The sequence below is a fragment of the Cryobacterium sp. TMT4-10 genome, assembly GCF_004403275.1.
GTDB classification, from domain to species: Bacteria; Actinomycetota; Actinomycetes; order Actinomycetales; family Microbacteriaceae; genus Cryobacterium; species Cryobacterium shii.
Map to the genome: position 1 here is coordinate 1 of NZ_SOGU01000101.1, position 56,762 is coordinate 56,762.

Genomic DNA, 56,762 nt, shown 5'->3' on the forward strand with positions numbered 1-56,762 from the left:
CCCCGCGACTCCCGCCCCCGGCGGGCGCCGCAGCCCGCACGCAGAAGTGGCCGTTCCGGTCGAGAGTGCCCGTTCCAACGGGCACTCTCGACCGGAACGGCCACAGTGGCGGGCTACTTGATCAGTTCGCGCATGCCCCGGTCGAGTTCGGCGAGGGTCTCCTCGGCGGCGGCCTTGCGCTCGGCGACGGATCCGTTGGTGCTGCTGGTGTCGAGGTAGACCTTGAGCTTGGGCTCGGTGCCGCTCGGGCGCACCATCACGCGGGAGCCGTCGGCGAGCCGGATCCGCAGCACGTCGCTGGGCGGCAGGCCGTTGAAACCAGCGGCGAGGTCGTCGATGTGGTCCACCGCGATCCGTCCGACGAAGGCCGGGGGGCTCTCCCGCAGCCGGGCCATGACTCGTTCGATCTCGGTCAGGTCGGTGACCCGCACCGAGATCTGACCGGATGCGAAGTGGCCGAACCGTTCGCTGAACCGGTCGAGGTGCTCGGCCAGGGTGACACCCTCGGCCTTGAGGTCGCTGACCAGGGACAGCAGCGCGACTGCCGCGGAGATGCCGTCCTTGTCCCGCACGGTGCGCGGGTTCACGAGGTATCCCAGCGCCTCTTCGAAACCGAAGATGAGGCCGGGGGCGCGGGACACCCATTTGAAGCCGGTGAGGGTGTCGGTGAACCGCAGCCCGTAGGCCTGAGCGACGGCCTGCAGGGCGGGGGTGGAGACGATGGAGCAGGCGAGCGTGCCCGTGGCCCCGCCGTGGCCGGGCGCACCGGACGCGATCTCCGCGGCCCGCCAGCCAAGGAGGGCCCCGACCTCGTTGCCGCTGAGTCGGCGGTAGCCGCTCGCGGTTCCCTCCTGCGGGATGGCGATCGCGAGCCGGTCGGCGTCGGGGTCGTTGGCGATGATCAGTTCCGCGCCGACCTCCCTGGCCGTCTCGTAGGAGAGGTCCATCGCGCCGGGTTCCTCCGGGTTGGGGAATGCGACGGTGGGGAATGCGCCATCCGGAGCGATCTGGGCGTCGACCAGGGTCGGCAGGTCGAAACCGGCCGCCTCGAGCACGCGCCGGGTGGTGTCCCAGCCGACGCCGTGCAGCGCCGTGTAAACCGTGGTCACCTGCGCGCGCGGCGGGTGGGCGATGCTCGCGGTCTCGTCGATGTAGGCCTGCACGACCGACTCGGGGGCCGTCTCGTAGGGGGCCCGGGGCAGCTGCGGAACCTGCTGCTCGGCGGCGACGCGCAGGATCTCGGCCGCGATGGCCGCGTCGTCGGGTGACACGATCTGGGAACCCTGGTTGGCGCCGCCCAGATAGACCTTGTAACCGTTGTCGTTCGGGGGATTGTGCGAGGCGGTGACCATGACGCCGGCGCCGACGTCGAGGTGGCGCACCGCGAAGGCGAGAACGGGCGTAGGGAGCAGGCGGGGGAGCAGGATGGCGCGCACCCCGGCCCCGGCCATCACGGCGGCCGAATCGGTGGCGAACACCTGGGAGTTCTTGCGGCCGTCATAACCGATGACGACCGAGGGGACCCGGTCCGGCGGCGTGGTCTTGATCAGGAAAGCGGCCAGACCGGCGGCGGCCTGGCAGACGAGCACGCGGTTCATCCGATTGGAGCCGGCGGCGATCGCGCCGCGCAGGCCGGCCGTGCCGAAGGCGAGGCGGTCGTCGAAGCGGGAGTGCAGCTCGGCCAGGGCGCCGGCGTCGCCGTCGGCGACCCCGCGGAGGAGGGCGCGCAGTTCGGCCTGGGTCTCCGGGTCGGGGTCCTGGTTCAGCCAGGCGCCGGCCGTGGCGACCAGGGTCGAGGTTGCATCCGTTGCGCCCGTGCCGGCGTTGCCGGACGGGTCAGCCGGCTGAATGGTGTCCAGCACCATCGTGTTCGGCAGGAGCGCGTCGTTCGCCGCGTCGGTGCCGGCGTCTGCGTCTGCGGTGCTCTCCGAGGGGGTGGAGTGCCGGCCCCGGGCCGTCGCGTCGGTCTCGCCGGGGTTGCGGGCATCCGTGTTCAGAGCATCCGTGTTCAGGGCATCCGGGTTGTTGACGCCGTCCGGGTTGATGCCGTCGGCGCTCATGTCGGCGAGGCTCACAGTGCGGCCACGATCCGGGCGAGCAGCGCGCTGATGACCGGTTCGGCAGACTTGCCGGCGTCGAGCACCTCGGCATGGCTGAGCGGCTCCGTCTGGATCCCGGCCGCGAGGTTGGTGATCAGGGAGAGGCCGAGGACCTCCATCCCGGCCTGGCGGGCCGCGATGGCCTCCAGCGCCGTGGACATGCCGACGATGTGGCCGCCGATGACCCTGGCCATCTGCACCTCGGCCGGTGTCTCATAGTGCGGCCCGCGGAACTGGCAGTAGACGCCCTCGTCGAGCGTCGGGTCGATGGTGCGGGCCAGGTCGCGCAGCCGGCGGGAGTACAGGTCGGTCAGGTCGACGAACGTCGCACCCTCGAGCGGTGAGTCAGCGGTGAGGTTGATGTGGTCGCTGATCAGCACGGGCGTGCCGGGCGTCCAGGTCTCACGGATGCCGCCGGCCCCGTTGGTGAGGATCATGGTCGTCGCGCCGGTGGCGGCAGCGGTGCGCACACTGTGCACCACCCGGCGCACGCCGTGGCCCTCGTAATAGTGCGTGCGGGCGCCGATCAGGAGCGCGCGCTTGCCGCCGGGCAGCAGCACCGAGCGGAGCTTGCCGGCGTGCCCGGCGAGGGCGGGAGCGCTGAAGCCCGTGATCTCCTCGGCGTCGAGGGTGTGGGTGGTCTCGCCGATCAGGTCGGCGGCGCGGCCCCAGCCGCTGCCCAGGGTCAGGGCGATGTCGTGGCGGGCGATGCCCGTGGCCTCGGCGATCTCCCGCGCGGCGGTCCGTGCGACGTCGAACGGATCGGTTTCGGGAACGTCGAGCGGATTAATGTCGGTCATCAGCATCCCGTCATTCTAATTGCCCCTCGTTTTCGGCGGCGTGCCCGTGACTGATTCGACGGAGATTCTGCGATTTTCGGGCCGAAAACGGGCCTGAGCGTCAGATTCCGTGCATATCTCCGTCGAATTGGTTCGGCCGGGGAGGGGCTCGGTTGGCGGGGGCCGCCGCGAGACGGGAGAATATGAGCATGGCCTACGAGTTCGAACGCAAGCAGCGCATCGCTATCCTCGGCGGAGGGCCCGGCGGGTACGAAGCCGCCCTCGCCGGCGCCCAGCAGGGGGCCGAGGTCACCCTCGTCGAGCGCGTCGGGGTCGGCGGTTCCGCCGTGATCACGGATGTCGTCCCCTCCAAGTCCCTCATCTCCACCGCCGAGGCCACCAACTCCATCGGCGAGGCCACCGACCTCGGCGTGCAGCTGTTCGTGCGCAACGAGCTGGGCAAGCCGGCCCGCCCGGAAGTGGCCATCAACCTCGCCGCGGTCAACAAGCGGCTCCTGGCCCTGGCCCGCCAACAGTCCGAGGACATGAAGGCGACGCTGATGCGCGCCGGCGTGAACCTCGTCAGCGGCCACGGCCGCCTCGACGGCACCAGCGGTCTGATCGTCTCGACGGCCGAGGACGGCTCCGGCATCGACTTCGACCGGATCGAGGCGGACACGATCGTCGTCTCCGTCGGCGCGACCCCGCGCATCCTGCCGACCGCGATCCCCGACGGCGAACGCATCCTCAGCTGGACCGAGCTCTACAACCTGCGCGCGGTGCCCGAGCACCTCATCGTGGTCGGCTCCGGCGTGACCGGCGCCGAGTTCGCGTCCGCCTATCGCGCCCTCGGCGCCCGGGTCACGCTGATCTCCAGCCGCGACCAGGTTCTGCCCGGCGAGGACGCGGACGCGGCCGCCGTGATCGAGAACGTCTTCAAACGCAACGGCATGGTCGTGCTCAGCAAGTCCCGCGCCGCCTCGGTCGTGCGCACGGAGACCGGCGTGCTGGCCACGCTCTCCGACGGTCGCACGGTCGAGGGCAGCCACTGCCTGATCGCGGTGGGGTCCATTCCGAACACGGCCGGGATCGGGCTCGAGGAGGCGGGCGTACAGCTCACCGAATCCGGGCACATCCGGGTGAACCGGGTCGCGCGCACGTCCATCCCGAACGTCTACGCGGCCGGCGATTGCACGACGGAGCTGCCGCTGGCATCCGTCGCCTCGATGATGGGGCGCACCGCCGTGTTCCACGCCATGGGCGACGCGGTCAAGCCGATCGAGATTCGCAACGTCTCGGCCAACATCTTCACCCAGCCGGAGATCGCCACCGTGGGCTGGACCCAGAAGCAGATCGAGGACGGCCTCACCCGCGGCATCATCCACAAGCTGCCGCTCTCGTCCAACCCGCGGGCCAAGATGATGGGCATCAAGGACGGCTTCGTCAAGCTGTTCGCGACCACGACCACCGGCACCGTGATCGGCGGCGTGATCGTGGCGCCCAAGGCGAGCGAACTGATCTTCCCGCTGGCGCTGGCCGTGGAGCACCGGCTCACCGTCGACGAGGTCGCGATGGCGTTCCCGGTCTACCCGTCGCTGACGCACTCGATCTCGGATGCCGCCCGCGCCATGCACATCGTGCAGTAGCCCCGGGCCGCGGCGAGATCTTCGCTCAGTCACACCAAAAAACCCTCGTTCCCGGAACGAGGGTTTTTTTGGTGCGACTGAGCGGAATGGAGCCGAGACCTGAGGCCGGGCGTCAGGCGTCGAGCACGGCCATCAGCAGGAAACCGGATGCCACGGTGGCGCCGATGACGGCGCCGACGGTGCCGACCACGCCGTCCTTGTGGGCGGTCAGCGGCTGCTCCATCTTCATGGCCTCGAGTACGAGCAGCAGGTCGCCCTTGACGACGCTGTCACCCTCGGCGACGGCCAGCTTCACGATGGTCGCCTGCATCGGGGCGTGCACCGCATCGCCCGTCGCCGTCTGGATCGAGTGGGAGCCTCCACGGCGCCGGGGCGCGGGGCCGGCCGTGTTCTCGGAGCCCGTGCCGGGGAGCAGCCGCACGGGTAGGCTGACCTCGATCCGGCGGCCCTCCACCTCCACGACCACGTTGTGGCGTTTCTGGGGACCGGTGAGTTCTTCCGGGGATCCGTTCCACGGCTCAATGTCGTTCTGGAACTCGGTTTCGATCCAGCGGGTGTAGATCGAGAACGGCGCTCCGTCGGCCGGTGCGAAGGCGGGGTCGCGCACGATGCGGCGATGGAAGGGCAGCACGGTCGGCAGGCCGGCCACTTCGAACTCGTCCAGGGCCCGGCGGGAGCGCTCGAGGGCCTCTTCCCGGGTGGCTCCGGTCACGATCAGCTTCGCCAGCAGGGAGTCGAACGACCCGGAGATGACGTCTCCGGCCTGCACGCCGCTGTCGACGCGCACGCCGGGGCCGCCGGATGGCTTGAACACGTGCACGGGGCCGGGGGCGGGCATGAAGCCGCGGCCGGCATCCTCGCCGTTGATCCGGAATTCGAAGGAGTGCCCGATCGGTTCCGGATCGCCGTAGGTGAGGTGCCCGCCCTCGGCGAGACGGAACTGCTCGCGCACCAGGTCGATGCCGGTCACTTCCTCCGACACGGGGTGCTCGACCTGCAGCCGGGTGTTGACCTCGAGGAAGGACACCGTCCCGTCCTGGCCGATCAGGAATTCGCAGGTGCCGGCGCCGACGTAGCCGACCTCGGCGAGGATCGCCTTGGAGGCGCGGTACATCTCGTCGCGTTGCGCGTCGGTGAGGAACGGCGCGGGCGCCTCCTCGACCAGCTTCTGGTGGCGGCGCTGCAGTGAGCAGTCGCGGGTGGAGACCACCACGACGGTGCCGTGGGCGTCGGCGAGACACTGGGTCTCGACGTGGCGGGGCTTGTCCAGGTATTTCTCGACGAAGCATTCGCCGCGGCCGAACGCGGCGACGGCCTCGCGGGTGGCGGAGTCGAAGAGTTCGGGAACCTCTTCCCGGGTGCGGGCGACCTTCAGGCCGCGGCCGCCGCCGCCGAAGGCGGCCTTGATCGCGACCGGCAGGCCGTGCAGGTCAACGAAGTCGAGGACCTCGGAGGCATCCACGACCGGGTTGAGGGTGCCGGGCGCCATCGGTGCGTGCACCCTCTCGGCGACGTGCCGGGCGGACACCTTGTCGCCGAGCTTCTCGATCGCCTCGGGGGAGGGGCCGATCCAGATCAGGCCGGCGCCGATGACGGCGCGGGCGAAGTCGGCGTTCTCGGCGAGGAACCCGTAGCCGGGGTGCACGGCGTCGGCGCCGGACCGCCTGGCCACCGAGAGGAGCTTCTCGATCACGAGGTACGTTTCCGCGCTCGTGGTGCCGTCGAGCCCGTAGGCCTCGTCGGCGAGGTGCGAATGCATCGAGTCGCGATCCTGGTCGGCATAGACGGCGACCGAGAGGATCCCGCTGTCCTTGGCGGCGCGGATCACCCGGACGGCGATTTCGCCCCGGTTTGCGATGAGGACCTTCGTTATTGGGGGCACAGTGCCCTAGCTTATGGCGCTCGGCCCCCTCGGTTTTGGTTCTCTCCCACAAAAAGAGGGGCGATAAAAGTGCGGATGCCTACAATCGGGTGCCAAACGGGTGCCGCAGGTCAGTTCGAGGGGCGGTTCCACAGGCTCGGCCAGGAGTGACCGAGCCGGTTCACGAGCCGCCGCAGCGTCGGGAGGGAAAGCCCCACGACGGTGGAGGGGTCCCCGTCGATGTGGGTGATGAAGGGCGCGCCGAGGCTGTCGATCGTGAACGCGCCGGCCACGAACAGGGGCTCGCCGGTCGCGATGTAGGCGTCGAGCTCGGCATCCCCGATATCGTCGGCGAAGGTGACGTCGGCGACCGCGACGGCCCCGACGGCCTGCCCGGCCACGCCGTTCGTGTGGTCGATCAGCCAGTGGCCGGAAAACAGCTGCCCGGTGCGGCCGCGCTGCAGCTGCCAGCGTTCACGGGCCTTCTCGCTCGTGTGCGGCTTGCCGTAGATGACGTCGTCGATCACGAAAACCGAATCGCCGCCGAGCACGAGGCCGTCCCCGATGTCGCCCGCCCGGGTCAGCGCGAGGGACACGGCCTCCGCCTTCGCCCGGGACAGCAGCTCCACCACCCTGTGCGGGGTGAGGGGCGCGCCGCTGTGCCGGGCGGCTTCGGCCGCCACGGCATCCTCGTCCACGTCGGGGGCCAGGGTTACGGGTTCGACGCCCGCCGAGCGCAGCAGCATGAGCCGTGCCGGAGACGTGGACGCCAGGTAGAGGCGCATGGTTTCCCTTCGTGCGTGGGGGTGAGGCTCGTGCAGGGGATAAGCGGTGTGGGATCATCGATGAATGGGCACCAGCAACGACAACCAGGCAGACCAGAGCGGGCACTCCGCAGAAGTGGGCGCGGAACTCGAACTCGACGTCACAAACGTAGCTCACGGCGGCATCTTCATCGCCCGGCATGAGGGTCGCGTGGTCTTCGTCAGCGACACCATGCCGGGGGAGCGTGTGCGCGCCCGGCTGACCTCGGCCAGCCACAAGAGCTTCTGGCGGGCCGAAACGGTCGAGGTCCTGACCGAGGCGCCCGAGCGCCAGCCGCACATCTGGGCGTCCGCCGCGCTCGAGCGCGACCCGGACGACCGTGCCGGCGGCGCGGAGTTCGGCCACATCGAGCTCGGCCACCAGCGCGAGCTCAAGCGCCAGGTGCTGGCCGACGCCCTCAAACGGATGGCCGGCATCGAGTCCGAGGTCACGGTCGAGCCCGTCCAGGTGGGCCGCAACGCGTCCCCCGGCGACGCCGCCGACGGCACGGGCTGGCGCACGCGCGTGCGCCTGCACGTCGACGAGGACGGCTTCGTCGGCCCCTACGCCGCCCGCTCCCACCGGGTGATCCCGGTCGGGGACCTGCCGCTCGCCGACCGGCTGCTGGAGGCGGCCGCGCCGCTCGACCAGCGTTTCAAGGGCGCCGCATCCGTCGATGTCGTCGCGCCCAGCCTGGGTTCCGTGCAGGTGCTCGTGGCCGAGCAGGACGCGGCGGGCAAGCGCCGCCCCACCCCACGCACGCTCATTCGCGAGGTCGTCGGGGAGCGCGAGTTCCGACTCGACGCCGCCGGCTTCTGGCAGGTGCACACCAGCGCGGCCGAGACCCTCTACCGGGCGGTGCAGGACACCATCGACCCCGACGAGTTCGACCCGCGGGCCGCGAACCTCGACCTCTACGGCGGGGTCGGCCTGCTCGCCGCCGCGGTCGGCGACCGGTTCGGCCACGACTTGCGCATCACCTCGGTCGAGAGCGACGCCCAGGCCACCGACTTCGCCGCCGAGAACCTGGCCGAATGGGTCGGCGCCAGTGTGCAGACCTCCCGGGTCGACCGGTTCCTCAGCGGCCTGGTGCGCGATTCCAGCGCCGCCGAACGGGCCAGGCAGAACGCGGCCACGGTCATCCTCGACCCGCCGCGCGCCGGTGCGGGCAAGGAGATCATCGACCAGCTCGGGGCGCTCGGCCCGCGTCAGATCGTCTACGTGGCCTGCGACCCGGTCGCGCTGGCCCGAGACATCGCGCTCCTCGCCGGGCACGGATACACCCTGCGCACCCTGCGCGCCTTCGACCTGTTTCCCAACACCCACCATGTTGAGAGCATCGCGCTGCTGTCCAGATAGCTATCGTTGACCTGTATGACGTTGACCTGTACGACAACGTGAGGATGTAGGACCCATGACCGACCCGACCACACCCGTGACCGCGGCCACCCTGCCCGAGGGCGGCATCGTCCTCGACCACCCCGTGCGGGTCGGGATCGCCGACGACCACGAGTCGGTGCGCCTGGGCATCAAGGCCGCCTGCGAGAACGTCGGCTTCGAGGTCATCTTCACCGCTCCCACCGTGCAGGAACTCATCGACGGGATCAACGGCCGCCCGGTCGACGTCATCGTGCTCGACCTGTCGCTGGGCGACGGCTCGCGCGTCACCGACAATGTGCATCGGGCCCAGAGCACCGGGGCATCCGTGCTGGTGCACAGCATCGCGGACCGGGTCGCACTGGTCAGGGAGGCGCTCGCGGCCGGAGCGGCCGGGGTGATCCCCAAATCCTCGCCCACGACGACCGTGATGGCGGCGGTGGCATCCGTCGCCCGCGGCGACGTGCTCAACAACCTCGAATGGGCCACGGCCATCGACGCAGACCGTGACTTCGCGAAGGCGCAGTTGGGTCGACGGGAGCGCGACGTGCTGCACCTCTACGCCTCCGGCCTGCCGCTGAAGATGGTCGCGATGCAACTCGGCATCGCGCACTCGACCGCCCGCGAATACCTCGACCGCATCCGCGTGAAGTACATCGAGGTCGGCCGGCCGGCGCCCACGAAGGTGGACCTGCTCCGCCGAGCCGTCGAAGACGGAATCCTGCCGGGCCTCGACCCGGACGGCGGGGATGCTCGCGGCTGACACTGCGGGCGGGCTCGGGCACGCTCCCGTGCCTCCCACAGAACTCGACCCCCACGGCTCCGACCTGATCGCCGGCCCCCGTCAGCCGCGCAACCCGATCAGTCGCACCCGGATCGAGGTGGTCGTCTCCCGCGCCCTCGCCGGCGTGGGGGTGGTTTTCGCGCTTCAGGCGATGCCCATCATGTTCGCGCAGGCCCCCGAACGGCTGCCGATCATGGGCTTCCTCGCGCCGGTGCTGCTCGGCCTGTCCCTCGCCGCCGTCGTCGTGGCGGCCGTCACGAAGACGGCGGTCCGGGCGGCCACCGGCACCGTCGCGGTGTTCTACCTGGGCGCGCTCATCGCGTGGCCCCTGCTCATGATCAACCCGAACCAGGTGCTCGACGGCAAGCCGTGGCTCTGGTACATGTGCACCATCGCGACCGCCTGTGCGGCGGTCGCGTTCCCACTGGCCTGGGCCGCCGTGTACACCCTCGCGGTGCCGGTCGTCTACGGAGTCATCCGGTCCCAGCCGTCCGGCGGCGGCGCCGACGTGCTCCTGTCCTCCCTCGACGCCGTGTACGCGATCCTCCTTGGCGAGGTCATCCTGATCATCATCTTCATGCTCAGGCAGACGGCGGGCGCCGTGGACGCGGCGCAGACGAACGCATTGCACCAGTACGCGAACGCTGTGCGGCAGCACGCCACCGAAGTCGAACGCGTGCAGGTGGACTCGATCGTGCACGACAGCGTGCTCGCCACGTTCCTCGCCGCCGCGGCGGCGGGCGGCCCGAAGGCGTCGGAACTGGCCTCCGGGATGGCGGCGGATGCCCTGAACCGGCTCAATGAAGCGGCCCTGGTGCCGGCCGGTGACGACAGTCTGGTGCCGTTCGGCGAGCTGGCAGCGCAGATCCGTGCGGCGGCCGAGCGTTTCCCTGTCCCGTTTGCCGTCACCGAGTGCCAGATCGAGTCGCTCCGCCTCCCGGTGCACGCGAGCGAAGCGATCCTCGCAGCGAGCGTGCAGGCCATGGTGAACAGCGTGCAGCACGCGGGGACGGCCGAGTTCACACCCGATCGCACGCTGACCCTGAGCGCGAACGCCCAGGGCGGCTGCACCGTCACAATCGCGGATTCCGGCGTGGGCTTCGACCCGGCCGCGGTGCCGGCCGAACGGCTGGGCCTGCGCATCTCGATCCAGGACCGTGTCGCCAGCGCCGGCGGGTCGGTTGCGGTGTGCTCCGAGATCGGCCGGGGCACCACCATCACCATCGAATGGCCGCCCGCGCCCGCGAGGCACGCGTCATGATCACCGTGCCGCGCGGCCTCGTGCTCTCCCTGGCCGCCCTCTTCTCCACCTACCATGTCCTGCTCGGCATCTATTCTCTGAACCAGCCGCGCACGCCGGGGCCGGCAGTCCTGGCGATCGTCGTCTACTTCGTCGCGACCGTGCTGAGCCTGTGGCCCACGAGCCCCATGCGGATGCCGCTGTGGCTGGCCTTCTTCAACGTCGCGGTCTGCGCCATGATCCCGCTGCTCGTGGTCAGCCAGCTGGACGGGTCCGTGGACAACGGTTACGCCACCTGGTACGTCGCGGCGGTCGGAACCCTGATGACCATCACGGCCACCCGGCGGCAGCCGGCGCTCGCCTGGGTCGGCGCCGGGGCGTTGGTGGTGCACACGGTCGTCTGGGCCGGTCCGGCGGCCCTGGGGTCGATGGGCGTGATCGGAAGCGTCGTCTGGGTCGCGGTCGCCGTCATTCTCGCCCGCGCGCTGGCCAAAGCGGGCCGGGACGCCCGGCAGTACGCCCTGGCCGAACGGGAGGCGACCGAGTGGCAGGCCGCCCAGGAGGCCCACCTCTACGAGCGCCAGGTGCGCCTGGCCCAGACCATCCGCCTGGCCGCGCCGATGCTGCGCCGCATCATCGACCGGGGCGGCGACCTGACCGCCGAGCAGCGCCAGGAATGCCGCTACCTCGAGGCCGCCGTGCGCGACGAGATCCGCGGTCGCAAGCTGCTCAACGACGCCGTGCGCGACCAGGTCATGGCCGCCCGCCGCCGGGGTGCGATCGTCACCCTGCTCGACGAGGGCAACATCGACGACATCCGCGGCCCCGAGCTCGAAACCGTCCTCAACACGCTGGCGGCCGCGATCGGCGGCACCACGGCCGACTCGATCATCGCGCGCACCGCCGGTGACGGATCCGCCACCGCGGTCACCGTCGTCGGACTCAGCAGCGCGGATGCCCGACTCAGCGCGCTCGGACAGGAATCGCCCGAACCCGAGGTCGACCTGTGGCTGGAGATCCCGCGCTGACAGCGAGCGGCCCGCGGGCCCGGTTCAAGCAGGGCCGGTCAAAGCGAAAGGGGACCAACCGTGAGGTTGATCCCCTTTCGACATTCCGTGTCAGGGCGACAACCCGAATGTCACCCTGACTCGCCCCCACAACTCGCCTGCTTACCCTAGTCGGCGAGATCTGGCTGTGAAGTTCTGAGAACCTCACCGGCAAGTTCAATCATGCTTGAACCGGAACCACGAAAAAAGTCGGCATTTAGGGGGACCGGCTGGGCCGGCATCCGTTCTCAGGCGGAGAAGCCGCGCCACCGGCCGTCGCCGGGCACCATCGGCGTGCGGATGCCGCGCTGGCTGCGCTGCCAGGCGCTCTGGCCTCGTGCCGGCGCCTGGCGCAGGCTGTCGTTCTCTTCCCGCATCAGGCCGTGCAGCACCGCCGACAGGGCCGCGGCCTCGTGCGGGGTGACGCCGCGGGTCAGGAAGCGCATCTCGGCGGCCGGGTCGGGGGAATTCGCTGGATCGGTCATGGTGCCCGCCTACAGCGGAATGTTCCCGTGCTTCTTGGGCGGCAGGCTCGCGCGCTTGGTGCGCAGGGCGCGCAAAGCCTTGGTGATCGCGACGCGGGTTGTGGCCGGCTCGATGATGCCGTCCAGCTCGCCGCGTTCGGCGGCCAGGAACGGGCTCGCCACGTTGTAGGTGTACTCGTTGGCCAGGCGGGTGCGCACGGCGGCGACGTCCTCATCGGCTGCCTCGGCCTTCTTGATCTCGGCCCGGTAGAGGATGTTCACCGCACCTTGGCCGCCCATGACGGCGATCTCCGCGGTCGGCCAGGCCAGGTTGATGTCCGCGCCGAGCTGCTTGGAACCCATCACGATGTACGCGCCGCCGTAGGCCTTGCGCAGGATGACCGTGACCAGCGGCACGGTCGCCTCCGCGTAGGCGTAGAGCAGCTTGGCGCCGCGGCGGATGATCCCGGTCCACTCCTGGTCGGTGCCGGGCAGGAAGCCGGGCACGTCGACCAGGGTGAGGATCGGGATCGAGAACGCGTCGCAGAACCGCACGAACCGGGCGGCCTTCTCGCCGGCCGGGATGTTGAGCGTGCCGGCCATGGCGCTGGGCTGGTTGGCGACGATGCCGATCGAGCGTCCCTCGACCCGGGCGAAGCCGACCACGATGTTCGGGGCGAACAGCGGCTGCGTCTCGAGGAAGTCGCCGTGGTCGACGATGTGCTCGATCACGGTCTTCACGTCGTAGGGCTGATTCGGGGAGTCGGGGATGATCGTGTTCAGCTTGAGGTCGGCATCCGTCGTCTCCAGCTCGATGTCGCTGTCGTACACGGGCAGGTCGGCCAGGTTGTTGTCCGGCAGGAAGCTGAGCAGGGTGCGGGCGTAATCGAGGGCGTCGGGTTCGTCGCTGGCCAGGTAGTGCGCCACCCCGGAGACCGTGTTGTGGGTGAGCGCGCCGCCGAGTTCTTCCATGCCGACGTCTTCACCGGTGACGGTCTTGATCACGTCGGGGCCGGTGACGAACATCTGGCTGGTCTTGTCGACCATGATCACGAAGTCGGTCAGGGCGGGGGAGTACACGGCGCCGCCGGCCGCGGGGCCGCAGATGATGGAGATCTGGGGGATGACGCCGGACGCGGCCGTGTTGCGGCGGAAGATCTCGCCGTACTTGCCCAGGGCGACGACGCCCTCCTGGATGCGCGCTCCGCCGGAGTCGAGGATGCCGATGATGGGCACCCCGGTCTTGAGGGCGAGGTCCATCACCTTGATGATCTTCTCGCCGGCGACCTCGCCGAGCGATCCGCCGAAGATGGTGAAGTCCTGCGAGTACACGGCCACCTGGCGGCCGTGGATGGTTCCGGTGCCGGTGACGACGGCGTCGCCGTACGGTCGCTTCTTCTCCATCCCGAACGCGTGCGTGCGGTGGCGCACGAACTCGTCCAGCTCGACGAAAGAACCCTGGTCGAGCAGCATGGCGATGCGCTCCCGGGCGGTCATCTTGCCCTTGGCATGCTGTTTCTCGATCGCGGCCTCACCGCTGGCCGTCACGGCTTCGTGGTAGCGCAGCTTGAGGTCGGCGAGCTTTCCAGCCGTGGTGTACAGGTCGGGGCCCGCAGCGGGCGAGTTCTCAGTCACGCCGTTCACTCTACCGGCCAGCCCCTGCCCCCGATCGTTGACGATTGTCTACAAAAACCGGTCGGTTTGCTGGTCGCTTCCCCTTCTCCCCGTGTTCTCCCCGCGGCCAACTCAGGAGAAACGCCCACTGGGCGGCCAAAAGAGGATGATTAGGCCCGGATTCGGGAGAATAGCCTGAGTTAGCCACGAGAAGAGGGCCGCATGGAGTTTCCGCTCAGCCGCGAGGTCGTACCGCGTTTCGAGTACCTGGCCGAGACCGGGTCGACGAACGACGAGCTCGTCGGCCACGCGGCGGGCACGGATGCCGCCGCCTGGCCCGACCTGTCGACGGTCGTCACCGACAACCAGACTCGCGGTCGCGGCCGATTGGGTCGCACCTGGCTGGCCCCCACCGGCAAATCCCTGGCCGTCTCCGTGCTGCTCCGCCCCCGGGTCGGGGGAGCCCCGCTGCCCGTCGACCACTTCGGCTGGTTCCCGCTGCTGGCGGGGGCGGCGATGACGCGCGCCGTGCGGGCGGCCGTGGAAGCCGGGCTCGCCGCCCGGGCCGCGCCGCCGGACGAGGACAGCCCCCGGCACGAGGTCACCCTGAAGTGGCCCAACGACGTATTGATCGACGGGTACAAAGTGTCCGGCATCCTCTCCGAGCTCCTGCCGGATGCGCGCGGGCTGGTGATCGGGACCGGCCTGAACGTGTCCCTCGACGAACACGACCTCCCCACCCTCACCTCCACCTCGTTGCAGCTGGTCACGGGCACTCCGCCCGACCCGGACGCCGTCCTTGCGCACTACCTGACCGAACTGCGGGTCCTGACGGCCGCGTTCGTCGCCGCGAATGGCGACCCGGTGCGAAGCGGGCTGCTGCAGGCGGTCACCGAGCTGTGCGGCACCCTCGGCTCCGTCGTGCGGGTGCAGCTCCCGGGCGGCACCGACCTGGTCGGCACCGCGATCGCCCTCGACCGCAGCGGCCGCCTGATCGTCGAGGACCAGGCGGATGGCGAGCTGCAGGCCGTCGCCGCCGGAGATGTCACCCACCTGCGGTATTAATGGGTTATGACAAAGTCAGCGGGGACCGGCACAGCCAGCGTGACGCCTCCGGCCGAATCGGTCGTGGCCCGGTTGCGTCCGCACGCCCGCGTGCTGTTCTGGCCGACCCTGTTCCTGCTGGCCGCCTGCGGTGCCACCGGCTACTACTACGGCTCGCTGCCTGAGCCCTGGCAGAACACTGCCCTGCTGGCCGGGGCGGTGGCCGTCGTGCTGCTGTTCTGGCTGCTCCCGCTCGTCTCCTGGCTGAACCATCGGTACACGATCACCACCCGGCGCATCATCTTCCGCCGGGGGGTCTTCGTGCGCACCCGCCAGGAGCTGCTGCACAGCCGCGGCTATGACGTGACCGTGCGCACGACCTGGCTGCAGTCGCTGGTGCGCTCGGGCGACGTGGTGATCAAAACCGGCCCGGAGCATCCGCTCGTGCTCAAGGACGTGCCTAACCCCGTGCTGGTGCAGCAGGTGCTGCACGATCTGATGGAACAGTCCCGCGCCCGGGTCGGCACCGTCGGTCACGACCAGTCGATCACCGCCGACCCATCACCTCTGTGGGGCCGTCGCTAGGCTCCCGGTGTCGGTACGGGCGGTGTCGGTACGGGCGGTGCCGGTTCGTGAGCCGTCGGTTCGTGAGCCGTCGTTCAGGGCCGTCGCGGCGCCCCGGCCCGCCTGGCGGACGGGGGAGAAGACCCAGTAGCGGTAGAGCACGAAGCGGAACACCGAGCCCAGGAACAGCCCCACCACGTTCGAGGAGATGTTGTCGGCGAGCACGCTGGTATACCCGAGCAGGTAGTGACTGACCCAGAGGCAGGCCAGGCCGATCCCCATGCCGGCCAGGCTGACGGCGAAGAACTCGGCCCCCTCGCGCATGGTCTTCGACTGGCGCGACGCGCCGAAGGTCCAGTACCGGTTGCCGATCCAGTTCGCGACGATGGCGAGCATGGTCGACACGATCTTCGCGTAGAGCGGCCCGGCGTGCACCAGGTCGGGGCTGAAAACGCTCGCGCGGAGCAGATTGAACACCGTGATGTCCACGACGAAGCCGACGAGCCCGACCGCGCCGAACTTGGCGACCTGGCCGGCGAAGGCCAGCAGCCGCGATCTTGTCCCCGTTGCTCTGGGCATGCATCCGTCCAGTCGATGGGCAAAGATAGAGGTGCGAAACTCGCAGTCTACGGCGCGGTCCAGTCTGTTGCCTGAGAAAACACTTACCGGGCAGTGAACGGTCGCGGAGGAATTGGGGCACGGATGAATACCACTGTTGGCGTGATCGGCGGCGGTCAGTTGGCCCGGATGATGATTCCGGCCGCGGTGAATCTCGGCATCGAGCTCCGGGTGCTGGCCGAGGGCGAGGGGATGAGCGCCGGCCTGGCCGCCGTGCAGGTCGGCGACTACCGCGACCGCGACGTCGTGCTGGCATTCGCCGAGTCCGTCGACGTGATCACGTTCGACCACGAGCATGTCCCGCAGGAGATCCTGCGCGAACTCGTCTCCCGCGGGGTGGCCGTGCACCCGGGGCCGGACGCGCTCCTCTACGCCCAGGACAAGCTACTGATGCGGCAGCGACTGACCGAACTCGGCCTGCCGGTGCCCGACTGGGCCCGGGTGGAGACCGCCGCCGAGCTGGGCGAGTTTTTGGCCGGCCACGGTGGCCGCGCGGTGGTCAAGACGGCCCGCGGCGGTTACGACGGCAAGGGCGTGCGGCTGGTCAGCCACGAGCACGAGGCCGATGACTGGTTCGCCGCGCTCGCCGAGGACGGCAACGCGGGCGCCCTCCTGGTCGAGGAACTCGTCGACTTCCGGCGCGAGCTGGCCCAGCTCGTCGCCCGGCGGCCCTCGGGCCAGATCGCGGTCTGGCCGGTCGTGGAGACCGTGCAGAAGGGCGGCGTCTGCGCGGAGGTCATCGCCCCCGCGCCGGGGTCGGAGGGCCGGCTGGAGCAGGTCGCGGCCGACATCGCCGTGCGGGTCGCCGAGGGTGTCGGCGTGACCGGGATGCTGGCCGTCGAGCTCTTCGAGACCTCGGACGGACGGCTCCTGGTCAACGAACTGGCGATGCGCCCCCACAACAGCGGCCACTGGTCCATCGAGGGGTCCACGACGAGTCAGTTCGAGCAGCACCTCCGGGCCGTGCTCGACCTGCCGCTGGGGGCGACGGATGCCCGCGACCCCTGGACGGTCATGGTCAACATCATCGGCGGGCCGGGGGTCGGGGCGCTCTCGGAGCGGTTCCCGGCGGCGTTCGCGGCGCACCCGTCGGTCAAAGTGCACACTTACGGCAAGGCCCCGCGCCCGGGCCGCAAGGTCGGCCACGTCACCGCGGGAGGCTCCGATCTGGACGATGTGGTCTACCAGACGCGTGCCACTGCGGCGATCTTTCAGGACTGAGCCATAAGATCGACTCCGTGCCTGAGACTTCCGTGCCCGAAACCGCTTCGTCGGACGAATCCGTGACGCCCCTTGTCGGCGTGGTCATGGGTTCCGATTCCGATTGGCCCGTGATGAGCGACGCCGCGCAGCTGCTGCGCGACTTCGGCGTGCCCTTCGAGGTGCAGGTCGTCTCGGCGCACCGCACCCCGGAGAAGATGATCGACTACGGCAAGACCGCCCACGCGCGCGGTCTCCGGGTGATCATCGCCGGCGCGGGCGGCGCCGCCCACCTGCCCGGAATGCTCGCGGCCGTGACCACCCTCCCGGTCGTCGGCGTGCCCGTGCCGCTCGGCCGCCTCGACGGGCTCGACTCGCTCCTGTCCATCGTTCAGATGCCGGCCGGCGTTCCGGTGGCCACCGTCTCCATCGGCGGCGCCCGCAACGCGGGCCTGATCGCCGTTAAGGTGCTCGCCACCGCAGACGACTCGCTCCGAGTCAAACTGCTCGACTACGCGGAGGCCCTCGCCGCCCAGGTCGAGCAGAAGAACGCGGCCCTCCAAGCGAGACTATGACGAGCGCCAGCAGCCCGATCCGGAGACCGGACCTCGGTTCCCCCCAGGTGATGACCAAGCGGGCCTGGTGGCTCGTGGTACTCAATTTCGTGCTGCCCGGCTCCGTTCAGGTGTTGGCCGGCAGCCGCCGCCTGGGCCGGTTCGGCCTGCGGATGACGTTCACGCTGATCACCCTCGCCGTCATCGCCGGCGTGGTGTACGTGCTCTGGCCGACGGTCGTCCTCACGGTCTTCACGAACTCGATCGGCCTGTGGGCGGCGGCGTTGCTGCTCGCGGTCTACGCCGTGGTCTGGCTGGTCCTCACCCTCGACACCCTCCGGCTGGTTCGGCTGGTGCGGGCCGTCCCCCGTTCCCGCCCGGTGATCGCGGCCCTCACGACCGTGCTGATGGTGGCCGTGGTCGGCACGGCGGGCTACGGCGCCTACCTGGCGACGACGGCCAGCGGGTTCCTGTCGTCGGTCTTCATGGCCGGCCCGACCGAACCCCCCGTCGACGGCCGTTACAACATCCTGCTGCTCGGCGGCGATGCCGGACCCGACCGCGACGGTCTGCGCCCCGACAGCATCTCCGTGGTCAGCATCGACGCCGAGACCGGCCAGGCCAGCATGATCGGCTTGCCCCGCAACCTCGAGGACGTCCCGTTCTCGCCCGGGCCGCTGGCCGACCTGTACCCGGAAGGGTACGGCGCCATCGACGGCTGCGAGGTCGACGCCTGCATGCTGAACTCCATTTTCACCGAGGTCGAGCTGAAGAGCCCGGAGATGTACCCCAAAGCGGTCGACCAGGGCAGCGAGCCCGGAATCGAAGGCATGCGCGACGCCGCCCAGGGCGTCACCGGGCTGACGATCCAGTACTACGTTCTGATCGACATGCAGGGCTTCTCCGACCTCGTGGACGCGCTCGGCGGGGTCGACATCACCGTCGACCACCGGGTCCCGGTGCACACCGACGAAACCTTCACCGAGGTCGCGTTCTGGTTCGAGCCCGGCAGGCAGCACATGGACGGCTACCACGCCCTCTGGTACGCCCGCTCACGCCACGACACGAGCGACTATGACCGGATGGTGCGGCAGCGGCAGGTGCAAGAGGCGATCCTCGCGCAGGCCAACCCGGCCAACGTGCTGTCGAAGTTCCAGGCCGTGGCATCGGCCGGGTCCCAGGTCGTGAAGACCGACATCCCGCAGGGCATGCTCGGCTACTTCACGAACCTCGCGTCCAAGACCAAGAAGCTGCCGATCAAGTCGGTCGAACTGGTTCCCGACAACAACGTCGACCCGGAGAATCCCGACTACGACGTCATCCGCAGCCTGATCCAGGAAGCCCTGGCCCCGCCCGCGACCGACGCCCCGGCCCAGTAAGGGGCCGCCGGCCTACAGGTCGGCGTGCAGCAGCCAGACCCGCTCGGCGGAGTCGCGCCAGCTGAACGCGCGGCCCCGGTCGCTGCCGAAAATGCTCAGCCGGTTGGCCAGCGCGGTGTCGGTCAGCACCCGGGTCAGGGCCGCCGCGAGCCGCTCGGGGTAACCGGCGGCATCCTCACGCTCCACGGCCAGTCCGGCGTCGCCGGCGGCCTCGAGCAGGGCGGGCGCGTCGGAGTGGATGACCGGGATGCCCAGGTGGAACGCCTGGATCATCGGTCCGGCGAAGCCTTCCTCCAGGCTCGGGTAGACGAACACGGCGGCCCGGGAGATGACCACGGCGAGTTCCTCGTCGGTCAGGCCGTTCATCGCACGCACCCGGCCCCAGGGCAGGCCGGCCTCGTCCGCGACGGAGGCCAGGTCGAGTTCGCCCCAGGTGTCGGGTCCGAGCACGATCAGGGGAAGATCCGGGGATCCCGGCAAACCGAGGCCGGCGATCAGGGCCGTGATCGCCTTGCGCGGTTCCAGCGTGCCGACGGTGACGATGTACTCGGACGGCAGGCCCAGGCGTTCCGCGATGATCTCGGTCGCGGAGGAGTTCGACGGCAGCCGGAGGCCGCTTCCCACCCCGCCGCCGATCACGCGCACCCGGTCGCCGAAGTCAGCGATCTCTGCCAGCTGCTGGGCCACGGCGTGGCTGGGCACCACGACCGCATCCGCGTGCTTGCGGGCGCGCCGCACCATGGCCTTGGTCCAGGCCACGGTGGTGGGGGTGAGGGCTTCCGGATGCGTCCACGCCAGCACGTCGTGGATGGTCACCGCGACCTGGCTGCCGTCCTTGACCATGCTGTGGCGGCGCAATGGGGCCAGCAGCGACGGGGCGTGGATCATGCCGGACCCGGACGTGTTGGCGATGCCCAGCTGCCAGGCCGCGGCGAGCTCCCGGCGGGGAAGCGTGGTCTTGTGCAGGCCGGCCAGGCCGGGCAGGGCAGCCTCGATCAGGGCGTAGTGCTCGGCCGGGGAGGACGACACGATTCCCTCGACGTCGCACTCGGCCGGGGCCGCGGCGATCAGGGCCCGGGTCAGTTCTTCGGTGTAGCGTCCGATTCCGCCCGGGACCGGTGCGATCATCTGGTCCAGGACAACACGCAGGGTGGTCATTTGTCTTCGAAGATCCCCTGCTGAGCCGCCGCGGTGAGCGCCTCGCGCCAGTCGCGGATGGGGGCCAGGCCGGCAGAGGCCCAGGCGTCGTGCCCGAGCACCGAGTACGACGGCCGGGGGGCCGGCCGCACGAACTGCGAGCTGTCGGTGGGGGTGACGCGCGCCGGGTCGAGGCCGGCCGAGGCGAAGACCGCCTGGGCGAAGCCGAACCAGCTCGTCACGCCGGAGCTGGTGCCGTGGTAGATGCCGGCGGGCGCGCCGGAGTCGAGCAGGGCAACGATCTGCGCGGCCAGGTCGGCCGTCCAGGTGGGCTGGCCGACCTGGTCGTCGACGACGCTGAGGGTGTCGCGCGCGGCGGCGAGCTTCAGCATGGTCTTGGGGAAGTTCGGGCCGTGCTGGCCGTAGAGCCAGGCGGTGCGCACGATGTAGCTGCCCGTCGGGTGTCCCTGCAGCACGAAGGCTTCGCCGGCGGCCTTGGTGCGGCCGTAGGCGGAGATCGGGTCGATCGAGGTGTCCTCCGGGTATGGGGAGGTGGCCCTGCCGTCGAACACGTAGTCGGTCGACACCTGCACGAGCTTGGCCCCGGTGTCGGCCGCGGCCAGCGCCAGGTTGCGCGGGCCGGTCGCGTTGATGGCGTACGCGGCATCCTCGTTGGTCTCGGCATCGTCCACCTTGGTGTACGCGGCGGCGTTGATGATGACGTCGAAGCCGGTGGCCGCAGCCAGGACCGCGTCCTGGTCGGTGATGTCCAGCTCGGCGCGGTCGAGGGCCGTCACGTCGCGGCCCGCGAGGGCGGCCTGCAGGTCGCGGCCGAGCATTCCGGCCGCGCCGGTGATCAGGTACCGCGTCATCAGCTCAATGCCGCACGGGCCTTGAGCGGCTCCCACCAGGGGCGGTTGTCCCGGTACCACTGCACGACATCCGCGAGGCCCTGCTCGAACGGAACGAGGGGCGCGTAGCCGAGTTCGGCCTGGATCTTCGAGATGTCCACGGAGTAGCGCAGGTCGTGGCCGAGACGGTCGGCGACCCGGTCGACGTAGGACCAGTCCTTGCCGGTCGACTCGAGCAGCATCTCGGTGAGCTCCTTGTTGGTGAGCTCTGTGCCGCCGCCGATGTTGTAGATCTCACCGGCGCGGCCGCCGACGAGCACCATGGCGATGGCGCGGGTGTGGTCGTCCACGTGCAGCCAGTCACGGATGTTGTTGCCCTCGCCGTAGAGAGGAACGTGCTTGTCGTCGATCAGGTTCGTCACGAACAGCGGGATGACCTTTTCCGGGAAGTGGTACGGCCCGTAGTTGTTCGAGCAGCGCGTGATCGAGATGTTCAGGCCGTGGGTGCGGTGGTAGCTGCGGGCGAGCAGGTCGCTGCCGGCCTTGGAAGCGGAGTAGGGGGAGTTCGGCTCGAGCGCGCGCTCTTCGTTCCATGAGCCCTCGGCGATGGAGCCGTAGACCTCGTCGGTGGAGACGTGCACGAAACGCCCCAGGTCGTGGCGCAGGGCCGCGTCGAGCAGCTGCTGCGTGCCGAGCACGTTCGTCTCGACGAAGATCGACGCGTCGCGCACCGAGCGGTCCACGTGCGACTCCGCGGCGAAGTGCACGACGGCATCGAGGGAGGGGAAGAGCTCGTCGAGCAACGCTGCGTCACGGATGTCCCCGTGCACGAACGAGTACCGCGGCGACGCGGCGACCGGGGCCAGGTTCTCCAGGTTGCCCGAGTAGGTGAGGGCGTCGAGCACGACGACCTCCGCGCCTTCCAGGCCGGGGTAGGCGTCTTCGAGGGTGCGCCGAACGAAGTTCGAGCCGATGAAACCGGCTCCGCCGGTGACGAGGATCTTCATATGGAGGTAACCGTTCCGTTTGATGAAAGTGCCCCCGCGATTCTACCGGACAGCGCTTGGTAGACTTCCCCGGTGAAGATCCGCGAACTCTCCATCCCCGATTCCTACGAAATCACTCCGAAACAGTTCGGCGACGACCGGGGGGTTTTCCTCGAGTGGTACCGCTTCGACCGCCTCGAAGAGACGATCGGGCACCGCCTCGACATCGCCCAGGCCAACACGTCGGTGTCCAAGCGCGGTTCCGTGCGCGGCATCCACTTCGCCGACATCCCGCCGAGCCAGGCCAAGTACGTCACGGCCACGCACGGCGCGGTCCTCGACTTCGTCATCGACATTCGCGTGGGCTCCCCGACCTTCGGCCAGTGGGACAGCGTGCTGCTCGACGACACCGACCGGCGCGCGATCTACATCGCCGAGGGCCTCGGTCACTGCTTCGTCGCGCTCACCGACAACGCCACGGTCAGCTACCTCGTCACCGCGCCCTTCAACCCGGGCCGCGAGCACGGCATCAACCCGCTCGACGCCGACATCGGCCTCGTCTTCCCGCCCGAAGCCGGCGAACTGCTGCTGTCCCCGAAAGACACGGATGCGCCGAGCCTGGCCGAAGCGGCCGCCAGCGGCCTGCTGCCCACCTGGGCCGACGCGCGTGCGTTCTACGACTCCCTGAACGAAGGAAAGTAACAATGCGCGGAATCATCCTCGCCGGCGGATCCGGCACCCGGCTGTGGCCGATCACCAAGGCCATCTCCAAGCAGCTGATGCCCATCTACGACAAGCCGATGGTCTACTACCCCTTGTCGACGCTGATGATGGCGGACATCAATGAGATCCTCATCATCACCACGCCCGAGTACAACGATCAGTTCCGGGCACTGCTCGGCGACGGATCCCACCTCGGCCTGCGGATCGAGTACGCCTCGCAGCCGTCACCGGACGGGCTCGCCCAGGCCTTCATCATCGGCGAGGAGTTCATCGGGGACGAGAGCGTCGCTCTCGTGCTCGGCGACAACATCTTCCACGGCGCCGGCCTGGGCTCGGCACTGCGCGGCAATGCCGACCTGGTGGGCGCGCGGATCTTCGCGTACCACGTGAGCAACCCCACCGCCTATGGCGTGGTGGAGTTCGACGAGAGCATGACCGCGCTGTCGATCGAGGAGAAGCCGACAAAGCCGAAGAGCAATTACGCGGTGCCCGGCCTCTACTTCTACGACAACTCGGTCGTCGAGATCGCGAAGACCATCGAGCCTAGCGCGCGCGGCGAGCTCGAGATCAGCACCGTCAACGAGCGCTACCTCGCCCAGGGCAACCTGCATGTGCAGGTTCTCGACCGTGGCACCGCGTGGCTGGACACGGGCACGTTCGAATCGATGATGCAGGCGTCGGAATACGTGCGCGTGATCGAGGACCGTCAGGGCTTCAAGGTCGGCTGCATCGAGGAGATCGCCTTTCGGGCAGGCTGGATTGACAAGGCTCGACTCGCTGAGTTGGCCGCCCCGCTCGTCAAGAGCGGTTACGGACGCTACCTCTTGGGTTTGCTGGGCAACTAACGGAGCACTCGTCGCTCTTCGATCCGGGCGCGGATGGATAGCCCGGTGGAAAGCACCAATCGCAGGGGGAAAAGCACGGGTCCGGGGTACTTCTTGAAGAGGAACCTCTTCGCGCTGTCGTGATGAGCCCGGATCATGCGTGCGGACTCGCCCTGAGTGGAGTGTGCGCCGGTATGGACGACAACAGCGGACGGCTCGTAGACATTGTGAAAACCGAGCTTCCCGATCCGATAGCCGAGATCGACGTCTTCGAAGTACATGAAGTAACTCTCATCGAATCCGTTCAACTGGTCGAAAACGGATCGCCGCACCAGTAGGAATGCGCCAGACAGCCACCCGGCGTCCCTCCGAACCAGCTCGGCACCCGTTTCCCGTCGGTAGCGACGCGTCCACGGGTTCCCCTGCCACAGATTCGCGAAGAGGGCGTGCCCGACTCCGGACCTCAGTGAGGGAATCGTGCGCGCCGACGGGTAGACGTCGCCGGCCGCGGAGAGGATGCGCGGGCCCACTGCACCGATTGATGAATCGCCGGTTACCGCGGCGAGGAGCACGTCGATCGATCCTGGTTCAGCCGTGACGTCGGGATTGCTGACCACGACCCATTCGATCTCCGCAGGAAGTCCCTTGACGGCCTCGTTGATCGCCTGGCCATAACCTCGATTCGAAGCCAGCGGCAGGTACTCAGCGCCGGCGAGAGCGGTCATCGTTGCGATGGCATTCGAACCCTGGGACGGTTTGTTATCCGCCACGATCACGCGCAGAGGGACATCGGCTGCCGCTTCCAGAGACGCGAGGAACGGGCCGAGAACTTCTTCCGACCCATAGCTCACGGTTACGACTGCGACACGGGAGGAATCTAGGGGAGTGTGGGGTTCGGTGGCCATAGGGACTCAATCATAGTTCTAGGCTAGATTGATCTGCGGCCATACCGACCGGCCGCCCAGTGAGGTTACATGCGATACCTGAAGGAAGTTCTCGCTTCGCGAGAACTTCTGGCCAACTTGACTCTTCGTGAGATCAGAGGCCAGTACAAGCGCACTGTCTTCGGGCAGCTGTGGTCTCTCGTCAACCCGCTTGCGACGATGCTCGTCTACACGATTGTCTTTGCATTCATCCTGAGGGTTACGCCGCCCCCCGGTGACCCGTCCGGGCTCAATATCTTTCCCGTCTGGCTCTTGTGTGGGCTCCTCCCTTTCACGTTCTTCTCGGCCTCGGTACAAACCGGTATGGGTTCCATCCTTGCTAATGCAGGCCTGGTGCAGAAGGTCCATTTCTCGAGAATCGTTCTACCGCTTTCGACTGTTGGTTCGATTGGATTCAACTGGCTGTTCGAAATGGGTGTCCTGGTCGCCGTTCTTCTGATTTGCGGTGCATGGGTTCTGCCCTGGTTGCCGTTCGTCCTGCTGATGATGGTGATCCTGGCGGTTTTCGCTGCAGGCCTGGTGCTCGTCCTGGTGATCGCGAATGTGTATTTCAGGGATACTCAATATTTCGTCGGTATTCTCATGCAGATATGGATCTACATGACGCCCATCATCTATCCCATCTCGCTGGTGGAGGCGCAGTCCGCGCGTATTGGGCCCCTTATGGGCACAAACGTCACGGTTCTTGATATCTACCGATTGAATCCCATGGAGCGGTTCGTGGCGGTCTTCCGGAACCTGCTCTATGACAATCGTTGGCCAGAGGTGAACGATGTCTTGTTCTGTGCCGTATCCGCGGTTGCCGCCTTGGCTGTCGGCCTCTGGGTATTCCGGCGCAATGAGAAAGGTTTGGCTGAGGCACTGTGAGTGACATAGCTGTGAAGGTGGATGGGCTGAGCAAGAGCTTCCGCCTGTATCACGAGCGAAACCAGTCCCTGAAGTCGACCATCATGCGTGGTCGACGCTCCGTCCACGAGGATTTCTGGGCGCTGAAGGATATTTCATTTGAAGTACCCACCGGTTCGACATTCGGACTAATCGGAAGCAACGGTTCAGGCAAATCCACGCTGTTGAAGTGCCTTGCGAAGATCTACTACCCGGAAAAGGGGACGATCACGTCGAGAGGCCGTCTCGCCGCACTTCTGGAGGTGGGTTCCGGGTTCCATCCCGAGCTTTCCGGAAGGGACAATGTTTTCCTTAACGGTTCGATTCTGGGCATGTCCAAGAAGGAGATCACCCGTAAGTTCGATGAGATCGTCGACTTCTCCGGGGTCGAGCAGTTCATTGACCAGCCGGTCAAGAACTACTCGTCAGGGATGTATGTGCGCCTGGGCTTCGCGATCGCGATCAACGTCGACCCGGACGTTTTGGTCGTGGACGAGGTTCTCGCCGTCGGAGACGCGGAATTCCAGGAGAAGTGCAGGCTCAAGTTCGTCGACTTCAAAGAGGCGGGTAAGACCGTCATTCTCGTCAGTCACTCCATGTCGACTGTTCAGGACATGTGTGACCACGCAGCTTGGCTCAATCACGGTGAACTCGTTACGGCGGGCGAGGCCACCCCCACCATCAGCGCTTATCTCGACTCGCTTTCCTTTGGAGGAAACCTGTGACGTCCCTTCCTGGCACCGCGGCTCCAGTGAGCGAGAAGGAAAAAGTGCAGATCTCGATTTCCGAGGCTCTGGGCGGCCACAGGAACTCCCTGGGGCTGATCCGCCTGATCCTCGCGTCGGTGGTGATCTTCGACCATGCTTTCCCACTCGGCGGCTACGGCGCGGACCCCTTTTTTCGGCTCACCCGAGACCAAGCGTCGCTGGGTAGCCTGGCGGTCGCCGGCTTCTTTGCCATCAGCGGATACCTGATCGCGAAGAGCGGGATGTCCTCGGACGTCGTTCAGTTCCTGTGGCGACGTGTCCTCCGGATCTTTCCTGCGTATTGGACTGTTCTCCTCCTGACCGCCCTCGTGATCGCACCCATCGTCTGGGTCACCACGGGCCACGCCATCTCGAACTACTTCACCCTCGCCCCGAACAACCCGCTGAACTATTTCACGGCGAACTGGACGCTGAACATTGGCACCTACGGCATCTATGACATCTTTGCGACGACGACTCCGTACGGACGCGAGGTGGGAGCGAGCGTCTTCAACGGTTCAATCTGGACGCTGATCTACGAGTGGCAGTGCTACCTGCTCATCGGCGCGGGAGTGGCATTCGGTGTCTTCTACAAAGCGAAGATCCTGGTGCCGATCGTGACGATGCTTCTCTTCGTGATCCAAATCGTGAACGTGACGAACCCCAGCGGTCTGGCGGCGATTGCGCCTTACCTATCGGACACGCAGCGGATCACGCTGACCTTCACATTCATGCTCGGCGCCTCCATCGCCGTCTACTCCAAAAAGATCGTGTACGGAAACGGTCTCGGGATACTTTCTGGCCTGGTCCTGCTTCTGAGCCTTCGCTATGGCGGTTTCATGACGATCGGCGTCATCGCGGGAACGTATTTCGTGCTGTACCTCGCCGCCAGCCTCCCGCGTCAGGTGCAGTGGGTTGGATCGAAGAACGACTATTCCTACGGGGTCTACATTTACGGATTCTTGGTACAGCAAGTCACGGCCCATCTCGGATGGTACAAGTTCGGATACTTTCCCTATGCGCTGATCGCCCTGGTACTCACCTTTGGCTGCGCCTGGTTGAGTTGGCATCTTGTGGAGAAACGCGCGATGGCTCTCAAAGACTGGGGCCCCGGCAGAGGCTGGAGCCACTGGTTCGACAAGGCGAGAAGCTTGCGGCCCCTCCGTACCGCACAGCCAGTACCGGTAACGTCTACCGTGGCCCCCGTGCCCGTTGTTTCGCAAATGAAGGAAGATTAAAGTGACTGCAAAGAATTCCTCGACAGTATTGGTGACGGGCGGCGCGGGCTTTATCGGCAGCGCTTTGTCTCAGAAACTGGCACAGCAATATGACCGGTGGGTGGTCCTCGATTCCCTGCACCCTCAGGTTCACGCGAGCGGTTCGCGGCCGGCCGACCTCCATGAGTCCGCCGAACTGATCGTGGGGGACGTGACGGACCCTGCGGTCTGGGATTCGGCTCTGGCCGGCGTGAAGCCGGACATCATCATCCACCTCGCCGCCGAAACAGGGACTGCTCAATCCCTGCATGAAGCCAGCCGACACGCCTTGGTCAACGTGGTCGGGACGACCGAGATGCTGGACGCACTGGGTCGCACGGACCACCTTCCGACCCACATCGTTCTGAGCAGCAGTCGCGCCGTCTATGGGGAGGGCCGATGGGAGAAAAGCGACGGAACGGTTTTCCGTCCGGGTCAGCGCTCTCACGCCCAGTTCGAGGCCGGACAATGGGATTTCCCTGACGCTACGGGACTAGCGAGCCTTGCGGCAGAGAGCGTTCCGGCTCCGACGAGCGTGTACGGAGCAACGAAGCTCGCCCAGGAGAACATCCTCTCTGCGTGGGGCGGATCGCACGACGTGCGCATCTCCATTCTTCGCCTCCAGAACGTATATGGACCGGGTCAGTCCCTCATCAACTCGTACACGGGCATTGTGTCCCTGTTCTCCCAGTGGGCTCGGGAAGGCAAAACGATCCCACTGTACGAAGACGGTCAGATCGTTCGCGACCTGGTCTACATCGAGGACGTGGCTGATGCCTTCGTCGCGGTCCTCAAGCGCCAGTCCGGTGCCCCCCTGCCGGTGCTCGATGTCGGGTCAGGAGTTGCGACGACGATTGAGCAGCTGGCGCAGGCGATCGCGGACTACTACGGTGCCCCTGCTCCTGTGGTGAATGGCGCGTACCGAGATGGAGACGTGCGTTTCGCTGCCTGCGTCATCGATGACACGCTTCGTGAACTTGAGTGGACCCCACGTTGGAGCGTGGAACGCGGACTCGCTGCACTTCAGGCGTGGATTGGGTCAGAGCTGGAATCCAAGGTGGGCATCGCTCGTGCCTGACGTGCGCAGTCTCGTTGTACAGTCCGTTCTTTTCGGGAACGCGCCTCGGGAAATCGTGCGAGCGGCGGAGGCCGTGGCAACGTCCGTCAAGTGGGCTCGGGCAGAGGGTTTGATCGGCGAATGGTCCCTGCTGCTCGGAGATTGCAGTGACGTCGAAGTTCTCGACGCGTCTCACCAGGCGGACATCCGGTCTCTGGTCCTCGACCAGGGTGGGTCGTTCGAGTACCACGTTTTTGGGGCGAACCTGGGTTCCGCCGCCGGTCACAACGCGCTTGCGCCAAAGGCCGTCTCAGATCTCATACTTATCCTCAATCCGGACGCTGTGGTCGCACCCGACGCCGTTGAAGCTCTGGCGCGCGTGGTTGTCGGCTCAGTCGGTATAGCCGAGGCTCGCCAGGTCCCCCTGGAACACCCCAAGGATTACGAGGTGGCGACAGGCAACACAAGTTGGGCCTCGACAGCCTGCGCTCTGACGCCGCGGCTCGCGTTCGACCGTGTGCACGGCTTCGACTCGAAGACCTTCTTCCTGTATTGCGACGACGTCGACTACTCGTGGCAGCTGAGGCTCGCGGGCTATCGGGTCGTGTACGAACCGGCGGCACGGGTCTTCCATGACAAGCGCCTGACAGTGACCGCCGACTGGCCTGCCAGCAGTGCGGAAGTCTACTTCTCGGCAGAGGCGGCTATCTTTCTGGCACACAAGTACTCGCGCCCAGATCTGGTGTCAAAGCTCGTACGCCAATTCCGCGCGGAGGGGACCGAAGTCGCTCGGAAAGTGGTCGAGAGCTTCGAACGCAGACGATCAGAGGGGACACTGCCGCTCCCGGTGGATTCCTCCCACACAGTTGCACAATTTATCGGAGGCAACTATGCCGTCCACCGTTTCTGAGGCAGTCGCCACCGTGCGCACGTCATCGATCTCCGGGCTGGTAGATCACCTGCTCTCCGAGCCTGCGATTGACCCCCGCCTTGCGAGCGCCTTGCACGCAGTCCAGGAAGCGATCGCTGAGCCGGTCGCCGACGGGCCGTTCCTGAGCGTCCTGCTCAGAACTCAGGGGCGCCGGCTGGAGCCCATCAAGGATGCCCTTCTCTGCCTTGCCGGGCAAACGAGCCAGGACTTCGAGGTCATCGTCATCGACCACGACTCCGACCCGGTCGGCGCCGCAGCGGTGCGGAAGATCATTGCCTCGCAGCCGGCGTCCTTCGGCGGACGGATCCGCATTCTGGAGGTCAAAGGCGGGAACCGCGCGCGGCCGCTCAACGCGGGCATTCACGCTGCGACGGGACGCTACATCGCCGTCTTTGACGATGACGACCTCCTATTCGGGAATTGGGTTGCCGAATTTGAGCGTGTTGCGGAGACGAGCAGCGGCCGGTTGCTGCGTGGGGTGGTCGCCGTCCAAAACGTCGCTCCTGAGAAATGGCCCCAGGCACAGGAAGGTTTTCGAACCATCTCCTGGCCCAAGGCCGCCTACCCGCGGGAGTTTGACCAGCTCGCTCACTTTGAGGTCAACTACTCCCCATTCATGTCGTGGGCCTTCCCCCGGAGCCTTTTCGTCACCTACGGGCTGGAATTCGATGAGGACCTCACAGTGTGTGAGGACTGGGACATGATTCTGCGAGGGTCCACCATGTGCGGCGTGGATGACGTCAATGCTCTCACCGCCATTTACCGTCGTTGGGAAGGCGGAGCGTCCTCTTATACCGACCATTCGAAGGACTCGTGGGCCTGGTCTGAGGCTCGGGTCTGGGAGAAGCTCGACGGGTCGACGCTGGTGCTACCGTCTGGAAGTGTCACGGATGTGCGGTGGCTTCTGGCGGGTCGAGGAGCCCGCAACGAGCTCAATGCATTGGTCCACAGTCCGGCATGGAGGCTCGCGAGACCCCTCCGGGGCTTCGTACGTGCGGTCCGATATGGACGCGCCCTTGCCGGCAAGGCCCGGCGACGTGTGAGGTGGTAGACGGCCTCGCGCCCACCACACGGCCGGGCGCTGACGTCCCACGTGGTCACGCTCAAGCCACGGCCCGGCCGACCCGGGTACTTCTCGGTGATGGGGGACTCGCGGCCGAGGTTCTGGAATACGGCGGCTCAGTGAGCTCCGCCTACCGGGCCGTCACTGGCCACTACCTCGACGACGCACGTCCATGGCAGGTCGACGTCGAGGCATCGAGTCCGGACCTGTACGTGTTGCCGGTGACGGCGGCCGTGGGTGCCCCCGGCCTCCGTCGGGAGCTGGTCCACGCTTGGGCGGGAACCCAGTACACCACGATCATCGCCCCCAGCGCATACGTTGCTTCCAGCGCTTCGCTCGCGGGGGGTTGTATCGTGGCGCCGCATTCTGTTGTCTCGTCATTCGTCCGGCTGGGCCGGCACGTCGTTGTCAATCCGGCCTCGACGATCGGCCACGGTACGGACATCGGTGACTATGTCACCATCTCTCCGGGGGTGCACGTTGCGGGGAGATGTGTCTTGGGGCATGGAGTGTTCCTGGGGATCGGGGCAGTCGTGTCCAGCGGAGTATCCGTCGGCTCCGGGACAATTCTCGGGGCGGGCGCGGTATTGCTCACAGACGCCGAGCCCGATTCCGTTTATCTGGGGATTCCGGCACGCAGGGTGCGTGCCAGTGAGGACTGGTTACGTGTCATATAAGGTTCCATTCATTCGGCCGTCGTTCCCTCGGGCAGAGGACATCGCGGCCGACATGGGCCGGATCGTCGAGGCGAATTGGTACACGAACTTCGGTCCCTACGAACGGGAATTCTCGGAGGCCGTCGCGTCCTATGTCGGCCCGGGATTCAAAGCGGCCACCTTCGCCAATGCCACATTGGGGCTTATGGCGGCCCTATCCGAGGTCATCGGACGTGGCGACGGCTCGAAGTTCATCATCGTGCCGTCCTTCACCTTCGCGGCAGGTCCTCAGGCAATCGACTGGTGCGGTTACCAGCCACTGTTCATCGACGTCGAGGCGGACACGCTCCAGCCTGACTTGGTGGCTGCCCAGACGGCGCACGCCGAGTTCGGGAATCAAGTCGCGGGCATCCTCTTGTGCAACACGTTCGGGATCGGCAATTCCCGGGTCGACGAATGGGACCGCTGGGCGCGGGAAACTGGACTTCCGCTGGTCATCGATTCGGCGGCCGGATTCGGTTCTGACTATGCCGACGGCTCGAAGGTCGGGCGCGCGGGCGTGTGCGAGGTGTTCTCGTTCCACGCTACGAAGCCCCTGGCAGTGGGGGAGGGCGGCGCGGTGGTCTCTTCAGATGTTGATCTGGTGTCCCGCCTACGCTCGTTCCAGAACTTCGGTTTCAACGCTTCCGGGGGTGGGGCGACGTCGCTTGGACTGAACGCCAAATTGCAGGAGATCAACGCTGCGATCGGGCTGCGACAATTGTCCACGCTCGACCGCGCGCTGACAACGCGACGAACCGTCGTGAATCGATACCGTGACGAGTTGCCGCGGCCCTTTTTCCGCTTTCCCCAGCAGATCGAGTTTTCGTCGGTGTGTTTCGCGACGGTTGGCCTGCCGGATACTGCCAGCCAGAAGCGAGCGCTCGCCCTGCTCCAGAGCGCGGGTGTAGAGGCCAGGAGCTACTATTCCCCGGCCGTGCACCGGCAGGACTACTTCAAGACTTCAGCACGCATCGGATCCCTGCCCGCCACCGAGCACGCTGTGGCGACGGGTATTTCTCTGCCCGTGCACCAGGACATGGATCCCGCTGACGTCGACCTAGTGATCTCGACCCTTCGCGCTCTGGCAGGCCTGTCATGAGTCGGCGGATGGGCAAAATTCGTGACGCCATCGTCAACCAGCTGGTCGGCGTGAACGTGCGGACGACCACGGCGGCTTTTCACGAGTATTTGGAGTACGAGGAACTCCATCGCGGCGAATGGCGTGCCCCCTTGGAGCACATGAAGGCTGCAACCCACGAGGAATTCGAATATCTCCGGCGCCGCATGGTTGCCCAGACCGAGGTTCTTCGTCGGCAGCTGGACGACCTGGAGCGCCTTCGCAGCGAACTGGCGCAAATTCGGCGGACTCCGCAGTACGCAATGGTTTTCCAGGACCCGGAGCCCCTGGTTTCCGTCCGAATCGCTTCGTACAGCAAGACCGAAGAACTGATCGATGTCGCGTTGGCCTCAGTCCTCGCGCAGACCTACGAGAGATTCGAGATTGTCGTGGTCAATGACGGCCCCAACGAGCGCACGCGCCGTGCAATCGCGGCTCTCGGCGATTCCCGGATCAGCTTCCACGAATTGGAGCAACGTGGTTCGTACCCGGAAGATTCGCGCAGTCGCTGGATGGTGGCGGGGACTCCTGCCGCTAACCGTGCGGCCCGATTGTCGACCGGGTCGTGGATTGCGCCGTTGGACGACGACGACGAGTTCACTCCCGACCACATCGAGAAGCTGGTGTCTCTCGCGCGATCCCAGCACGCCGAATTGGCGTACGGAGCCCTCGTCCAGAAGAACCTGGTCACCGGTGACGAGGTGCGGATCTGGAGCGAGCCTCCGATGATCAGCCAGTTCAGTTTCCAGGGGGCGCTTTACTTGCGCCAACTAGCGGATGTCTTTGAGTACAGCATTGATGCCTGGCTCCTGGACGAGCCGGGGGACTGGAACCTCATCCGGCGGATGACCCAGGCCGGTATTTCGATGGCAGCGACGTCTGACGTCGTGGCAACAATGAACATGATCCCGTACACGCACAAGGATCTGCCTTTGGAGCCGACGGACCAGACCTAGGCGACGGCAATCTCCTACCACTCCAGGATCAAGCCGCCCCAGGACAATCCCACGCCGAAGCCCAGCAGCAGGACCCGCATGCCATCGCGGAGAGCGCCCTGCCGCACGGCTTCGGCCAGGGCGATGGGGATCGAAGATGACACAGTGTTGCCCGTCGTTTCCATGGACACGAAGAACCGGTTTTCATCGATCTCGAGCTTCTTCCGCAGGTGTTCGAGCATGAACGAATTCGCCTGATGGAAAACGAACAGGTCGATATCGCCCTTCGCGAGACCCGCCTTGTCGAGGATCCGATCGACGGACGACGGAACGACGCGGATAGTGAAGTTGAAGATTTCGGGGCCATCCATGAACAGGTCGTAGCCGTTGCTCGTCTGGTCACCTGTGAGGGCAGCGTCGTGGCCCACGGCGCCGGTCCGGAGCCCTCCATGGGGAACCATAAGGTGTCGTGCTCCCGAACCGTCGGTGCCGTAGGTAATCGCCTGGAGCGACGCAGGCACTCCGTCGCTACTTACGAGGGTGGCGGAGGCGCCGTCCCCGAAAATGGTCCGAACGGACTTATTGTCCGCATTGATGAACTTGCTGTACGTGTCGGCGGTGATGATCATGACCCGGTCCGCCTGACCGGACTCGATCAGTCCCTTCGCGAGCCCAAGCGAGTAAATATACCCCGAACAGCCAAGATTGACATCGATCGCGCCGACTCTGGTGTCCAGACCGAGTCGATCCTGGACGACGCAGGCCGTCGTGGGCAGGAAATAGTCAGGGCTTTGCGTGCAGACGATCAGATAGTCAACGCTTGCCCGGTCGATGGCGTGTTCGTCGAAGAGGGCTGCTCCTGCTCCGACAGCGAGATCCGAGGCGAATTCGTCTGCGGCGGCAATGTGGCGGGTGTTGATTCCCGTCTTCTTGGCGATCTTGTCAACGCTCCACTCGGGGAAATCCCGGGTCAGATCTTCATTGGTCAGCGTACCCGTCGGCAGGAAGTAAGAGACGCATGAAATTTTGGCTGGCATCTATCTGCGCTCCCCAATGGGCCGGGCGGGGTTGCCGAAGACCGTCGATCCGGTCGCAACATTTTTGAGAACCAGTGATCCGGCGCCGACGACGGCGCCGGCACCGACCTGCTTTCCGGGGAGGATCGTGACCGCGGTGCCCAGGAATGCCGAATTCTCGACTGTCGCGGCTCCGAGAAGGTTGCACGCCGGGCTGATCGTTGCGAAATCGCCGATGGTGACATCGTGTCCGACAACGCAGTTCAGGTTCACGTGAACGTGGGACCCCAGGCGGATGTCACTGCTAAAGATCGACCCCGGGCACAGGATTGAGCCCGGACCCACGGTGACGTTAGCCCCAATGATGGTCCGATCGTGGACGAAGGTGGCGAATCGTGCCCCCCGGGCAGCGAGCCGCTCAACCACGACGCGGCGGGCCGCTGGATCTCCGATGGCGCACAGGACGAGGTCGCCCTGGCCAGGCTCATACCCGTCGAAGGTCGCGATGATGGGCGCGCGCACCGGCACCTCCGGTTCGTAGTCGTTTAGGAAGACAATCGAGCCGATGTCCTCCTGCTCGCGGTAGGCGGGCGACGAATCGACCCACGTGTGCACCTCGCGGCCGAAGCCGCCGGCACCGACAATAACCAATCGCGTACTCATTGCGCCGTGTAACCTCCGTCGACAGCGATGACCGATCCGGTGATCCACCGGGAGGCATCGGAAAGCAGGAACAAAATCGTGGCGGCAACGTCCTGTGGCGTACCCAGACCGAGGGGATGAGCCAGACGGATGCTCTCAAAGGCCTGCGGCCCGATGGTGCGCGCGAGGTTCTCGGTCATCTCGGTCTCAACGATTCCGGGGCACACCGCGTTCACGCGAATGTCCTGCCGGGCCAGTTCGAGAGCAAGGGATTTGGCCAATGAGACCAAGGCGCCCTTGGACGCCGAATAGACGCTCGTCCCGGCCTGACCGACAAGGCCGAGGCTTGAGGAGAGTAGGACGATGCTCGGGGCCACCTTCTGAACCTGCCGATGCCTGAACCCCTTGGCCAACATGATGGCGGCATTCACATTGACGTCCATGACTCGACGAATATCCGTGGGTTCAACTGACGCCAAAGGCCGTGCGCTGTGGAGACCGGCGCAGTGCACGATTGCGTCGAGGCCTTCCATCGACCGGGCGATTCCCTGCACAAGGACGGGGATTCCTTCCAGATCGGAAAGGTCGTACTCCACGGACGAATGGCCTGTCCCTCGAAGCCGGGCCATGGCGTCCGCGAGACGGGCGGAGTCCCGGGCCAGAGCAACCACGCGGCCGCCATGATTGGCAATCTCGATCGCTGTCGCGAGCCCGATGCCACTGCTCGCGCCTGTTACCAGGACGCGCTTGCCCTCGATTCCGAGAAGGTAGCGGATGTTTACATCACCGTTTGTGCGTCGGCGACCAGCGCTAGCAAGTCCTGTACGGTCTCGCAACGAGCCAGCCCCTCGGCGTCGAGGGGCACGTTGAAGTGAGAATCGACCGCCGCGATGAAACTGAGGTTGGCAAGGGAATCCCAATCGAGCTCAGACAGCTTCTGTTCGGGAGAGACCGTCCCGGCAGGTACCTCGAGGGTGTCTTCAACGATCTGCATCAAACTGGGCTGGTCCACGGGGGCTCCGTCTTCATGCTGCGCTCGCGCGCCGGTCGAGTGTCAATCAGGTAAGACTACCAGTCGCCCTTTGGCCGCACTCGGTGTCTGCTTAGGCTGTGTGCGGCCCCGCCTGGCCGAATGTCGAGCAACACGCCCGGTATGCACGGCGACTTGTTGCGCCGTACGGTAACTTTGGAGGGCGTAGGCTGGCGAATCGGGGATAGGTGTGGCTACAAGAACCAAAGTACTTCTCTGGGTGGGTGGCACAGCCTTGGGGATCGCCGCAATCGGCGGCATCACGACGCTCGCAATCAACGCCTCAGGGGGCGAAGGTTCGACACCGCCCAGTGAGTTCACGATGCCCCCGGTCACCCGGGTTCCGTTGGTCTCGCCAACTCCGCTGCCCCTCCCGACGTCGGCGGACACGGCCCCGGGATCGTCGCAGCCGACCACTGTTGATCTCTCTTCAGTGACGTGGAATCCGGATTCTGGATCGTTCGACGGCTGGGCTTTACTCCCGTATGTGATCGATAACGACGGCACATGCACCCTGACATTGACGTCACCGTCCGGCGAGAAGGTCGTGGCCGTCGCTGCTGCCTACCCGGATGCGACGCTGACCTACTGTGATCTGCTCAGAATTCCCGGTGATGAACTCTCCGGGGAATCGTGGACCGCGGTCGTAACTTACTCTTCTCCTGCATACGTAGGAGAGTCCAACTCCCTTGAGGTCAGTCGATGAAAACACGCCTGTTTCGTATCCTGACCGGCGCTGCCGCCGTCATCCTCCTCAGCAGCCTGCTGACTGCACTATCGGTCGTTCGGACGACTGATAGTGCTGCCGCCATGAGCGGCTCAGAGTTCCAGCCCGGGAACATCATCAGCGACCAGAACTTCTATAACGCTGGCTCCATGTCCGAAGCAGACGTCCAGGCATTCTTCACGTCCAAGAGCTGCTCGCCCAGAGACGGCGTTCCCTGCCTCAAGGACTACTCCGCGACGACGCGAACCATCGCCTCTCCTGAACAGGGGCACTGCGCGCAGTACACCGGCGGGACCGCGGAGTCGGCAGCACGAATCGTTTGGAAGGTGGCGCAGGCCTGCGGAATCAGCCCGGCCGTTCTCATCGTGCTTATGCAGAAGGAACAGTCGCTCCTGACGAATCCCAGTGCCTACGGGTACGAGCGCGCTATGGGCTGGGGCTGCCCTGACAGCGGCCCGAATTACAGTGCGAGCTGCGATGCAAACTACTTTGGGTTGTTCAACCAGGTCTACAAGTCCGCATGGCAATTTCGTCAGTACACCCTTTATCCCGTGAGTATCCCGGGGGGCGGCACAAGGCAGTACCGCGTCGGAAACGTCTACATTCAGTACCACCCGAACTCGGCGTGCGGTGGCGTGAACGTCAACATCCTGAACCAGGCCACGGCGAACTTGTACCTCTACACGCCTTATGTCCCCAATGCCGCTGCCCTCGGGAACCTGTATGGCACGGGGGACGGTTGCAGCGCCTACGGCAATCGGAATTTCTGGCGAATGTACTACGACTGGTTTGGGAACCCAACCAGCGCACAGGGCACTCCGGCTGGGCAAATCTCGAAAATGTCCGCGGTATCGAAGCGGATCACGCTCTCAGGGTGGGCCGTTGACCCGGACGCTTGGGGAACCGCGCTTGTTGTCGACGTTCAGGTGGATTCATCCTGGACCCGGCTCACCGCTAATGAAAGTCTTGCCAGCGTGGCGGTCCAGTTTCCCCAAGCAGGTCAAAACCACGGCTTTAGCGGAAGCATTGTGGCGACCAAGGGCGCGCACACGGTGTGCGTCTACGTGCAGAACGTCGGACTCGGGTCGGCTCTTAGTTTGGGCTGCCGCACGATCGTAGTGCCGGATGAATCCCCGGCCGGAGCCATCACGTCCCTGGACCCGATCGCCGCTGGGCTCACCGTATCCGGTTGGGCCGTGGACCCCGACGCGCTCGACCAGCCCGTTGTCCTCGATGCGCAAGTCGACTCGCGATGGTTCACCTGGACCGCCAACCGAGGCTCACAGGCAGGTGCCGACGCCTATCCGGGCGCTGGAACCAGCCACGGGTTCAGTCAGAGCGTGCCGGCTACCATCGGTGCGCACACCGTGTGCATCTATATGCGCAATCTGAACCTGGGTTCGTCCTCGGGGCTGGGATGCCGGACGATCGATGTGCCCGACACCGCTGCCCAGGGCAAGCTCGAAACTGCCACCGCGGTGGCCGGAGGCATCAGCCTCAAGGGATGGGCCGTCGATCCTGATGCCATCACGGCGCCGCTGAACGTTGACGTGCAGGTCAACTCCGCCTGGTACCGGTTGCCCGCATCGTCAGCGAACCCTGGCGCGGAGGCGGCGTTCCCCGGCTCGGGGACCAACCACGGCTTCGCCGGAACCGTCGTGGCGGCCACGGGAACGAATACCGTCTGCGTCTATGTCAAGAACGCGATCAGCGGAGGCCCGGATGCGTCCCTGGGCTGTCGGGTGTTGACCGTCGACGGAGGGCTCAGCATCGGGCCGGGGTCTCCGCAGGGAGCCGTGTCCAGTCTCACCGGTGAAGCCGGCGCGCTGGCTCTCACGGGTTGGGCCATTGACGGCGACGCTCCAACGGCGCCGGTCAAAGTCGACATACAGGTGGATGGTAAATGGCTCCTGTGGAATGCCGATAAGAGCGATCCGACGGCTCAGTCCAAGTTCGCGGGCGTTGGCCTGAACCACGGCTTCAGCGGTTCGATTCCCGTCTCCGCCGGCACTCACACCGTCTGCGTGTACCTGCAGAACGTCGGCCAGGGAAGCGCCGCCTCTCTCGGATGCAAGCAGACTGCGACGACGGGAACACCAGGCACTGTTGGCGGACCACCCCAGGGTGATCTCGTTACCGCCACTGGCGGACCAGGTTCGGTAACGCTGACCGGGTGGGCGGTCGACCCCGATATTCTCACGCAGCCGGCAAAGATCGATGTGCAGTTGGACGGCCAGTGGCTGCTGTGGGCCGCCGACCAGCCGTCAGCGGCCGCCGAGGCTGCCGTTCCGGGCGCGGGGCCTAACCACGGTTTCACGGGGAGCATTCCCGTGCCGGCTGGCAACCACACGGTCTGCGTCTACGTCCAGAACGTGGGCCAGGGCTCGTCGATATCGCTTGGATGCCGGGCGGTCGCAAGCACGGCTGCTGCGGTAGCGGGTGGCCCGCCAAAGGGGGCGATTCTCGGAGCCTCGGGTGGTGCCGGTGGGATTGCTCTCACGGGCTGGGCGGTTGACCCGGACGTTCTGACTCAGGCGGTCAAGGTCGATATCCAGGTCGACAGCCAATGGCTCATGTGGAACGCGGATCAGAACTACCCGACAGCCGACACGGCGTTTCCCGGCGCGGGAGCCGCCCACGGGTTCGGCGGCACAATCCCTGTCCCTGCCGGAAATCATACGATTTGCGTCTACCTCCAGAACGTTGGTCAGGGTTCGGCGGTTTCGCTCGGATGCCGGTCGGTCTCGACGACCGCTGCCGCAGGGATGGCAGGTTCACCGCAGGGTGCCCTGCAATCGGTGACTGGTGGCGTAGGTGGTGTCAGCCTGACCGGCTGGGCCGTTGACCCCGACATTCTGACGCAGGCCGTCAAGGTGGATGTTCAGATCGATAGCCAGTGGGTTCTGCTCACGGCCGATCAGGCCAATCCCGCCGCAGAATCACAGGTACCCGGATCTGGTACGAACCATGGGTTTGCCAGCACCATTCCGGCAAAGGCTGGAAATCACACCGTGTGCGTTTATCTGCAGAACGTTGGCGCGGGTTCGGCGACATCCCTCGGGTGCCGGGCGATCGCCACCTCGTAGCCGAGACTCGTAGCGCCAGTTGTTAGGCTTCTCTGGACCGTGTGACATGAAAGAGGATCCAAATGCCGATCATCCGAACGGGCGTTGTCTCCGTCGTTCTCGTCAACTTCCGAGGCGCAGACGACACGATCGAGGCACTTGAGCACCTCCGACAAGTCGACTGGCCCGCTGAACGTCTCGAAGTCATTGTCGTGGAAAACGGCTCCGCTGACGGGAGCGCGGCGCGAATTCGCGAAGCGGCCCCCTGGGCCATCGTGGTGGAGTCCAGCGAAAATCGGGGGTTCGCCGGCGGCTGCAATTTTGGCGTCAACGCGTCCTCGGGTGAATTCGTGGCCTTCCTCAATAGTGATGCGAAACCTGATTCCCAGTGGATCCGCGCCGCCATCGACACTTTCGGTGAAGACAGTCGGATCGGCGCCGTGGCGAGCAAAGTTCTCGATTGGGATGGTGACCTCGTCGATTACATTGACGCGGGACTCACCTGGTTCGGCATGGGCTATAAGCCATTGGTCGGCTGGCCCGCGCACGGCGAGGGAACCGATGCCAAGGATGTGCTCTTCGGCACGGGGTCGGCTATGTTCGTGCGCCGCAGCGTATTTGACGAAATCAGCGGGTTCGACGAACGCTTCTTCATGTTCTTCGAAGACGTGGACCTGGGGTGGCGTTTGAACCTGCGGGGATGGCGATACCGTTTCTCGCCGGCCTCCATTGCTTTTCACAAGCACCATGGGTCCGTCAGTAAATTCGGTTCGTTCAAGGAAACCTACTTCCTCGAACGCAATGCCCTCTTCGCGATGTACAAGAATCTGGGCCAGGAACAGCTCGACAAAGCGCTTCCGGCCGCGTTGTTGCTGGCGGCCCGCCGGGCGGTGTCCCGGGGAGGATTGGAATCGAGCGAGTTCGACTTCCGCAACCCTGGTGGTGACGCTGAAGGTGCCGCTTCGATCGGAAAGGATAGCCTCGCGGGTCTGTTCGCGCTCGACCAGTTCGTCGAACACCTCGCATCGCTGACCGCCTCCCGAGACGAGATTCAAGGTTCCCGGGTGCGATCTGACGCATCCATGCTGCCACTGTTTCGCAAGACCGATGCACCGAGCTTCAGTGGACCCGGCTTCCTGGAGGGCTATGAGAGTCTCATTCATGCTTTCGGAGTGCTGGACGCACCCCGCGCGACCCGCATCCTGATTTTGACCGGCGATCCCCTGGGTGTGAAACTGGCCGGCCCGGCGATCCGTGCATGGAATATGGCGCTCGCGCTGTCCTCGGAGCACGACGTGACACTGGTGACCCTGTCGACACTGGAGGAACTGGACGCACCTTTCACATTGAAGAAGCTGCGCCCCGGTGACAACCGCAATTTCGAGACGCTCGAACGCTGGGCGGATATCATCGTCTTCCAGGGTCACGCCATGGCGATCTTTGACGCGCTCCAGCACACGGACAAGATTGTCGTAGTCGACATCTATGACCCGATGCATCTCGAGCAGCTCGAGCAGGGGAGAGAACTGCCTCCCGCGACCTGGCAGAAGCAGGTTGCAGACGCCACGGCGGTCCTGAACGAGCAAATGACCAAAGGGGATTTCTTCCTTTGTGCCTCTGAGCGCCAGAGGCACTTCTACCTGGGGCAGTTGGCCGCACTGGGTCGCATCAACCCGGCCACCTATGCCTCGGATCCCGATCTCGAGTCCCTGATCGCCGTCGCTCCGTTCGGACTGAGCAGCACACCTCCCGAACACGTCGTTTCGGTGCTTAAGGGGGTTAGGCCAGGCATCGGCGCCGATGACAAGGTGCTCCTCTGGGCCGGGGGACTCTACAACTGGTTCGATCCCAAGACGCTGATCAAAGCTGTCTCCGACCTGTCTGGTCGCCGGCCGAACGTGCGACTGTTCTTCCAAGGGACCAAGCACCCTCACCCGGGCGTGCCCGAGATGGAAATCGTGAGCCAGTCCAGAGAGCTCGCCCGAAGTTTGGGTGCCCTCGACCACTCCGTGTTCTTCAACGAGTCCTGGGTCGAATATTCGGTTCGGCAGAATTTCCTCCTGGAAGCAGACGCGGGAGTGAGCACTCATTTCTCCCACGTAGAGACGACCTTCTCTTTCCGGACTCGTATTCTGGACTATCTCTGGGCGGAACTGCCCATGGTCGTTACTGAAGGGGACAGCTTCGCTGAGCTGATCGCAGCAGAAGGCTTAGGAATTGTGGTTCCGGCGACAGACACGGATGCCCTTTCTGTCGCGCTGGAGCGCATCCTTTTCGATGAAGAATTCATCGCTGAGGCCGTGTCCAATATTCGACGGGTTCGGGAACGGTTCTTCTGGGAACGGACATTGTCCCCTCTCGTGGACTTCGCTCGTAACCCCAGTCACGCAGCGGACCGGCGTGCGTTGGAGGTGCCGAAAACGAGCCTGATGAGGGCTTCGGGAAGGGCTCCGATGCGGAGGAAGCCCTACGGTATCCGGCACGATGTGGAGCTGGCACTTCACCACCTCAGGCACAGCGGGCCACGCGCGGTCGCGACAAAGATCGTCAATCGACTCAAGCGCCGCGCGTGATAAACAGGGCGGAAGTCGAAACGAATCACCCCAAAGCACCTGGAGCCACATCTCGTATGAACGGTCACTCACCAACCGACCTCACGTCCGGCCGTAGATCTGGGCAAGTTCCTGGTGTTCTCGTTGCCGGTGTCCTGGCTGCGGTCATCCTGGCCACCAGCGTGGCCATCGCATTCGGACTCCCCATCTGGGTCCAGGCGATTGCGTGCGCTCTCCCATGGGCCATCGTGCTGCGGGCCCGCGTCGGGGGCGCTCTGACGATGGCAACCCTGGTGCTGGTGCCGCTCCTCTGCGCACTTTACGAGATGATGGTTACCCGCGTTCTTGGGCTGCCGCTCGACCTGACTTTGGCAGCGGTGTTTGCGGTAGGCGGTTTCCTTGCAGTTGGTGGAATACTCCGAACGGGTGGCCGGCTGACGCTCCCATCAGGTGCCACCCTCGGGGTCTGGGCGGCTCCCTGGCTCGGTGCTGCAGTCTGGTTCGGGACGTTGATTGCGAGTCACCTAATTTCGGGGGCCTCAGCCCTCGCTTGGATCACACGTGGTGATTCCGCGAACAATCTTCTATTCGCACGCCTTATCGTCGAGAATAACGGCATCACGACGGGGGCTGCCGAGAACCCCGTGCCGCTGCCAGCTGGGCTCCTCGCGCTTGTCATGGCTTCGAACCGTCATGGGGTCTCTCTTGCGGCAACGGTTCGCAGCGACGTCGGGGCCTTCGCTCAGGTGTGGATGCTCCTGATCGCGCTGTCCTGTCTCCTGGCGGGTATCGCCGCTGCTTCGCTCGTTGAACGTCAACGTACGGTCATCGTGGCCCTGGTCGGCGCGGGAGCCTCACTGCTTCCTTTGTCCTGGTTCATTTCCGGAATCTCCCTCGAGTATGGTTTCGTCAACGTCAACGTCCTTCTGCCGGTTGTCCTAGCGGCGTGGATTGCCTATTCCAATGTCCGGGAACACCCTGACTGGGTTCTCGGGCTGCTGTGTGTGGCAGGGACGCTGGTGTTGGCGGTGTGGAGCCCCCTCGTTGTTGTTCCGGCAGCACTGGCGCTTATGGTTGTGATTCTGAAGTGGAAGGCGATCCTCGCGACGCGTGGGATTGCGCTGGTCCTCCTCGTCGCGGCCTTTTTCCAGTTGGCCGTGTACGGCATCACACTGACCTTGCCGACTTTCCTTGGCGAACGCGGATCCCTCGCTGCCGTCGGCGGGATCTACCCCTTCCCGCCGGCGCTCCTCGGGGCCCTCGTCTTGCTGATCATCTGCCTAGCCGCAGTTCGAGGCGGCCAAGATATATTCTGGGGGACGATGGCCCTCATTGCCGGGCTGGGAGCAGGCTTGGGAGTTCTCCTGTTTTCGAACCGTAGTCAGGCTACTTTGTGGGGCTACTACCCGCAGAAATTTCTCTGGTTGTTCGCCGTGGTGGTGCTCATCCTGGTGGCCGGATTCGCCGGAGATCTCATGGGTCGCGCGACGGGTCCAGGACCCTTGCGTTGGATCGCATTTGCCGCCCTGGCCGGAGCATTTGCAAGCACATTGAGTCTCACGAACTTCGTTTCGGGCTACGACGCCAAAAACGTTGTCGCCCGAGTCCTCACGGGCGATTCATTCGGGCAGGGCGACGCGGCTACTGAGCGGTTCCTCAAGCTCGCGGGCGAGCCTGCTCCGACCGTGCTCTGGCATTCGGGAGACGACAATGAGGGACAGATTAATTTCTGGCTCCTTCAAATCCTGTCCGAGGATCAGCCGGAAGACGGATTCCCCTTGCGTTACCTGGCCTACACCGCCGATCAGAAGGACATCGGCTCCCTCTGCTCGATCATCAAACTGACCGGGCCCGGCACCGTCGTGCTCACTGCAGAGAGCTCTCTCGCCGCGGATCTCGGTGCGGCTTGCCCCGCGGATGCCAAGAAGGTTGTCGTCAAAATGGATTAGATGCCTGGCCTGCCACCCGGACGGCAACCGTCGTTACGGCGTGTCACCTGCATCGGCGCGATGGGTGGCGGTTTCCAGTTGGGTGACCCGGTTCGCTAATAGGGCGGAATACTCGGCCAGCGCGCGGGTCTTTCCCTCCAGCTCGGTCAACTCAGCACTCTGCTGGATGCACACGAGGAACAGAATGAAGAGACTCACGAAGAAGACCAGGTTTGTCGGAACCTCGACCCCGACAGCGGCTGCCGTCCAAATGAGGACCTGAGGAAAAACCCCAATGACGAGGGCAAGCACACCGGCGATGATCCACCAGATAGCGTGACGCTCGCGCAACCGACGGCGGCGGAGCATCTCGGTGACCACGCCGAGGGCGAGCATTGCAGCTGCGATTCCAAGGATGTAACTGGCAATGGTCATGAACTGGTCACCTCGGTGGCTAGGGGGACGCGCGGTCGCATCAGAGCGATCATCAGGGCCATGCCGGCTCGACCGAGGTATGCCGCCGCCTTGAACGGGTTGTGGGAGGGGACGCCACCGGCGCGAGGGCGCATCGAAACGGGCAATTGGCGGATTGTGCATCCCGCCCGGGCCGCGATCACCAGCGACTCGATGGTGTCGCCCAGATACTCCGCCGGGTAGTGCTCGGCGAAAAGCCGCACTGCCCGAGGACCCGTCGCGCGGAAACCGGACGTTGTGTCGGTGAGTTTGGTCGCCGCGAGTGAACTGATAATTGTGGCCAGGACGATCATCGCCCATCTTCTTGGACCCTTGACTGAATAGTCGCCCTCACCGGCGAAACGCGCGCCGACGACCACATCAGCGGAATCGAGAGCGTCCACGAGCATTGCTACCCCGGACGGGTCGTGCTGACCGTCCGAATCAACCTGGACGACGTTTTGGAAGTCGTGGGCCAAGGCGTACTTAAAGCCGACCCGCATCGCGCCGCCCACGCCAAGGTTGAAGGGCAAACTGATCACCGTGGCACCGGCGAGTCTGGCACGCTCTGCTGTTCGATCGGTTGAGCCATCGTCAACGACGAGAACGCTGATGCCGGGGAGTTTCGAATAGACCTCGTCGACGACGGCCGCCACGGACTCCTCTTCGTTGAGGGCCGGCATCACGATCAACGTGTGCTTCAGAAGGGTCGTCATGAACAAAATCCTATCCAACAGGCCGGGTGGTGGCGGTCCCCGCGGTGGTCAACGGCTCGAGGCGGAGCCACGGATTACTTGCCGAAGACGTGACGGAGGAGTGCTTGGCGCCCCTGGGCGTTCCCCGAGCGGACCGCAGCCGGCAACTCGCTGAGCGCGTTCATCCGGGAAGTGAAGTGGATCCGCGCGGCGAGGGAAGCGCCGGTCCAACCCATCGTGCTGAAATCGCGGGACGATTCGGTGAAGAGCGTGCGTTCCTGGGCGAATTTCGACCCGTCCGGGCCGGTCATCGCCGAAACGCTCGCCGAATGCCTCCGGTAATTGAAGGTGACCTCGTCGTCGAGCACCAGGCTGCCCCCTCCCTTTACGATTTCGGCGAGCATGGCGAGGTCCTGGACGACGTCCAAATCAACCCGGAAACCATGTTTCCGCAGCTCGGAGGCTCGCCAGACCAAGGAGGGGAAATAAGTCCAGTTACCACGCATCAGGCTCGTGGCCAAAGCTGGACCCGAATACTCGCGGGCGCCGCGGCCGCGGAACTGATACCAGGATTTGGCGCGGTCCGCGAGCGGGAGGATCGGCCGGCCGTCGGTATCGATGACGGACACACCGCACTGAATGATGGACGAATCCGGGAATTCGTCGATCAACTCCTTGGTGCGGCGGACGAAGTTCGGCAGCATGATGTCGTCGCAGCCCATGATGACGGCGAATTCGCTCTGCATCAGCGATACGCATTTGCGGTAGTTTCGGCTTGGCCCGAGGTTCTCTTGATTGCGGATGTAGGTGATGCGATCGTCGCCCAGACCGCAGGCCCATTCGCCCGGGGCGAGGTCCGGGTAGACGTCGTCCACGATCACCATCCTCCAGTCCGGATTCGACTGCGCGCGCACGCTTTCGACCGCTTGCTGGAAGTGGTCGAAGCGCCCATAGAAGGGCATCATGATGTCGAATTTCACGGGGGTCTCTATCGGCTGGACTCGGGCGGTGGTTCATCAATCGTGTCACAGTTCACTGGACGAAAGGGGTCCCCGGCAGGGACCAGAAGACCCGGGGCGGCTTCGAGTCATCCCGGTCAGGTCGCTCCAGAGTAGAATCGGGCGGGTTTGGTAGCGCAGTGAAAGCAGGATGATGAAGCAACCATGGCGCACCTCAGACGAGGAGAAGACGGCCATGCCAGCGAGCGAAACAACCATTGGTGCCCGCGGTGCCTCGGGGATCGGTGTGGCATCCGCGATTGCGGCTGCGGCCGGTTTCCTCATCTCGCTGGTCGTCGCGCGCACCCTTTCCCCAGCTGACACTGCGCAATTCCTGATCTTCTGGGGCCTCCTTTTCGGCCTCTTCGGCACGCTTTCGGGTATTCAGAGCGAGACCACGCGTGCCGTGCGCAGTGCCGTTCTCGCGGATCGTGTCGGACGGGGCCGGACCTCGACGAGGGTGTTGCCCGCTGGTCTCATCGTCGGCGCGGTGGTGTCCGCAGCACTCCTCGCCTCATCCGCGCTGTGGGCCGAGAAGCTCTTCCCCGCAGGATCCCCATGGGTGATCATGGCGGTGGCGCTGGCCGGCTTCGCGTACTCCGGCCACGCCACCCTGGCCGGCGCGGCGGCGGGAAGCCAGAATTGGCGCCTCTACTCCTGGCTGATGGGCAGCGAGTCGCTTGTGCGCTTCCTCTGCGTCGTCGCTGTGGCCCTCACGACCGCAACTGTCGTGGGCGTCGAAGTGGCCTGCACCTTGGCGTCCCTCGTCTGGATCGTCTTCCTTGTGATTTCCCGCGAAGCCCGTGGGGCCATCCGAGCGAGATCGGACGTCGCGCTCCCCGCATTGCTTCGCCAGCACTCCTACGCGCTGGTTTCCGCGGCGGCAACAGCCGCGCTGATCGTCGGATTTCCCATCATGTTCAGCCTCACGTCCTCACCAGCGGCCGTCGCGTCGTCGGCCGGTTTACTGCTTGCCGTTCAGCTCACCCGTGCTCCGATTATGATCCCCCTCCAAGCTTTTCAGGGGGTGGCAATTGCGTCCTTCGTGAATCAGCGCGACCGGGGCCTCCGTGCCCTTGGGCGGCCGGTTGGGCTCATCATCGGGATCTCCGTCGTAGGGGCGGTTCTGGCGTGGTGGATTGGCCCGTGGCTGATGTTGATCTTTGGTCCCGGCTACGTCGTGGGAGGTGCCGTACTCGCGCTGTTGACCCTCGGCGCCGGGGGCATGGCGGTTCTTACCCTGACCGGAGCGGCCGCGCTGGCCTCAGGACTCCACCGTGTCTACACGCTCGGATGGATCGCGGCGACGTTCGCAAGCTTCGTCCTTCTTATGATTCCGGCCTCGTCGGATGTTCGGGTCACCCTGAGCCTGTGCGTGTCTCCTCTGATCGGGATTCTCGTGCATGGTCTTGGGATTCCCGTCGCAGGCGGCAGGCGGCAACCACCTCGGATCGAGGACGTAACGTGAGCGACGCACCCCGCCCCGTGCGATTCAGCGTGGTCATGCCCGCATTCAACTCCGTGGCGACCATTGGCCGCGCGATTCGGAGCGTCTTGGCACAGACCGAGATGGATTGGGAGTTGCTGATCGTCGACGACTCGTCGACGGATCGAACGGTCGACGCGGTGCGTGAACTGATGATCGCCTCACCGGAGGCTCAAATCCGACTCATCGTTCAGACGGAAAACCGGGGGGTGGCGGCGGCGCGCAACGCGGGCCTCGCGCACGCGACGGGGGACTATGTCACGTTCCTCGACAGCGATGACGAGTATTTGCATGACCATCTCGCCATCTTTGCTGTGGAGCTTACGCCGGAGATCGACATCGTTATCGGTGGACGCGAGATCGTCAGGACTGACGGTTCCGTGGACCATGCCGCGTCCCGGGGTATCGGAGTCTGGTCCGGCAGGGAAGCGGTCCGCCAGGCCATGCTGGACCGCCTCACCCCCTTCCCGTGGGACAAGGTGTTTCGACGCAGCCTCTTTGACACGGTGCGTTTTCCAGAAGGAGCCGCCCGCTTCGAGGATATGGTCACGAATATCGTTCTCTATTCACACGCCCGAATGGTCAAGGCGGTTGCCACACCTACCTACCGCTATTTCATCAGCGGTCAATCGCTCACCTGGGGGAGAGTGCCGACCCTCGCCGACACAACCGTGGCACTTGACTACCTGGCGACCCACCTTCGACACGAGTTCACCGTCGGCATGTACGCGAATCCCTTGCGCTCGATGCGCACGCTGATTTCGCTGCTGGTCGCGCAGACAGCCATCTCAAGGGGACACACCTCTGCCGAGGCGCGCAATTCCGTGCGACAGTGCCGACGTGCCGTTCGAGTTCCGGACGTGTGGGCAACCCTTCGGGCCGAACCGCGACTGGGAATTGCTGCGCTGCTCTTCAAGACGGCGCCCAGCGTGTACACGGCGGCCTACCGCCGTCATGTCAAACGAGCCTTCGGAATGACCGCCTGATGCGTCCAATGGCTCCCGGCGCACCCCGTGTCCTGATGCCCAGATCTGTCTTCTGGTTTGCCTTCGTGATCATGTCAGCCCTCTCGATCCTGTGGGCGCTTGCCAGCCCAATTTTCTCTGTTCCCGACGAGAATGCTCATGCTACGAAGGCAATCGCCCAGGTTCGCGGGCAGGTCATCGGCTATCACGTTCCGGGCATCAAACACACAGTCGTGGATTTGCCGGCCGAGTATTCGTACGACCCGCAGATTCAGTGCTTCGTGTTTCAGTCTGCACAGCCGGCGGATTGCGGGGTGGAACTCGGGGATCCGGGTGGGGCCTTGTGGTTCAACACTTGGGTGGGTGCCTACAACCCGCTGTATTACTACGCTGTCGGCTGGCCCAGCCTGATCTTCGACGGCTCAACCGGAATCTACGCGATGCGCATTGTCAGCGGGCTGCTCTGTTCTGTGTTCGTCGCGTGGGCCTTCCAGACCGCCATGTCGGTCCGACGCGCGCGGTGGATGCCGCTCGGATTGGCCTTTGCCGCTGCGCCGATGGTTGTGTATCTCTTTGGCGCCGTAAACCCAAACGGGATCGAGATCGCTGCGACGCTGGCCCTGTGGGTATCCCTTTTGAGGCTGCTTCAACAGCTCGATGGGCGAAATCTGGGGACGGTATCCACCTTGAGTCGCGGATATCTGTGGTTCATCGTGACGATTTCCGCAATCGTCCTTGCTACGGCGCGTGCCCTTGGACCGCTCTGGCTGGTCGTCGTCGTCGGGCTCTGCTTCCTCGCGGGTGGGTGGCTGCCCGTGAAAAGACTCTTCACGACGGGGTCCAGCTATCTTTGGCTCACCCTGGTTGCGGCGGGTTCCCTGTTCTCAATTCTTTGGACCCTTGGCGGCGGAAGTCTGTCCAGTCAAGCCGACAAGTCCGATGCCCCTCTCGTGGGGGCGTCGTTCGTGCAGGGGTTCGTCTACGTCCTGCGCAACACCCCGAATTTCGTCAAGCAGGCAATGGGGTACTTCGGCTGGTTCGACGCGCCACTTCCCGCCTACGCCTATTGGCTGCTCGTCTCCGCGATCAGTCTTCTCGTGGTCCTGGCATTCGCGGTGGCACGGCGGAGGAACCTGATCACTTTGGCTTCGGTTACGGCCGCTTCTATCTTGGTGCCGGCGTTTCTGCAGGGGTACAGCGTCTCCCAGACCGGCATCATCTGGCAGGGCCGGTACGGACTCTTCCTGTATCTCGGGGTGGTCATCGTCGCGGCCGTGGTTCTCTCCGGATCTGAGGGCGCCGGGTTGGCCTTCCTGTCGACCCGGGTCATCTGGGTGGCGCTTGGTTCCATCGTGCTGTATGGCACGGTGGCCTACTTTATTGTTCTGCAGCGTTACGTCGTTGGGACGGAGCTGCCGGTCAGCGCCATGTGGAGGGAACCTGCCTGGCAGCCGCCGCTCGGCTGGCCGACGCTCGTGGTGCTCTACGGCCTCGTCTCACTCCTCTTCCTGATGTGGTCGGGCCGGCTGGCCATGAGGTCCGCCCGGGCCGACGATGAAGCCGAGGCCTACGAGGCCTACGAGGCCAACGAGGCCAACGAGGCCGCGGTCCCCGAACCGGAGACCGAGACCGTCCGTGGCTGAACCGCGAGTCGCGGTCGCGTTCGACTGCCTGTTCCCGGTCAACACTGGCGGCGGCGAACGCGTGTACCGCCGCCTGGCGGAACTCTTCGTGGAGCGAGGATGCCCCGTCGACTATGTCACCCGCCGGCAGTGGGCGGCGGAGGCGCCCCCGGCGGCGTCCTTCTCCCTCGTTCCGGTGTGGCGGGGCGACATCTACGACGCCGGCGGCACCCGCACCCCGCGGAGCGCGGTCGCGTTCGCCTGGGCACTGTTTCGCCACTTCCTCCGCCAGCGCGGAAGCTACGACGTCGTCGTCGTGAGCACGCTGCCGGTGCTGAACCTGTTCGCGGTGCGGCTGGCCCTCCTCGGCACGCACGCGTTCGTGGTCGCCGACTGGCTCGAGGTCTGGCCGTGGCCCAAATGGCGGCAGTACGCCGGCGCGATGTCCGGAGCGATCGCCTTCCTGCTGCAGTCGGTGGGCATCCGTCTCGGTGACCTGCACACCGTCAACAGCGAGTTCACCGGAGCCCGCCTGCGCCGCTACCGGCGGCGCGCGCAGCCGGTCACTCTGGGCCTGGTCGATCTCGTCGGCGACGAGCCCGGGGCCACGACCGAACGACCGGCCGACCCGTACCTGCTCTTCGTGGGCCGCCACATCGCCGACAAACGTCTGATCGACCTGGTGCCGGCCCTGCGGGAGGCTCGCAGCCGGATTCCGGCCCTGCGCGCGGTCATCGTGGGCACGGGACCCGAAACGCCCCGGGTGGTCGCGCGGGTCGGCGCACTCGGCCTCGACTCCGCGGTCGACGTGCGAGGCCGGGTCAGCGACGAAGACCTCAGAAGCCTCGTGCAGGGTGCCCGGGTGCTGGTCAACCCATCCCGACGCGAAGGCTTCGGCCTGGTCGTGGTGGAGGCGGCCACGTTCGGCACGCCCAGCGTGGTGGTGGCCGGCCCCGACAACGCGGCCGCCGAACTGGTCGTCGACGGCGTGAACGGATACGTCGCCGCATCCGTGGCCCCCGTCGAACTCGGCGCGGCCATCGTGCGGGCGGTCGAGGCCGGAGAGCCGCTGCGCCGCTCCACCCTCGACTGGTTCCAGCGCGAGCGGGTCAGCCACGGTCTGGGCGCCTCGGTCGACGAAATCCTGGCGCGCTACCGCTCGGCGAGAACCCGCTGAAGCGACGCCACGGTGTCCCGGGCGGTCCGGCCCCACGAAAAGGTGCGGGCCCGGTCCCGGCCTCGTTCTGACATGCGGGCCAGCTCGGCCGGGTCGTCGAGCAGGCCGGACAGCGTCGCGGCGAGGGCTTCGGCGTCCTGCGGCGCCACGTAGACGGCCGCCTCCCCGGCGACCTCGTGCAGCACCGGGATGTCGGAGCAGACCACCGGGCAGCCCCGGGACATGGCCTCCAGCACCGGCAGGCCGAAGCCCTCGAACAGGGTCGGGAACACGATCAGGCTCGACTCGGCGTAGAGCCGGTCGAGCTCCTCCGCGCTCAGCCAGCCCCGCAGTGTCACCCAGGGCGCCAGGCCGAGCCGGGCCACGACGGGGGTCAGGGGGTCGTCGCCGTGGCTGCCGGTGACGACGAGGTGCGGCCGCGATTCGGCGGGCACCAGGGCGAGGGCCTCCAGCAGCAGGGGGAAGTTTTTGTGCGGCATGCGGTTGCCCACGGCCAGCAACCGGCGCGGCAGCCGGGGGAGTGGCGCCGCTGCCGTGCCGGAATCCGCGTCCGCGTCCTGGCCCGCGAGCGGCACCACGTCGATGCGGGCGGGCGGCACCCGGAGGTAGCGGACGATGTCATCCGCCGAGGCGACGCTGACGGTGAGAACGCGGCGTGCGCCGTGCGCCGCCACCCGGATCATGGTGCGGAGAATGCGCGAGTACGCGCCGGGCACGTATTCCGGATGCCGGAACGGCAGCAGGTCGTGCACGGTCAGCACCACGGGCACCCGCGACCAGGCCGGACCGAGGTTGGCCGGACAGTGCACCAGATCGGCGCGCTGCCGCCGGGCCGCGCGGCCGACGGAGAAGAGCTCGCCGCGGGCCCAGGCGATCCGGTTCTCGCCGCTGATGCCCGAGTCGACGATCTCGCCCGGAAACCAGGGGGCACCCGCGACCGCCAACTCGCTCGACGCGAGGCCGACGAATTCGATCCCGTCGGCACCGGGCTCGATCCGGCTGTACACCTCCCGCACGTACGACTCCATGCCGCCCTTGCGGCCGGTGAAGAAGAGCAGGTCGACGAGGACGCGGCTCATACTGCGGCCGCCACGACCAGTGCGGCGGCGCGCACCCGTCGGCGCCGTGCGAGCTCGTAGAGCACGGCCGACGCCAGCTCGGCGATGAGGAGACCCAGGAACACGGCGGACAGGCTGTGCAGCGCCAGGCCGATCCCGGCGAGGGCGAACGCCATCACGGAGACGGCTGCGCGCAGCCCGGTGAGCAGCCGCACCTCGCCCATCCGGCGCAGCGCGGCGAACGGAATGGTCGTGGCGAGTGACGCGGCCCGCCAACCGCACGCGAGCACGAGCGACAGGATGGCGGCAGAGCTGGTCCAGACGCTGCCGAAGATAAAGCCGAGCACCCCGGTGCGCTCCAGCGCCACCAGCACCACGACTGCTGCGAGCACCGCGCCGGCGGACACGACGATGTCGAGGCGGGAGTGCTCCTTGAGCAGGCGCAGCCGCATGAAGTTCAGGGGGATCGCGAGCAGGCCGGACACCGTCGCGATCGCGGTGAACAGCACCGCGTCGCCGGGCCCGATCAGCGTCAGGATCATGGCGTTCAGGAGCGGGTAGATCACGCCGGTGATCGCCGTGTCGGCCACCACCCAGCCCATCACGGCCGGCTCCGGACGGCTGGCCCGATGGGTCACCGGCAGGCAGCGCACCAGCGTCGCCAGCGCGATGCCGGCCACCAGGGGGATCAGCGCCCAGTCCTGGCCGGTGAACGCGGCCGCCACGCCGCCGAGGGCGCCGAGCCCCACCGCGACGGATGCCCAGATCTCCCGCAGGTCCAGACGCTCGGCGACCGAGACGCCCCGCCCGACTTCCAGGGCGGCGATCAGCAGCGGCAGGCCGAGGCAGAGCACGACCGGGTTCGTCGCGTTAAGCGCGATCACCGAGGCGGCGACCAATGCCAGACCGGCCAACCAGAGCGGGAACACCACCCGGCGTTCGGTGGCCGCCGAACTGAGCCGGGACTCGAGCACGACCGCGAAGGTCAGCTGGCCGGCGAAGGTGGCCACCATTACCGCCACGGCAATCACGCCCTGCTCCGGCCGGCTGAACAGCCGGGACGAGATCGCGACCGTCGCCGCGGGGATGACGGCCAGGGATACGCCGCCGAGCAGGGTGATCAGGCTCAGGGTGGCCCGCCGCAGTCGGAGCGGCGAGGGCAGGTCGGCCGTCACCGGGTCACCGCGGTGAGCGTGCCGGCGGCGCCGAGGGTTCGACCGAGCATTCCCTCGAGGCGACCCAGGAACACCCACCAGCCGTCGATGAGGGCGTTCGTCCCGCGATTGCGCAGTCCGAAGAACAGGCCGCCGCCGAGGAACGCGAACCGCCACCAGAGCGGATACCGCCAGCGGGTGACGAGGCGACCCAGCCCCCGGCCGTAGCCGCGCAGCTTGTGCCGTCGTTCCGCGCTGCTGAGCCCGCTCGGGTCGCTGACCCCGCCCACGGTGAGCGCGGCCGGCTGCCACGCGAACCCGGAGTGCTGCCCGGTGCGGATCAGCTTCAGGAGCAGGTCCGTGGCCTCCCCGGCCTGCCAGGGTGTCGGGGCTCCTGTGCCGATCTCCGGGTCGAAGCCGCCGAGCCGGTCGAACACGGTGCGCCGGATCAGGATGCCCATCTCGATCACGCTCCACACCGTCCACCGGGTCAGGGTCGCACCGGGCTCGGGCAGCACGAACTTGGGCCCGTTCTCGTCGACCACGGTGAGGGCGCCCGCTCGGAAGTCCTCGGGGAGGAGCCGCATCCGTTGCAGCGTGCCGGGTGGGTACCAGGTGGTGTCATTGGGAAAATTGAGCAGCAGGTCGCGGCCCGCCGGCAGAGCGGCGACGCCCGCGTTCCGGCCGCGGGCCGCCCCGGGCGGCGACGTCGTGACGGTGATCCGCATGCTGTCCGAGCGGTAGGCGGATGCGAGTGCCTCCACCGCGGGCAGGTTGCGCTGGGCGACCACGACGAGGGTGTCACCCGCTGAAAGCTGCCCGGACAGGGAATCAAAGAGTCGCTTCAGGCTCTCGACACGGCCGAGCGTCGACACCACCAGTCCTAAGTCCACACAGCACATTCTGTACGATGAGGGGGCCAGACCAACAATGACAGGACTCGCACCGAGCATGACAATCACCGAAACAATTGAACTCTCGATCCTGATGCCGTGCCTCAACGAGGCAGAAACGCTCGCGGTCTGCATTGACAAGGCCCAGGGGTACCTGCGGCGGAGCGGCATCGCCGGCGAGGTCCTGATCGCCGACAACGGCAGCACCGACGGGTCGCAGCAGATTTCCGAGGCCCACGGGGCCCGGGTGGTGGACGTCGCGGAGAAGGGCTACGGCAGCGCCCTGATCGGCGGAATCGAGGCCGCCCGTGGCACGTACGTGATCATGGGCGACGCCGACGACAGCTACGACTTCAGCGAGCTCGACGGCTTCGTCGAGCGGCTCCGCGCGGGCGACGAACTGGTCATGGGTAACCGCTTCCGCGGGGGCATCGCAGCCGGTGCCATGCCGCCGCTGCACAAGTACCTCGGCAACCCGGTGCTGTCCTGGATCGGGCGTTCCCTGTTCCGCTCGCCGATCAAGGACTTCCACTGCGGGCTGCGCGGCTTCAACCGCCAGTCCATGCTCGCCCTGAAATTGCAGACGTCGGGGATGGAGTTCGCCAGCGAGATGGTCGTCAAATCCACCCTGGGCGGGTCCCGGGTGAGCGAAGTGCCCACCACCCTCAAGAAAGACGGCCGCAGCCGTCCGCCCCACCTGCGCAGCTGGCGTGACGGCTGGCGCCACCTGCGCTTCCTGCTCATCTTCAGCCCGCGCTGGCTGTTCCTGATCCCCGGCAGCGTCGCGTTCCTGATCGGCTTCCTCGGCACCATCCTGCTCGGCTTCGGACCCGTCGTGGTGGGGGAAGTGGGCTTCACCTATGCCAGCCAGATCTACCTGGCCGCGCTGGCGGTGGTCGGCTACCAGGCCTTCCTGTTCGCCCTGCTGACCAAGATCTACGCCCAGCACGAGGGGTTTCGTATCCCGCGCAGCCGCAACTTCGAGCGACTCGAGAAACGCATCAGCCTCGAGAGCGGCGCCATCCTCGGCGTCGTGCTCTTCCTGATCGGCCTGGGCATCGCCCTGACCCAGCTGGTCGGCTGGGCGGCCGGCGGCTACGGCGCGCTGGAGGCCGGCGCCACCGTGCGGGTGGCCATCCCCTCGGCCCTGCTGATGATGCTGGGCTCGCAGACGGTGATGGCCGGCCTGTTCCTCGGGGTGCTCTCGGTCGGTCTGAAGCGACGCTGATGGCCCGCCCGACCGGTTCCGCCTCGCGTGCGCCCGCGGCATCCGTGCCCCGCGTGTCAGTGGCGCTCTGCACCTACAACGGCTCCGAATTCATCGAGGAACAGCTGCGCAGCATCCTGGACCAGAGCGCGCCCGCCGATGAGATCGTCGTGTCCGACGACGGCTCCACCGACGACACCCCGGCCGAGGTGGAGCGCGTCTTCGCCGCCTGGCAGGGCGAGCATCCGGGGCAGGCCGTGACGCTGCGCATGATCCGCAACCCGGCGCCGCTCGGCGTCACCTGGAACTTCGAGCAGGCGCTCGCCGCGTGCACGGGCGAGTTGATCGCCCTCAGCGACCAGGACGACGTGTGGCCCCCGGAACGGCTGGCCCTGCTGGCCGCCGAGTTCGCGTCCCGGCCGCCGCTGCAGCTGCTGCACACGGATGCCCGCCTCGTCGACGAGGCCGGCCGGCCGACGGGCCGCACCCTGCTCGCCACCCTGGGGGTGTCCGCCGCCGACCAGGCCGCGGAACATCGGGGGCACGCCCTCGACCTGCTGCTGTGCCGCAACATCGTCACCGGCGCCACGGCGATGCTGCGCCGCGACCTCGTGCAGCAGGCGCGCCCGTTCCCGGCCGCCTGGGTGCACGACGAGTGGCTCGCGATCGTGGCCGCCGCGACCGGGGAGGTCGACCTGCTCGAAATCCCTTTGCTGGACTACCGTCAGCACGCGGGCAACCAGATCGGCGCCTCCAGCCTCGACGCCGCCGGCAAGCTGGGCCGGCTGCGGGCGCCGCGCACGGCCCGCAACGCCCGCCTGCTGGCCCGCGCCCAGGCCCTGCAGGAGCGGGCCGCGCTGCTGCAGCC

Annotated in this window: 51 protein-coding genes; 30 read left to right on the plus strand and 21 right to left on the minus strand. The window is 66.2% G+C overall.

Annotated elements, in window-relative coordinates; genetic code table 11:
• Nucleotides 1-113: 113 nt before the first annotated feature.
• Together E3T42_RS15450 and E3T42_RS15455 are read right to left on the minus strand one after the other, a co-directional pair.
• Complete coding sequence (locus E3T42_RS15450) at nucleotides 114-1,865, minus strand: phospho-sugar mutase (RefSeq protein ID WP_134364857.1); 1,752 nt, start codon at nucleotides 1,863-1,865, stop codon at nucleotides 114-116.
• Nucleotides 1,866-2,071: 206 nt separating this feature from the next.
• Entirely contained in the window at nucleotides 2,072-2,899 is an 828-nt protein-coding gene (locus E3T42_RS15455) for a purine-nucleoside phosphorylase (RefSeq protein WP_134364858.1), read from the minus strand.
• A 188-nt stretch (nucleotides 2,900-3,087) separates the two neighbouring features.
• Between E3T42_RS15455 and E3T42_RS15460 the strand changes: the two genes are divergently transcribed.
• The gene (locus tag E3T42_RS15460; RefSeq protein ID WP_134403313.1) at nucleotides 3,088-4,524 is read left to right on the plus strand and encodes an NAD(P)H-quinone dehydrogenase; all 1,437 of its coding nucleotides are present in this window, start codon (nucleotides 3,088-3,090) and stop codon (nucleotides 4,522-4,524) included.
• 112 nt (nucleotides 4,525-4,636) lie between these two features.
• Here the strand turns inward: E3T42_RS15460 and E3T42_RS15465 are convergent, their stop codons facing one another.
• A complete protein-coding gene (locus E3T42_RS15465) occupies nucleotides 4,637-6,406 on the minus strand; it encodes a biotin carboxylase N-terminal domain-containing protein (protein ID WP_134364827.1) in 1,770 nt (589 codons plus the stop codon).
• 110 nt (nucleotides 6,407-6,516) lie between these two features.
• Nucleotides 6,517-7,170, minus strand: a complete 654-nt coding sequence (locus E3T42_RS15470; RefSeq protein WP_134364828.1) for a nucleoside triphosphate pyrophosphatase — start codon at nucleotides 7,168-7,170, stop codon at nucleotides 6,517-6,519.
• Between the two features lie 64 nt (nucleotides 7,171-7,234).
• On the opposite strand from E3T42_RS15470, the gene E3T42_RS15475 reads away from it, so the two are divergent.
• Genes E3T42_RS15475 through E3T42_RS15490 form a run of 4 tightly spaced genes read left to right on the plus strand, consistent with a single transcriptional unit; the run spans nucleotide 7,235 to nucleotide 11,618 of the window.
• Complete coding sequence (locus tag E3T42_RS15475) at nucleotides 7,235-8,548, plus strand: class I SAM-dependent RNA methyltransferase (protein WP_134403314.1); 1,314 nt, start codon at nucleotides 7,235-7,237, stop codon at nucleotides 8,546-8,548.
• A gap of 55 nt (nucleotides 8,549-8,603) precedes the next feature.
• Nucleotides 8,604-9,329: a response regulator transcription factor gene (locus E3T42_RS15480; RefSeq protein WP_134364830.1), complete on the plus strand. Its 726-nt coding sequence runs from the start codon at nucleotides 8,604-8,606 to the stop codon at nucleotides 9,327-9,329.
• A gap of 28 nt (nucleotides 9,330-9,357) precedes the next feature.
• Nucleotides 9,358-10,611 (plus strand): sensor histidine kinase, encoded by a 1,254-nt coding sequence (locus tag E3T42_RS15485; RefSeq protein WP_160141093.1) that lies wholly within the window; start codon nucleotides 9,358-9,360, stop codon nucleotides 10,609-10,611.
• Nucleotides 10,608-11,618, plus strand: coding sequence for a hypothetical protein (locus E3T42_RS15490; RefSeq protein ID WP_134364832.1), 1,011 nt, complete (start codon nucleotides 10,608-10,610; stop codon nucleotides 11,616-11,618). Before E3T42_RS15485 ends, E3T42_RS15490 begins: the two co-directional genes overlap by 4 nt.
• A gap of 266 nt (nucleotides 11,619-11,884) precedes the next feature.
• Here the strand turns inward: E3T42_RS15490 and E3T42_RS15495 are convergent, their stop codons facing one another.
• Together E3T42_RS15495 and E3T42_RS15500 are read right to left on the minus strand one after the other, a co-directional pair.
• Nucleotides 11,885-12,121, minus strand: a complete 237-nt coding sequence (locus tag E3T42_RS15495) for an acyl-CoA carboxylase epsilon subunit (protein ID WP_134364833.1) — start codon at nucleotides 12,119-12,121, stop codon at nucleotides 11,885-11,887.
• A gap of 9 nt (nucleotides 12,122-12,130) precedes the next feature.
• On the minus strand, nucleotides 12,131-13,744 hold the full coding sequence (locus E3T42_RS15500; RefSeq protein ID WP_370262634.1) for an acyl-CoA carboxylase subunit beta: 1,614 nt from the start codon (nucleotides 13,742-13,744) through the stop codon (nucleotides 12,131-12,133).
• 192 nt (nucleotides 13,745-13,936) lie between these two features.
• Here E3T42_RS15500 and E3T42_RS15505 point away from each other — a divergent pair, with 192 nt between their 5' ends.
• Both E3T42_RS15505 and E3T42_RS15510 read left to right on the plus strand, forming a co-directional pair.
• Nucleotides 13,937-14,779, plus strand: coding sequence for a biotin--[acetyl-CoA-carboxylase] ligase (locus E3T42_RS15505; RefSeq protein ID WP_134403315.1), 843 nt, complete (start codon nucleotides 13,937-13,939; stop codon nucleotides 14,777-14,779).
• Nucleotides 14,780-14,785: 6 nt separating this feature from the next.
• Entirely contained in the window at nucleotides 14,786-15,343 is a 558-nt protein-coding gene (locus tag E3T42_RS15510; RefSeq protein WP_241976233.1) for a PH domain-containing protein, read from the plus strand.
• Here the strand turns inward: E3T42_RS15510 and E3T42_RS15515 are convergent.
• Entirely contained in the window at nucleotides 15,320-15,901 is a 582-nt protein-coding gene (locus E3T42_RS15515; protein WP_134364836.1) for a GtrA family protein, read from the minus strand. The genes E3T42_RS15510 and E3T42_RS15515 overlap by 24 nt on opposite strands.
• 123 nt (nucleotides 15,902-16,024) lie before the next feature.
• On the opposite strand from E3T42_RS15515, the gene E3T42_RS15520 reads away from it, so the two are divergent.
• From E3T42_RS15520 to E3T42_RS15530, 3 genes are all read left to right on the plus strand, one after another.
• Nucleotides 16,025-17,161: a 5-(carboxyamino)imidazole ribonucleotide synthase gene (locus tag E3T42_RS15520; protein ID WP_134403316.1), complete on the plus strand. Its 1,137-nt coding sequence runs from the start codon at nucleotides 16,025-16,027 to the stop codon at nucleotides 17,159-17,161.
• 86 nt (nucleotides 17,162-17,247) lie between these two features.
• Nucleotides 17,248-17,715, plus strand: a complete 468-nt coding sequence (gene purE, locus E3T42_RS15525) for a 5-(carboxyamino)imidazole ribonucleotide mutase (RefSeq protein WP_134364860.1) — start codon at nucleotides 17,248-17,250, stop codon at nucleotides 17,713-17,715.
• Nucleotides 17,712-19,073: an LCP family protein gene (locus tag E3T42_RS15530; RefSeq protein WP_134403317.1), complete on the plus strand. Its 1,362-nt coding sequence runs from the start codon at nucleotides 17,712-17,714 to the stop codon at nucleotides 19,071-19,073. Before purE ends, E3T42_RS15530 begins: the two co-directional genes overlap by 4 nt.
• Before the next feature lie 12 nt (nucleotides 19,074-19,085).
• Here the strand turns inward: E3T42_RS15530 and E3T42_RS15535 are convergent, their stop codons facing one another.
• From E3T42_RS15535 to rfbB, 3 genes are read right to left on the minus strand one after another with little or no spacing between them, the layout of a single operon-like run.
• Entirely contained in the window at nucleotides 19,086-20,231 is a 1,146-nt protein-coding gene (locus E3T42_RS15535; protein WP_134403318.1) for a glycosyltransferase family 1 protein, read from the minus strand.
• Nucleotides 20,228-21,082, minus strand: a complete 855-nt coding sequence (gene rfbD, locus E3T42_RS15540; RefSeq protein WP_134403319.1) for a dTDP-4-dehydrorhamnose reductase — start codon at nucleotides 21,080-21,082, stop codon at nucleotides 20,228-20,230. Before rfbD ends, E3T42_RS15535 begins: the two co-directional genes overlap by 4 nt.
• A complete protein-coding gene (gene rfbB, locus E3T42_RS15545; RefSeq protein ID WP_134403320.1) occupies nucleotides 21,082-22,068 on the minus strand; it encodes a dTDP-glucose 4,6-dehydratase in 987 nt (328 codons plus the stop codon). The genes rfbD and rfbB overlap by 1 nt, the downstream gene beginning before the upstream one ends.
• Before the next feature lie 72 nt (nucleotides 22,069-22,140).
• On the opposite strand from rfbB, the gene E3T42_RS15550 reads away from it, so the two are divergent.
• Nucleotides 22,141-22,749 (plus strand): dTDP-4-dehydrorhamnose 3,5-epimerase family protein, encoded by a 609-nt coding sequence (locus E3T42_RS15550; RefSeq protein ID WP_134364842.1) that lies wholly within the window; start codon nucleotides 22,141-22,143, stop codon nucleotides 22,747-22,749.
• A gap of 2 nt (nucleotides 22,750-22,751) precedes the next feature.
• Complete coding sequence (rfbA, locus tag E3T42_RS15555; RefSeq protein WP_134403321.1) at nucleotides 22,752-23,615, plus strand: glucose-1-phosphate thymidylyltransferase RfbA; 864 nt, start codon at nucleotides 22,752-22,754, stop codon at nucleotides 23,613-23,615.
• Here rfbA and E3T42_RS15560 read toward each other — a convergent pair.
• Nucleotides 23,612-24,499 carry a glycosyltransferase family 2 protein gene (locus E3T42_RS15560; protein ID WP_134403322.1) on the minus strand — a complete coding sequence of 296 codons (888 nt, stop codon included), beginning with the start codon at nucleotides 24,497-24,499 and terminating at the stop codon, nucleotides 23,612-23,614. The two genes, rfbA and E3T42_RS15560, sit on opposite strands and share 4 nt — an antisense overlap.
• 69 nt (nucleotides 24,500-24,568) lie before the next feature.
• Between E3T42_RS15560 and E3T42_RS15565 the strand changes: the two genes are divergently transcribed.
• The 9 genes from E3T42_RS15565 to E3T42_RS15605 are packed head-to-tail and all read left to right on the plus strand — an operon-like array spanning nucleotide 24,569 to nucleotide 33,247.
• A complete protein-coding gene (locus E3T42_RS15565) occupies nucleotides 24,569-25,405 on the plus strand; it encodes an ABC transporter permease (protein ID WP_134403323.1) in 837 nt (278 codons plus the stop codon).
• Nucleotides 25,402-26,148 carry an ABC transporter ATP-binding protein gene (locus E3T42_RS15570; protein ID WP_241976237.1) on the plus strand — a complete coding sequence of 249 codons (747 nt, stop codon included), beginning with the start codon at nucleotides 25,402-25,404 and terminating at the stop codon, nucleotides 26,146-26,148. Before E3T42_RS15565 ends, E3T42_RS15570 begins: the two co-directional genes overlap by 4 nt.
• A gap of 26 nt (nucleotides 26,149-26,174) precedes the next feature.
• Entirely contained in the window at nucleotides 26,175-27,407 is a 1,233-nt protein-coding gene (locus E3T42_RS15575) for an acyltransferase (RefSeq protein ID WP_160141092.1), read from the plus strand.
• A 1-nt stretch (nucleotide 27,408) separates the two neighbouring features.
• Entirely contained in the window at nucleotides 27,409-28,503 is a 1,095-nt protein-coding gene (locus E3T42_RS15580) for an NAD(P)-dependent oxidoreductase (protein WP_134403325.1), read from the plus strand.
• Nucleotides 28,496-29,392: a glycosyltransferase family 2 protein gene (locus E3T42_RS15585; RefSeq protein ID WP_134403326.1), complete on the plus strand. Its 897-nt coding sequence runs from the start codon at nucleotides 28,496-28,498 to the stop codon at nucleotides 29,390-29,392. The genes E3T42_RS15580 and E3T42_RS15585 overlap by 8 nt, the downstream gene beginning before the upstream one ends.
• A complete protein-coding gene (locus E3T42_RS15590; RefSeq protein ID WP_134403327.1) occupies nucleotides 29,373-30,464 on the plus strand; it encodes a glycosyltransferase family 2 protein in 1,092 nt (363 codons plus the stop codon). Before E3T42_RS15585 ends, E3T42_RS15590 begins: the two co-directional genes overlap by 20 nt.
• Nucleotides 30,371-31,153, plus strand: coding sequence for a hypothetical protein (locus tag E3T42_RS17685; protein WP_134403328.1), 783 nt, complete (start codon nucleotides 30,371-30,373; stop codon nucleotides 31,151-31,153). The genes E3T42_RS15590 and E3T42_RS17685 overlap by 94 nt, the downstream gene beginning before the upstream one ends.
• Nucleotides 31,143-32,273: a DegT/DnrJ/EryC1/StrS family aminotransferase gene (locus E3T42_RS15600; protein ID WP_370262645.1), complete on the plus strand. Its 1,131-nt coding sequence runs from the start codon at nucleotides 31,143-31,145 to the stop codon at nucleotides 32,271-32,273. Before E3T42_RS17685 ends, E3T42_RS15600 begins: the two co-directional genes overlap by 11 nt.
• An 8-nt stretch (nucleotides 32,274-32,281) precedes the next feature.
• Nucleotides 32,282-33,247, plus strand: coding sequence for a glycosyltransferase family A protein (locus E3T42_RS15605; RefSeq protein ID WP_166805345.1), 966 nt, complete (start codon nucleotides 32,282-32,284; stop codon nucleotides 33,245-33,247).
• Between the two features lie 14 nt (nucleotides 33,248-33,261).
• On the opposite strand, the gene E3T42_RS15610 is transcribed toward E3T42_RS15605, so the two are convergent.
• From E3T42_RS15610 to E3T42_RS15625, 4 genes are read right to left on the minus strand one after another with little or no spacing between them, the layout of a single operon-like run.
• Entirely contained in the window at nucleotides 33,262-34,263 is a 1,002-nt protein-coding gene (locus E3T42_RS15610) for a 3-oxoacyl-ACP synthase III family protein (RefSeq protein ID WP_134403331.1), read from the minus strand.
• A complete protein-coding gene (locus E3T42_RS15615) occupies nucleotides 34,264-34,905 on the minus strand; it encodes a NeuD/PglB/VioB family sugar acetyltransferase (protein WP_134403332.1) in 642 nt (213 codons plus the stop codon).
• A complete protein-coding gene (locus E3T42_RS15620) occupies nucleotides 34,902-35,720 on the minus strand; it encodes an SDR family NAD(P)-dependent oxidoreductase (protein ID WP_241976239.1) in 819 nt (272 codons plus the stop codon). The genes E3T42_RS15615 and E3T42_RS15620 overlap by 4 nt, the downstream gene beginning before the upstream one ends.
• The gene (locus E3T42_RS15625; protein WP_134403333.1) at nucleotides 35,663-35,896 is read right to left on the minus strand and encodes an acyl carrier protein; all 234 of its coding nucleotides are present in this window, start codon (nucleotides 35,894-35,896) and stop codon (nucleotides 35,663-35,665) included. Before E3T42_RS15625 ends, E3T42_RS15620 begins: the two co-directional genes overlap by 58 nt.
• A 720-nt stretch (nucleotides 35,897-36,616) precedes the next feature.
• On the opposite strand from E3T42_RS15625, the gene E3T42_RS15630 reads away from it, so the two are divergent.
• From E3T42_RS15630 to E3T42_RS15640, 3 genes are all read left to right on the plus strand, one after another.
• The gene (locus E3T42_RS15630) at nucleotides 36,617-39,727 is read left to right on the plus strand and encodes a hypothetical protein (RefSeq protein ID WP_134403334.1); all 3,111 of its coding nucleotides are present in this window, start codon (nucleotides 36,617-36,619) and stop codon (nucleotides 39,725-39,727) included.
• Nucleotides 39,728-39,789: 62 nt separating this feature from the next.
• The gene (locus E3T42_RS15635) at nucleotides 39,790-42,279 is read left to right on the plus strand and encodes a glycosyltransferase (protein ID WP_134403335.1); all 2,490 of its coding nucleotides are present in this window, start codon (nucleotides 39,790-39,792) and stop codon (nucleotides 42,277-42,279) included.
• 260 nt (nucleotides 42,280-42,539) lie between these two features.
• Entirely contained in the window at nucleotides 42,540-44,207 is a 1,668-nt protein-coding gene (locus E3T42_RS15640) for a hypothetical protein (protein WP_134403336.1), read from the plus strand.
• Nucleotides 44,208-44,240: 33 nt separating this feature from the next.
• On the opposite strand, the gene E3T42_RS15645 is transcribed toward E3T42_RS15640, so the two are convergent.
• The 3 genes from E3T42_RS15645 to E3T42_RS15655 form a co-directional block, all read right to left on the minus strand.
• On the minus strand, nucleotides 44,241-44,621 hold the full coding sequence (locus E3T42_RS15645) for a DUF2304 domain-containing protein (RefSeq protein WP_134403337.1): 381 nt from the start codon (nucleotides 44,619-44,621) through the stop codon (nucleotides 44,241-44,243).
• Entirely contained in the window at nucleotides 44,618-45,355 is a 738-nt protein-coding gene (locus tag E3T42_RS15650; protein ID WP_134403348.1) for a glycosyltransferase family 2 protein, read from the minus strand. The genes E3T42_RS15645 and E3T42_RS15650 overlap by 4 nt, the downstream gene beginning before the upstream one ends.
• Before the next feature lie 74 nt (nucleotides 45,356-45,429).
• The gene (locus tag E3T42_RS15655) at nucleotides 45,430-46,314 is read right to left on the minus strand and encodes a glycosyltransferase family 2 protein (RefSeq protein ID WP_198418104.1); all 885 of its coding nucleotides are present in this window, start codon (nucleotides 46,312-46,314) and stop codon (nucleotides 45,430-45,432) included.
• A gap of 169 nt (nucleotides 46,315-46,483) precedes the next feature.
• On the opposite strand from E3T42_RS15655, the gene E3T42_RS16840 reads away from it, so the two are divergent.
• From E3T42_RS16840 to E3T42_RS15670, 4 genes are read left to right on the plus strand one after another with little or no spacing between them, the layout of a single operon-like run.
• Entirely contained in the window at nucleotides 46,484-47,800 is a 1,317-nt protein-coding gene (locus E3T42_RS16840; RefSeq protein WP_160141089.1) for a polysaccharide biosynthesis protein, read from the plus strand.
• Nucleotides 47,797-48,804, plus strand: coding sequence for a glycosyltransferase family 2 protein (locus tag E3T42_RS16845; RefSeq protein WP_166805346.1), 1,008 nt, complete (start codon nucleotides 47,797-47,799; stop codon nucleotides 48,802-48,804). The genes E3T42_RS16840 and E3T42_RS16845 overlap by 4 nt, the downstream gene beginning before the upstream one ends.
• 35 nt (nucleotides 48,805-48,839) lie before the next feature.
• Nucleotides 48,840-50,426 (plus strand): DUF2142 domain-containing protein, encoded by a 1,587-nt coding sequence (locus E3T42_RS15665; protein WP_166805347.1) that lies wholly within the window; start codon nucleotides 48,840-48,842, stop codon nucleotides 50,424-50,426.
• On the plus strand, nucleotides 50,419-51,582 hold the full coding sequence (locus E3T42_RS15670; RefSeq protein WP_160141086.1) for a glycosyltransferase family 4 protein: 1,164 nt from the start codon (nucleotides 50,419-50,421) through the stop codon (nucleotides 51,580-51,582). The genes E3T42_RS15665 and E3T42_RS15670 overlap by 8 nt, the downstream gene beginning before the upstream one ends.
• On the opposite strand, the gene E3T42_RS15675 is transcribed toward E3T42_RS15670, so the two are convergent.
• From E3T42_RS15675 to E3T42_RS15685, 3 genes are read right to left on the minus strand one after another with little or no spacing between them, the layout of a single operon-like run.
• The gene (locus tag E3T42_RS15675; RefSeq protein WP_134403341.1) at nucleotides 51,558-52,661 is read right to left on the minus strand and encodes a glycosyltransferase family 1 protein; all 1,104 of its coding nucleotides are present in this window, start codon (nucleotides 52,659-52,661) and stop codon (nucleotides 51,558-51,560) included. The two genes, E3T42_RS15670 and E3T42_RS15675, sit on opposite strands and share 25 nt — an antisense overlap.
• The gene (locus E3T42_RS15680; RefSeq protein WP_134403342.1) at nucleotides 52,658-53,815 is read right to left on the minus strand and encodes a hypothetical protein; all 1,158 of its coding nucleotides are present in this window, start codon (nucleotides 53,813-53,815) and stop codon (nucleotides 52,658-52,660) included. Before E3T42_RS15680 ends, E3T42_RS15675 begins: the two co-directional genes overlap by 4 nt.
• Nucleotides 53,812-54,687, minus strand: a complete 876-nt coding sequence (locus E3T42_RS15685) for a glycosyltransferase family 2 protein (protein WP_134403343.1) — start codon at nucleotides 54,685-54,687, stop codon at nucleotides 53,812-53,814. Before E3T42_RS15685 ends, E3T42_RS15680 begins: the two co-directional genes overlap by 4 nt.
• 58 nt (nucleotides 54,688-54,745) lie before the next feature.
• On the opposite strand from E3T42_RS15685, the gene E3T42_RS15690 reads away from it, so the two are divergent.
• On the plus strand, nucleotides 54,746-55,915 hold the full coding sequence (locus tag E3T42_RS15690) for a glycosyltransferase family 2 protein (protein WP_241976241.1): 1,170 nt from the start codon (nucleotides 54,746-54,748) through the stop codon (nucleotides 55,913-55,915).
• Nucleotides 55,915-56,762: glycosyltransferase family 2 protein (locus tag E3T42_RS15695; protein WP_134403345.1), on the plus strand; the 848-nt coding region annotated here is incomplete at its 3' end. The genes E3T42_RS15690 and E3T42_RS15695, both read left to right, overlap by 1 nt.

Excerpts from the sequence above, each read along its gene's own strand:
- E3T42_RS15450 (WP_134364857.1), bottom strand. The coding sequence starts at position 1,865 with ATGGTGCTGGACACCATTCAGCCGGCTGACCCGTCCGGCAACGCCGGC.
- E3T42_RS15455 (WP_134364858.1), bottom strand. The coding sequence starts at position 2,899 with ATGACCGACATTAATCCGCTCGACGTTCCCGAAACCGATCCGTTCGAC.
- E3T42_RS15460 (WP_134403313.1), top strand. The coding sequence starts at position 3,088 with ATGGCCTACGAGTTCGAACGCAAGCAGCGCATCGCTATCCTCGGCGGA.
- E3T42_RS15470 (WP_134364828.1), bottom strand. The coding sequence starts at position 7,170 with ATGCGCCTCTACCTGGCGTCCACGTCTCCGGCACGGCTCATGCTGCTG.
- E3T42_RS15475 (WP_134403314.1), top strand. The coding sequence starts at position 7,235 with ATGGGCACCAGCAACGACAACCAGGCAGACCAGAGCGGGCACTCCGCA.
- E3T42_RS15480 (WP_134364830.1), top strand. The coding sequence starts at position 8,604 with ATGACCGACCCGACCACACCCGTGACCGCGGCCACCCTGCCCGAGGGC.
- E3T42_RS15490 (WP_134364832.1), top strand. The coding sequence starts at position 10,608 with ATGATCACCGTGCCGCGCGGCCTCGTGCTCTCCCTGGCCGCCCTCTTC.
- E3T42_RS15495 (WP_134364833.1), bottom strand. The coding sequence starts at position 12,121 with ATGACCGATCCAGCGAATTCCCCCGACCCGGCCGCCGAGATGCGCTTC.
- E3T42_RS15505 (WP_134403315.1), top strand. The coding sequence starts at position 13,937 with ATGGAGTTTCCGCTCAGCCGCGAGGTCGTACCGCGTTTCGAGTACCTG.
- E3T42_RS15510 (WP_241976233.1), top strand. The coding sequence starts at position 14,786 with ATGACAAAGTCAGCGGGGACCGGCACAGCCAGCGTGACGCCTCCGGCC.
- E3T42_RS15515 (WP_134364836.1), bottom strand. The coding sequence starts at position 15,901 with ATGCCCAGAGCAACGGGGACAAGATCGCGGCTGCTGGCCTTCGCCGGC.
- E3T42_RS15520 (WP_134403316.1), top strand. The coding sequence starts at position 16,025 with ATGAATACCACTGTTGGCGTGATCGGCGGCGGTCAGTTGGCCCGGATG.
- purE (WP_134364860.1), top strand. The coding sequence starts at position 17,248 with ATGGGTTCCGATTCCGATTGGCCCGTGATGAGCGACGCCGCGCAGCTG.
- E3T42_RS15530 (WP_134403317.1), top strand. The coding sequence starts at position 17,712 with ATGACGAGCGCCAGCAGCCCGATCCGGAGACCGGACCTCGGTTCCCCC.
- E3T42_RS15535 (WP_134403318.1), bottom strand. The coding sequence starts at position 20,231 with ATGACCACCCTGCGTGTTGTCCTGGACCAGATGATCGCACCGGTCCCG.
- rfbD (WP_134403319.1), bottom strand. The coding sequence starts at position 21,082 with ATGACGCGGTACCTGATCACCGGCGCGGCCGGAATGCTCGGCCGCGAC.
- rfbB (WP_134403320.1), bottom strand. The coding sequence starts at position 22,068 with ATGAAGATCCTCGTCACCGGCGGAGCCGGTTTCATCGGCTCGAACTTC.
- rfbA (WP_134403321.1), top strand. The coding sequence starts at position 22,752 with ATGCGCGGAATCATCCTCGCCGGCGGATCCGGCACCCGGCTGTGGCCG.
- E3T42_RS15560 (WP_134403322.1), bottom strand. The coding sequence starts at position 24,499 with ATGGCCACCGAACCCCACACTCCCCTAGATTCCTCCCGTGTCGCAGTC.
- E3T42_RS15565 (WP_134403323.1), top strand. The coding sequence starts at position 24,569 with ATGCGATACCTGAAGGAAGTTCTCGCTTCGCGAGAACTTCTGGCCAAC.
- E3T42_RS15590 (WP_134403327.1), top strand. The coding sequence starts at position 29,373 with ATGCCGTCCACCGTTTCTGAGGCAGTCGCCACCGTGCGCACGTCATCG.
- E3T42_RS17685 (WP_134403328.1), top strand. The coding sequence starts at position 30,371 with ATGGAGGCTCGCGAGACCCCTCCGGGGCTTCGTACGTGCGGTCCGATA.
- E3T42_RS15605 (WP_166805345.1), top strand. The coding sequence starts at position 32,282 with ATGGGCAAAATTCGTGACGCCATCGTCAACCAGCTGGTCGGCGTGAAC.
- E3T42_RS15610 (WP_134403331.1), bottom strand. The coding sequence starts at position 34,263 with ATGCCAGCCAAAATTTCATGCGTCTCTTACTTCCTGCCGACGGGTACG.
- E3T42_RS15615 (WP_134403332.1), bottom strand. The coding sequence starts at position 34,905 with ATGAGTACGCGATTGGTTATTGTCGGTGCCGGCGGCTTCGGCCGCGAG.
- E3T42_RS15630 (WP_134403334.1), top strand. The coding sequence starts at position 36,617 with ATGAAAACACGCCTGTTTCGTATCCTGACCGGCGCTGCCGCCGTCATC.
- E3T42_RS15635 (WP_134403335.1), top strand. The coding sequence starts at position 39,790 with ATGCCGATCATCCGAACGGGCGTTGTCTCCGTCGTTCTCGTCAACTTC.
- E3T42_RS15640 (WP_134403336.1), top strand. The coding sequence starts at position 42,540 with ATGGCAACCCTGGTGCTGGTGCCGCTCCTCTGCGCACTTTACGAGATG.
- E3T42_RS15645 (WP_134403337.1), bottom strand. The coding sequence starts at position 44,621 with ATGACCATTGCCAGTTACATCCTTGGAATCGCAGCTGCAATGCTCGCC.
- E3T42_RS15650 (WP_134403348.1), bottom strand. The coding sequence starts at position 45,355 with ATGACGACCCTTCTGAAGCACACGTTGATCGTGATGCCGGCCCTCAAC.
- E3T42_RS16840 (WP_160141089.1), top strand. The coding sequence starts at position 46,484 with ATGATGAAGCAACCATGGCGCACCTCAGACGAGGAGAAGACGGCCATG.
- E3T42_RS15665 (WP_166805347.1), top strand. The coding sequence starts at position 48,840 with ATGCCCAGATCTGTCTTCTGGTTTGCCTTCGTGATCATGTCAGCCCTC.
- E3T42_RS15675 (WP_134403341.1), bottom strand. The coding sequence starts at position 52,661 with ATGAGCCGCGTCCTCGTCGACCTGCTCTTCTTCACCGGCCGCAAGGGC.
- E3T42_RS15690 (WP_241976241.1), top strand. The coding sequence starts at position 54,746 with ATGACAATCACCGAAACAATTGAACTCTCGATCCTGATGCCGTGCCTC.